Below are 45,891 nucleotides of genomic sequence, written 5' to 3'. Positions count from 1 at the left end.
CCAGGACGCGGCATGGACCCTGCAGACCGGCCGGACGCGGTACGCGCACCGCGGCTTCGTCGTGGCCCAGGACGCGGACGACGCCGCCGCCGCGCACGACGTACCGCAGCGGCTGACCGCGCACGGCTGCTGGTACCCCTCCGTGGACCCCGCCGGCCGCAACGTCGCCTTCATCTGCGACCGGACCGGGGTGCCGCAACTGTGGACCGGCCCGGTCGACGGCGAGGAGGCACGGCTGCTGGACGCCGACCCCGACCCGGTGACCGAGGTCTCCTGGTCGCCGGACGGCCGCTGGATCGCCTACACCACGGCCCCCGGCGGCGGTGAACTCACCCGGGTCCTGTGCGTACGCCCCGACGGCACCGGGCGCCGGCTGCTGGCCGGCGGCGAGCCCGGCGCCTCCGCCTACCTGGGCTGCTGGACGCACGACGGCTCGGCGATCGCGGTGACGCTCACCGAACCCGCGCCCGCCGGACAGAGCCGGCCCGCACCCGACGGGCCGGTCGCGGGCCTCCCCGAACCCGCCCACACCGGCGGCTGGGCGGGCCGCGACGGCCGCGCGGTCCTGCTGGGCGGAACGCCGCTCGGCGCCCCGCGGGGAGGCGACACGACCGTGCTTCAGGAGCCCGGCACGTCGCCGTCGCGGGAACCCGGGCCCAGGGCGCTGGCGGCCTACCTCGTGGACCCCGAGGGCGCGACCGCGCCGGTGCTGGTGGCGAGCGAGGCGGGCGCACCGACCCTGCGCGTCTGCGGGCTCAGCCGGGACGGCAGGTTCGCCCTGCTGCGCCGGGGCCCGCGCGGCCGCCGCGAGGCGCTCGTGGTCCGCCGCCGGGACCGGGCCGTCACCTGCGCCGTCCGGGTCGCCGACGGCGATCCGTGGATCGGGGGCTTCGCCCCGGACGGCCGCACCGTGTGGCTGCGCAGCGACAGCGACCGGGAGTTCGCGGCGCTCCTCGCGGTTCGGCTGGGCCGGCGGGGGCAGCGGCTGGCGCAGTGGCCGGTCGCCGCCCGCCCGGACTGCGACCTGGAACTGCTCAGCCTGCACCGGGACGGGCGGCACGCCGTCCTGTCCTGGAACGTGCGCGGGGTGAGCGAGCTGGAGATCACCAAGCTGCCCGCGAGCGTCCCCGAGGGGGACGGTCCGGCCGCCCTGCGACGCGTCGCCGCGCCCTCGGCCTGGACCTCCCGCGGCATCCCGCTGCCCCACGAGGTGGTCACCCGGCTGGCGCCCGCCCCCGATCCCGACGGCCCCGTCGTGGCCCTGTCGGGATCGCGGCGGCGGCCCGGCGTGTGGTGGCTGCCGCACGCCTCGGCCCAGCGCACCCCCTGGTCCTCGCGCGACGAGGACGCCGTCCCCGACGCCGGCCACGCGCCCGTGCAGCCCTTTCCCGTCCGCCCCGTCGCCCGGGACGGGCTCGCCCTCGGCGGCTGGTACTACAGGGCGCCCGGCCGCTCCCCGGGCGAGGCGGCCCCTTGCGTCCTGCATCTGCACGGCGGCCCCGAGGAACAGGAGCGCCCCGTCCTGCAGACCCTCTACCACGAGCTGCTCGGCCGTGGACTGGACGTCTTCGCCCCCGACGTACGCGGCTCGTCCGGCTACGGCCGTTCGTTCGTGGACGCGGATCTCGGCACCAGCCGGTTCGCCGCGATCGAGGACGTGGCCGCCTGCGCGGCCCACGTCGTCGTGGCGGGCCTGGCCGACCCCCGGCGTCTCGCGGTGATGGGCCGCTCCTACGGCGGCTATCTGACGATGGCCTCCCTGGTCTGGCATCCGGAGCTGTTCCGCACCGGCGTGGCGGTCTGCGGGATGTCCGACCTCACCACGTTCTTCGCCGGTACCGAACCGTGGATCGCCGAGTCGGCCGCCCACAAGTACGGGCACCCCGAACGCGACCACGAACTGCTGCGCTCCCTGTCACCGATGAGCCGTGTCGACGCCCTGCGCGTACCGGTGCTCGCCGTGCACGGCGAACATGACACCAACGTGCCGGTGGGAGAGTCGCGGCAGTTCGTGCGAGCGGCGAGGGAACGCGGCCTGGAGGCCGAGCTTCTGTTGCTGCGTCAGGAGGGGCACGACTTCCGCCGGGCCGACAACCGGCGCCTCTTCCGCAGGTCCGCCGCCGACTGGATCCAGCGGCACCTGACGAGCCGGCCCGCCTGACCCGCCCCGTCGCGCAAGGCCGGTCGCGTCGGGCCGCCGCCCGGCTCACGCGATCGACGGGTCGGACTCCTCCTCGACGGTCCAGGAGACACCCTCGGGAAGGGCCTGGGACGCCTGGCCGACTCCGCGCAGCGGGAACACGACGAGCGCGGCCGCCGCCGACGCGCACAGGAGCCAGTCGAGCGCCCAGGGCATCCCGTCGGGGCCGAAGTACAGGACGGGCGTGGTGATCAGGGCCGCGAGCAGGGCCCCGCCGAGGACGGGGCCGTGCACGGCCCCGGCGAACCCGGTGGTGCGGGGCAGGCGCCGGACCTGGCGCCCGGACACGGCGGGCCGGTGGGAGCCGTCGAGGTACGGGCGTGCCTCGTCCGGGTCCGCGAGGCCCATGACCACCTCGCCGGTGTCGGCGACGAACGCGGCCGGCAGCTCGTCCTCGATCAGCTTCCACCGCTCCGGCCAGCACAGCCAGCCCTCCTGCCCGCCGAGACACAGGGCCGCGCGGCCCACCTCCTCGGGAGGGGCGGCGAGCTTCAGCTCGCGGCCCTCGGCCTCGAGGACGAGCCAGTGGTACTGCGTGACGTTCAACTCGCCCGGCTTGGAACCGCGTTCGCTGTACCGCATCCTCACGGGCCGTCCGGCCCGGGCCCGGACGGCGTGCAGCTCTCCCCGGGCGGCGTCGTCCACCAGCACCCGCAACTTGCCCCGGACGGCGGCCTGGCTGACCTGGCGGCGCGCGAAGAGGAGCGTCTTCACCGTCAGGACGAGCACGAGGATGATCACCACTCCGGAGAGCACCCCGCCCGAACCGGCGGCCAGCCGGCTCAGCACCAGCGGAGTCACCAGGAGAAGGACGGCACCCGTCGTACGGCCCGGCCGGCGCGCGGGGAGGGGCAGCCGGCGGGGCGACGGCGGTACCTGCTCCGGCGCCGCCGGCCCACCCGGGCTGAGTCTCGGCGCCGCACGGCTGGCGAGCGCCCATCCGCCGGCCGTGACCAGGCCCGCCGCGAGGGCCGACAGGATGTCCCAGCGCGGCGCGGGAGCGTCGTAGCGTACGAAGACCAGGGACAGGGCCACGGTCGCACAGGCCAGGGCGGCGCCGCCGAGGGCGCGGGTGATCAGGGTGGAGCGTCGCATGGGCGTCCTTCACCGGGTACGTGGAGCCGGGGTGGGGGCACCGTCTCGCGAGGCCGAACAGGCGCGGGCGCACCAGTTTCTTACATGATCGGCAACGAAGTAAAGGCATGGCCGGCCGGGCGGTCCGGCCGGCCTCCGGTGCCGGGCCATGCTCAGGGGCGGGGCGCGGCGCCCTCGTCGACGGGCAGCGGGACCGGCTCCTCCGCGAGCGGTGCCGCCGGGGCCGCGGCGGCATGTGCCTTGTCCCGGCGGCCACTTCGCGAGCGGGTGCGGCGCAGTGACAGCAAAAGCACCGGCATCAGCACGCAGGTGACCGCCGCACTGTGCCAGAGCAGCGCGTCGAGCCGCCCGGCCGCCAGATAGGCGCCCGCGGCGACCGCGGCGAGCGCGCACACGCCCCGGTCCACGATGCTCTCCACCGACAGCAGCGTGGCCCGCGGCGCGTCCGCCGGGATGGCGTCGTTGACGAGCTTGCGCTGCACCGGATAGACGAACCCCGTGATCGCCGCGAACGCGCACAACAGCGCCACCACGGTCCAGGGGCCGCCGACGGCGGTGCCCGCGAGCGTCGCGGCGAGCGCCACGCTCAGCAGGGACACCCACACCACCGGCGGCAGCCGGCGGCCCAGCCACTGGGGCCGGGCCGAGGTCACCGCCTCCGCTACCGTCATCGCCGCGAGCACCCCGCCGTGCGCGCTCTCCCCGATGCCGTGCTCCAGAAGCACCGGCTGGAACAGGTTCACCTGGCAGATCCGGGACAGCGTGAAGACGGCCACGCCCTGCACCATGAGCAGGGCCAGCCACGGTGACGACCGCAGGGCCCGCAGGGCGGCCCGGGTGTCGCGCAGAAGGCTGCCGTCACGCCCTGCCCGCGCGCCCGGGCGGACCTGGCCGCCCCCGGGCGCGGCGAGCCGTGGCAGGGCGAGCGCGCAACCGAGGGAACCGGCCGCGCTCACGGCACTGAGCACGTACGGGGTCTGCGGGGCCAGCGTCATCAGGGGCCCGACCAGCGGCCAGCACACCACCTTGGCGGCGAGCCCGAGGGCCCGGGCCGTCCCCTCGGCCCGCAGATAGTGGGCCTGCGCCCCCTCGGCCCGCAGACCGTCGTACAGATAGGCGCTCGCCGCCCCCGACGTCAGCGAACGCCCGGCGGCGATGGCGAGGAAGTGCACCAGGAAGCCCGTGTACGACGGGGACAGGACCGGCGCCAGGTTGGCCGCCGTCATGACCACCGCGCCGGCGCTCAGGCAGTTGCGGGCGCCGATGCGGTCGGCGACGACTCCGGTCGGTATCTCGAAGAGGCAGAAGGCGATGTAGTAGATGCTCTGGATGCCGAAGATCTGGTCGTCGGACAGACCCGCGTCCCGCTGGTAGGCGTAGAAGACGGGCATCCACCACAACAGGTTGAACAGCAGCTGGAACCCGTTGTTCAGGCGGATGACGCGGCGCGCGGCCGGGCTCGGGACCGGTGCCGGTGAGGTGAGGCGCGGGGACGGCATACCGGGCCTCACCGGGAGTAGGGGCGGACCTGGACCAGACGGAACGCCCCCTCGGCCGTCATGAGCCACTCGATGTCCAGGGCGCCGTCGGGGTCGTCCGCCCCGAAGTGCGACTGCAGCAGCCGTCCGGCCAGGGCCAGTCGGGCCAGCGCGGCACGGGTCGCGGCCGGCAGGTCCTCGCCCGACGAGCCGACGTCGACCGTGCGCCCGCCGCCCTCCACGGTGTTGTAGAGGTACTGCTGCGGCAGGATCGTGCCGTCGACCACCCGCTCGGGGGAGCCCGGCGCGCAGTTGATGTACACGTTGCGGAAGTCCTCGCGGCGGGTCGGATTGCAGGTCACCAGCACACCCCCTAGACCGGCCGGCACGTACTCCTGGACGATCACCCCCATGTAGGTGTCGTCCAGCGGGATACCGGCCTGGTGCCGCAGGCGCACACTGCGCGGCGACACCAGCGACGCCCACACCTGCCGTACGGCGTCCATGAGCTGGTCCGTGCCGCGCACCGTGGTGACCGAGTCGTAGATCCCGGCGGCGGAGAAGCCGGGCAGGTCCTCGGCGTTGGAGGAGGAGCGCACCACCAGACGGCGCCCGTCGTCCGACAGCGGCGCCACCGACGCGGTGATCGCGCGTTCCACCTCGTCGGGCATCGGCGTGGTGCGCGTCAGCTGCTGGAGGCTGAGCGCGAGGGAGTCGATCACGTCGAACGCCTCCAACTCCAGCGCCATCTTCAGCTTGCCGATGCCCTGTTGCAGCGCGGGCGACGAGGTGAGGAAGAGATGGTGCAGCCGGAACGGCAGCGCCACGCCCTCGGGTGCGCGGACCGTCTCCGCCACCCGTGCCGCCGCCGCGGCCCGCAGCCGCTCCCGCGACGTGCCGGGCTCGCCCAGCCGGGCGGCGAGGTGGCCGAGCAGATCGGGCCGCGGCGGACGTGGACGCGCGTAGAACGCGGTCAGATCCGCGGTGCGGCTGTCCAGGACGTGGTGCAGCTCCCCGAGGCTCGCCGCCTTGGTGCCGTAACTGTCCCGGTCGGCGCCGCGCAGCCGGTGCAGCGCGAGGACCGGGGCGTCCTCCAGGAACGGCGCCTCCAGACGGATCCGCTGCTGGTGCCAGGCGGGCCTGGTCAAGGCCGGTTTGCGGGACAGCCGTTCCAGGGTGACGGCGTCCTCCTCGGCGCGGTAGCGCACCCACGCGCCGTCGAGCCCGTCGCGCCGTACGACGTCGTCGAGATCGCGGACGATCGCGTTCGGGATGCCCCAGCCCGAGGCGAGGACGTTGGTGTGGGAGAGCGGCGTGATGGGAGCCGTGTTGATGATCCCGGCGACGCGCGGGACGTCGTCGGGCGGGCAGGGCATCGCGACGATGTCCGACCAGCCCAGCTCCCCGGCCGCGCCCTCGTACTCCGCGAGGGTGCGGAAGTAGCGCAGCCGGCCGCGCGCCTCGCCCGGGTTGAGGCAGGTCCGGGTCCGGTTGCCGAACAGCTCGTGGCTGAGGATGCGCGGTACCCGTGTCTCACTGACGTGGGACAGCTCGTGCTCCTGCCCGTGGTTCGCGGGCTTGAGCAGCAGCGGCAGGCGTCCGTCGACCCGCCCGCGCACATAGCCGTAGAACTCCTCCAGCAGCGCGCCGTGCATGGTGTCGGCCTCGGTCGTCTCCAGCACCAGGAAGGGCCGCTCGGCGCCGTCGGCCTCCTCGTCGGTGTGCAGGGACAACACGCCCAGCAGGAAGCGGCGTTCGGGGTCCGTGTAGACGGAGGCGTTGAACGCGTCGAGGTCCGCGTCGAGTTCGTCCAGCGTCAGGCCGAGGACACGGGTCGCGATGTAGTTGACGTGGAAGGGGTGGACCCGGGTGTCCAGCAGGTGCCAGGTGTCCTTCGCGCGGTCCACCACGACCTTCAGGTAGGGATGCCCGGCCAGCACCCCGGACAGGGTACGGAACAGCGGCAGCGAGAGGTTGGCCCCGACGACCGTGCGGTCGCCGGCCGCGTCGGGCACGCCCGTTCCGTCCAGTGCGAGGGTCATGCCCGCACCCCCTCGCCGGCGTGCGCGGGCAGGAGGCGCGGCAGGGCGTCCACCAGCGCGGTGAGGTCGCGGACCACCGACTGCGGCCGGTCGGCCGACAACAGGCAGAGCCCCGCCATCGTGTTGGCCCCGGCGGCCGGGTCGTAGACCGGTACCGGGGTGCCCTGCGGCAGCGAGTTCTCGTGGACGACGGACAGCGAGCTGCCCGCCCCGATCGGCGCGCCGCGCAGCACCGCCGCCGGGTCCCACAGATGACGGCGGGCCCACGGAGCGCCGTCGCCGTCCACCGCGAGAACCACCAGGGAACCGGCCGCACCCTCGGCGTCCTCGCCGGTCAGCGCACGCGCCGGCCACGCGGGTGAGCGGCCGAGCAGCTGATCGGTGAACAGGCCCACCAGGTCGAGCCCGAAGACCTCCTCGATCTGCGGCACCGTCATCGCGCCGCCGAACCGCGCGGCCGTCTCGATGACCCACATCCGGCCGTCCGCGCCCAGCTTGATCTCCGTGTGGGTCCCGCAGTTCTCCAGACCCAGGGCCTCGACCGCCCGCCGGGCCAGTTCCACGATCCGGTCCTGGGCGTCGCCGCCGAGCGCGGCCGGGGTGATACCGGCGCGCTCGGTGAACGGCGCCACCGTCGGCATCCGCCCGCTCACGCACACCGGGCGGAACAGGCCGTCCACGACCACGCCCTCGACACTGACGTAGTCACCCCAGCCCGAGCCGTCGAACCACTCCCCGGCACAGCCGCTCACGATCTCCTCGATGATGAAGTCCTCACCGGCGCCCGCCACATGGAGCTCCGCGAACCCCAGCAGCGCCGACTCCGTCATCACCGCCCGCGACCGCTGCCAGGCCCCCCGCGCCTGCTCGGGCGCCTCGATGATCTGGTGCGCCGTCGAACCGGCGCTCCAGGCGGCCTTCAGCAGCAGGGGGTACGACAACTCGGCCGCCGCGGCGTCCAGTTCGGCGGCGTTCGTGACCGATCGGAACCTCGGCTGAGGGATCTCGCGGCGCTCCCAGGCGGCGCGCATCAGCCTCTTGTCACGGGCCAGCGCCGCCGCGGGCCCCGCACCACGCAGCCCGAGCCGCCGGGACGCCTCGGCGACCGCGACCACCGCGTACTCGGAGAACGTGACGACGGCGTCCGCGCCGACCTCACGCGCCCGCCCGGCGATCAGCTCGACGAGGTCCGAAGCCGGCAGGTCCCCGGCCGTGACGACCGACTCGCACAACCCGCCGACGTCCGCCGCCACGGCGGCGGGCAGCTCGCTGAGTGCCAGCAGGTGCACCGCGGACCTCGCGGCCACCCGCGTCAGAGCGTGCCCCACCGGGGGGCCGCCCTTGGCATGCACGTACAGCACCCTGCTCACGAATATCCAACTCCTCTGATCGCGCTGTCGGTTGAGGCGCGTGATGCGCCAAGTGCGTACGGCGGGACCGCGACTGCGCCGTACGCGCCCGCCGTCTCACCGCCTCCTTCAAGCGAACCAGCCCCGACCCCCGCCCGAGGGCCCGTGATACGCGAACGGCTCAGGCAAATGCCCGACTGCCGAAGGCCTTCGCCGTCCTGTGCGGGGACGGTGATGCGCTAGGCCGATGCAGTCCCGGAGGTGCCGCGTCCGGCCACCCCGGCATGTCCACCGCGCTACGGGATACGCATGATGTGTTACGCAAAGTGACGGTAGTAGACGGTTGAAGGAGTTGGGCCGTGGACGAGGCCGATTTCAAGGCGCTGCTCGAATCCCTTCCGGTGACCTGGTGGGAGGCCGACGGCGGACTGACCGTCGTGGACAGCGGGGGCGGTGCGTTCGGCGACGAACGCACCGCCCGGCGCTTCCTGGAAGCCCTCTGCGCCGACCGCGGCGGCACCCCGCTCCCTTCCGGCGCCGGTCCGTACCAGGCGTCCTTCGAGGGTCGGACCTTCGACGTGAACTGGCCGGACCGGGACTTGGGCCCGGACCGGCACGGCAGCAGGGGAGTGGCGGTCGAGGTGGGCGGCCGCGAAGAGGGGAACCCGTACGCCTCGTTCGCCGACCTCACCCCGGCCGCGGCCTTCGTGCGCGACGCGGGCGGCCGCTACCTGTGGGCCAACCACGCCTACGCCCACCTGTACGGCACCACGCGCGACGACGTGATCGGCCGTCACCTAGCCGACGTCGACGAACCCGACGACGTCGAACGGTTCCTCGCCCTGGACCGCGAGACCCTCTCCTGCGGCACCCCCGTCCGGCACACCCTCACCTACCGGCGCTCCGACGGATCACCGGGCCACGCCGCCGGGTACCGCTTCCCCGTCCGCTGGGGCGCGGCACGCTGCGTGGCCGGTATCTACGTCGACGTCACCGAGCACGCCCGGGCACTGGACCAACGGCACCGCGCCGAGGAGGACTTGAGCGCCCTGCGCGATCACAGCGGCCTGCCCTGCGTCCGCCTGTCCGCGGACGGACTGGTCGAGGAGGCAGGCACGGCGGTCGCCGAACTCCTGCGCGTCCGCCTCTCCGACCTCATCGGCCGGCCCGCCGACACACTGCTGGCGGACACCCCGGAACGTACCGGCCTGCACCGGATCTGGAACGACCTCGTCGGCGGCCGGCGCCGAAGCGCGCGCACCTGCGCCGTACTCGTCGACGCGGACCACCGGCAGCGCCGGGCCCTGATCCAGTTGAGCGCCGTGTGCCGCGTCCCGGAGCGGGTGGCCGGCGTGTGGGCCGTCCTGACGCACCTCGGTCTGCCCCACGAGCCGCGGCCGCCCCTGACCGCCGCCCAGGTCCGCATACTCGCCCTGCTGGCCGCCGGGCGCAGCAACGCGGAGATCGCCGGGACGCTGCACCTGTCCCGGCAGACCGTGGACTACCACCTCAGCCGCCTGCGCGAAATCCTGGACGCCGCCACCCGCCCGGCCCTGGTGGCCCGCGCCTACGTGCTCGGAATCCTCGCCCCCCAGGCCTGGCCCCCGAGGTCCGCCACGGCGGCTCACCCGCTGAGCGCGGTCTGAGTCCGTCCGTCCGGCCCGCAAGCCGTACGGTCATCGGCCGGCGGCCGGGGGAACGCCGGCCGGTGGCGGTGACCACGCGGGGGAGTGAGGGTGGAGGTCCGACGTCCATCGAGGAGCCAGTCATGATCGTCACCATCGTCGGAGCCGGGAACATGGCACGCGGCATCGGTACCCGTGCGCTGGCCGGTGGTCACTCCGTTCGGCTGCACGATCGCGACCGGGCCAAGGCGGAGGACCTGGCCGCCGCTCTCGGCCGGGCGGCCCCCGGCTCCGACGCCACGGCGGCCGATGCCGACACCGTCGCCGACTCCGACGTCGTGGTACTGGCCCTGCCCTACCCGGCCGGGCGCGACCTCGCCGCCGCGTGGGCCGGCGCCCTGGCCGGGAAGGCCGTCGTCGACATCTCCAACCCGGTGGACTTCACGACCTTCGACTCACTGGTGGTGCCCCCTGGCACCTCGGCCGCCGAGCAGATCGCCGCCGCCGCGCCGGAGAGCCGAGTGGTCAAGGCCTTCAACACCACCTTCGCGGGGCCGCTCGTCACCGGAGAGGTGGCCGGGCGGCCCCTGGACGTCTTCATCGCCGGAGACGACGACACGGCGAAACGGACGGTGACGGAGCTGGTCTCCGCCGCGGGCCTGCGCCCCCTGGACGTGGGACCGCTGCGCAGGGCGCGGGAGCTCGAGGCCTTCCAGTTCCTGCACATGGCGTCGCAGGAACGGCTCGGCCTGAACTGGTCGAGCGCCGTCGCGATCCTGCCGTGACAGCCGTCGGGCCGCGGCACCGGCGGCTCCGTGGGCGCTGATCCGCGCTGATCGACCGGGGGCGCACCGGCCCGGCCTCCCGGCACCGGCCCGGCCTCCCGGCACCGGCCGGGTGCGCCGGCCGGTCGCCGCTCAGCGGGCCCGCAGACCCGCCGTGGTGGTTCCGGTGCGGTCGCGCAGCAGAGCGCGCAGGGTGGCGGCGTGCTCGTAACCGACTCTGCGGGCGATGGTCTCCAGGGACAGGTCCGTCGTGCGCAGCAGATGCGTGGCCTGTTCGACGCGCAGATCCTGCACGAACCGCACCGGCGTCGTGTCGAGTACCCGGCGGACGGTGCGCTGGAGCGTGCGCTCGCTGACCCCGAGGGCGCGCGCCGCGGCGGCCAGGCTGTCCGGCGTGTCGAGGTGCAGACGGGCCCACCGCTCGAAGGCGGCGACCAGCGGGTCGCTCTGGGCCAGGGCGCTCGGGATGGTGTAGGCGGACTGCGAGGGCCGTTCGTCGACGACGAGGTAGCGGGCCACCAGGTCGGCCAGGGCCGGACTGGCCGAGCGGACGACGGCGAGGGCGAGGTCGACGTGCCCGAACGCGGCTCCCGCCGTGGTCACCCCCTGGGACGTGATCACCATGCTGCTCTCGTCGAGCGCGACGTCCGGGTAGCGGCGGCGGAACAGGGGCGCCAGCCACCAGGTGGTCGTCGCCCGGCGGCCGGCGAGGACGCCGGACTCGGCGAGCAGGAAGGTGCCCGTACAGGCGGAGGCGAGGGGCTCGCCCCGGCCCCGGCGGCCGGCGACCAGTTCCCGGACGCCGGCGAGGTCCGGTCCCGCCACCCGCTCCAGGAGGGCGTCGGGCCGGCGCTCGGCGAGCGCGGGAACCAGCAGCAGACCGGCGGTGTCCGCGGCGGACGCGGGCGCGGCCGTGACGATATGCCCGGCACCCGTGCGGACCTGACGGCTGAAGCCGATCGTCGTCACGTTCCAGGCGGGTGGCGGCTGGGCGAGTTCACCGCGCATCGCGTTGGCCGCCTCCAGGACGTCCAGCACGGCACAGAGCCCCGAGTCGAACACGCCGTCGTACACCAGCACCGAGACGTCCATGGCGGAAACGCTAACAGGCGCGCCGTTTCCGGCAGCGGGGTCAGCCGAGCCGGAGGGCCGGCGGCAGCACGGGCAGCGTCGAGGAGGAGGGCGCGGTCGCACCGCCCGACAGCGGCACGCCGCGCGCCCCGGCCCGCCGAAGTGGCTGCCGTGGTCAAGTATTTGGCCCCCGCGCGGCCCGCCGTCCCGGGACCGGCGGGCCGACGCCTCGGTGGACGCCGACGCGGGGTAGTCGGAACCTACGCGCCCGCCGATGGAAACGGAAGCCCCAATTCCGTCCGATCTCCGACGTCCGTGACGACTTCGGCCGGGCGCACCGCGGGCGGACGTCGGGGCGGTGTCGGAAACGATGCCGGGCGTGTCGTTCACGACACTGGGGCCGGACGGGACACCGGCCTAGCGTGGATGGTGTCCCCGCAGGGAGGCCCCGAGAACGGCCGGCGTCGGCGCCCGCACCCGCGTGCCGCGCGGTCACGCCGGAACACCCGCCCCGACGCCCCTCACCCGAGGGCGCCGGACAGAACCAAGGAGCCCGTCACCATGAACAACATCGGTCTGCTCGCCCGTATCGAGGCCAAACCGGAGCACGCCGACGACGTCGCCCGCCTGCTGGCCGAGGCCGTGCACCTCGCCGAGGAGGAGAAGCGGACCCTCACCTGGTTCGCCTTCCGCGAGGACGCCACCACGTTCGGCGTCTTCGACACCTTCGACAGCGAGGACGACCGCACCGCGCATCTGCGGGGCCGGATCGCCGCCGCCCTCATGGGGGCCACGGACACCCTGCTCGCCGCGGCGCCGGACATCCGGCCCGTGGACCTGCTCGCGGTCAAGCTGCCCTGAGCGCCCCCGTCACCCCCGCACCCCACCGTTCCCCAGGCTCAGGAGGCCCACCGCCCATGACATCGACGACGTCCGCCGCGGCGCTCCAGGCACCGCACGGCACGGCTCCGGCCGCCCGTTCCCGCACCCACACCTGGGAGCCGCCCACCGGCTACGCCGACGGTGCCGGACGCTCGGGGCTCGAGGTGCTCCGCATGTGCCTCGACGGCCGCCTCCCCCAGGCGCCGATCTGCGGGACGCTAGGCTTCCGCCTGGTGGCGGTGGAGCCGGGCCGTGCCGTCTTCGAGGGCGACCCCGCCGAACACCTGCTCAACCCCATGGGCACCGTGCACGGCGGCTTCCTCGCCACGCTCCTGGACTCGGCCCTCGGCAGCGCCGTGATGTCCACGCTGCCCGTGGGGCGCGCCTACACCACCGTCCAGCTCGGTGTGCACATGGTGCGCCCCGTCCTCGCGGGCACCCCGACGCTGCGCTGCGAGGGCACCGTGGTCCACGCCGGCCGCACCACCGCGACCGCCGAGGCGCGGATCACCGGCACGGCCGACGGAAAGCTCTACGCGCACGGCACCACCACCTGCGCGGTCCTGGCGCTGCCGGAGGGAGGCTGATCGCCCGCCTCGCGGGCCCGCGGCCCTCCTGAGGTGAGCAAGCGCTTGGTAAGGTGCTGGGAAGTCCGCGGGACAGGAAGGACGCACCATGCCGTCGTCGCAAGCAGAGGCCTTCTACGAGCGGGAGGCCGCCGACCGGTTCCTTCCCACCGCCTACACCCGGGGCCCCTGGGACGCCGGGTCGCAGCACGCGGGACCGCCGGCCGCGCTGCTCGGGCTCGCCGTGGAACAACGGCCCGGCGGCCGGCCGGACATGCGGATCACCCGGCTCACCTACGAGATCACCCGGCCCGTCCCCATGAAGCCGCTCACCGTCACCACGCGCGTACTCCGAGCCGGACGCGGCGTCGAACTCGTCGAGGCGGCCCTGACACCCGACGGCGGTACGGAGGTGATGCGGGCGACGGCCCTGCTGATGCGGACGGCGCCCGAGTCGGTACCGGAGGTTTCGCCGGGCCCGCAGGTGCCCGGGCCCGGAGCCGTGGCCCCGCAGGCGTTCTTCCCCGTCCCCTGGGACCAGGGGTACCACACCGCCATGGACGTGCGTTTCGCCGCGGGCTCGTTCCTCGAAGCCGGCCCGGCCACGGCCTGGATGCGGATGAGGGTGCCCCTGGTCGCGGGCGAGGAGATCGCACCGCTCAGCCGGGTGCTGACCGCCGCCGACTCGGGCAACGGCGTCAGCTCGGCACTCGACTTCCGTCGCTACGTCTTCGTCAACGCCGATCTCACCGTCAGCCTGCACCGCCACCCCGAGGGCGAGTGGGTCTGCCTGGACGCGCGGACCATGGTGGACGGCGCGGGCATCGGTCTCGCCGAGTCCGCCCTGCACGACGAGAAGGGCCCGCTGGGCCGCGGCACGCAGAGCCTGTACGTGACCGAGCGCGGCTGACCGGCGGTCACGGGCCGCCCACTGGGCTGCCGGGCCGGAGCGGGGGCCGCCTTTACGTGCTGGTCGTACCGGGTGGGAGGATGCATGGTATGGACATCCGCCGAAGGAACAACGTGACGGTCACCGGCCCGGCCGCCGCGCCCGCCCTGATCCTGGCGCACGGGTTCGGCTGCGACCAGAACATGTGGCGCCTGGTCGTGCCGGCACTGGCGGAGCGGTACCGGGTGGTGCTGTTCGACTACGTCGGCTCCGGCGGTTCCGACCTGTCGGCCTGGAGCGAGGCGCGGTACTCCGCACTCGACGGCTACGCCCAGGACGTGGTCGAGGTCTGCGAGGAGCTGAACATCGACCGGGCGGTGTTCGTGGGCCACTCGGTCAGCGCCATGGTCGGGGTGCTGGCGGCGCGGACCGCGCCGGAGCGGATCGGGGCCCTGGTGATGGTCGCGCCGTCGCCCCGCTACATCGACGACGAGGGCTACCGCGGCGGCTTCGACGCGGAGGACATCGACGAACTGCTGGCCTCCCTGGAGTCGAACTACCTGGGCTGGTCGACCACCATGGCCCCGGTGATCATGGGCAACCCGGAGCGGCCGGAGCTGGGGCGGGAGCTGACCAACAGCTTCTGCGCCACCGATCCCGACATCGCCCGCGTCTTCGCCCGCACCACGTTCCTCTCCGACAGCCGGGACGACCTCAAGACCGTGACCGTTCCCACGCTGATCCTGGAGTGCGCCGAGGACGTCATCGCGCCGCGCGAGGTCGGCGCCTACGTGCACGCGGCGATCCCCGCCTCCCGCCTCGTCACCCTCGACGCCACCGGCCACTGCCCGCAGTTGAGCGCCCCCGAAGCCACGGCGGCGGCGATCCTCGACTTCCTGGGGGACCGGCCGTGATGTGCCGTACGGGCAGCCTCTCCGAGCCGCCCGACGGCAACGGCCGGGGTGGCGAGAAGGACGTCGCCCCGGCCTTCACCGCGCTGCTCGAGGACAGTGCCGAGGACCTCTACGAGTCGGCGCCCTGCGGCTATCTGTCCACCCTGATGGACGGCACGGTCGCCAAGGTCAACAGCACCTTGCTCGACTGGCTGGGCCTGCGGCGCCAGGACGTGGTGGGACGCAGGCGCTTCGCGGATCTGCTGACGGTGGGCGGCAGGATGTACCACGAGACGCACTTCGCGCCGCTGCTGCGCATGCAGGGCGAACTGCGGGGCGTCGCACTGGAGATGAAGACCACCCGGGGCAGCAGGCTGCCGGTACTGGTCTCCTCCGCGGTCAAGCACGGCAGCGAGGGCGAGCCCCTGCTGATCCGTACCACCGTCGTCGACGCCTCCGACCGGCGTGCCTACGAAGAGGAACTGCTGCGCCGCCGCCAGGACGCCGAACGCGCCCGCGTCGAGGCCGAACAGGCGCGCATCGCGGCCGAGGAGGCGAGGAAGCAGGCCGAGGCCGACCGGGAACGCCTCGCGGACGCGCTCGCCGTGCTGCAGCAGTCCCTGCTGCCCGACACTTTGCCGGCCGTCCCCGGACTGGAGACCGCCGTCCACTACCACACGGCGTCCCCTGACCAACTCGGCGGCGACTTCTACGACTTGTTCCCCATCGACGGAAACCGCTGGGCCTTCTTCCTCGGGGACGTGTGCGGCAAGGGCCCCCAGGCCGCCGCCCTCACCTCACTGACCCGCTACACCCTGCGCGCCGCCGCCCACCACACCCCCGAGCCCGCCGCCGTGCTGACGACCCTGAACACCGTCCTGCACGACCGGTACACGGCGGGTGGCGACCCCCGGTACTGCACCTGCGTCTTCGGCATCCTCGAACCGGGCGCCGGCGACGGGCACACGACCGTCGAGCTGGCCTCCGGCGGTCACCCTCCGGCGCTCGTCATGCGAGCCGACGGCCGTGCCGAGTTCCTGTGCACCCCCGGCGGCCTGCTCGTCGGCGCCCTGCCCACCGCGCCCTTCACCACCGCCAGGACGACCCTGGCCCCGGGTGACACGCTCCTGCTCTACACCGACGGTCTCACCGAGGCCCGCACCGGTCCCACCCGCGACAGTCTCTACGGCGAGGAGGGCCTGCTCGCCTTCGCCGCCGACCACGCGTCGGCCGCCCCGCAGGCGCTGATCGCCGCGCTGACCGAACTGCTGAAAGGTTTCGGCGACGGCCTCGACGACGACACGGCCCTGTTCGCCATCGGAGCCCCGGGACCCGAAGCCCCCACCCCGGCAGCCCACCCCCAGCCGGTGACGAAGCACCCACGATGACCCCGCTGACCGTCACGCACCGCGACGCCACCGCCGGACCCGTCCTGCACGTGGCCGGTGAACTCGACCACGCGCAGGCCGCCGTTCTGCGGCGCGAGGTCGCGTCCCTCGCCCTGAAGCCGGGCCAGTGCCTGGACCTCGACCTGTCCGGCCTGGAGTTCTGCGACTCCACCGGCATCACCGTCCTGCTCGCGGCACGCCAGTACGCCGGGGCGGCGGACGCCGGCATCGTCCTGACCGCGGTCCCGCCCCACCTGCTGAGAGTCCTCACGATGGTCGGCCTCGACCAGGTCTTCACCCTCCGCCCGGCCCCGCCGGCCGGCTGACCGCGGCGCCACCCGCTCCTGGCGGTGGAGTCTCCCGGCGGCCGTCGTCGACCCGCCGCCGACTACGGGCGGCCTGCCGAGTCCGCCGCCGTCCCGCCGTCTCGAACGGCGGCGGAGAGCTGATCGCGCAGCCAGCCGGGATCGGGGTTGACGTACGGGCGGCCCGCGAGGACGACGGTCGGCACGGTCTCGTCGCCGCCGTTCACCGCCCTGACCGCCGCCGCTCCCGCCGGGTCACGCCAGATGTCCACCCAGTGCAACCGGCCCGCGTCGCGACCCAGCCGGAATCGCAGCCGCAGGCAGTACTTGCAGCCGGGCCGCCAGAAGACGACCGGTCGGCCGTCGGCCGTGCTGCGACTCCGGGCCTCCCGCGCACTGACCGACCGCGGGAAGACCACGGGCGAGTACACGACCGCAAGCAGCACGAACCACAGCAGGACCGGTCCGGCCGCGCCGGGGCCCCTGCCGAGGAACAGCCCGGTCGCGATCACCGCACCGCAGAGCCCGAGCAGCAGCGGCAGAGTCCAACTACGAGTCATGGACGTGCAGGCTATCGGGCGCCCGGACGATCCCGGAACCCGGCCGCCCACGGCTGCCCGGGCGCCAGGTGGCACGGACCGCGTCGCACACAGCGCCGCGGCCTGGCTCGTCACCGCTCACTCCCGCGGCGGACAATGGGATCTCCGCGCCGAGCGAGGTGGTGGTGACGATGCCCGTATGGCACCTGCGTGACTATCACGAGGACGATCTCGACCAGGCCATCCAGATCTGGGACCAGAGCCGCGGGGCCGACGAGGACCGGGTGTTCCCGGTCTCCGAGGTCATGGCCGCGGCCAAGTCCGGTCAGTCGGCGGTCGTCGCCGTGGTCGGTGACGAGCTGGTGGGCATGGCCGTGGCGCAGTCCTACGCCAGGCGGGGATGGATCCTCCTGGTGGCACTGGCCTCCCGCTGGCGCGAGCGCGGCATCGGCAGCGCGCTCGTCGCCGAGCTGGAGCGGCGGCTGCGGGCAGCCGGAGTCCGTCACATCAGCGCGCTGCTGCCCGCCCACGCCGCGGGAACGAAGGCCCTGGCCAACTCCGGATACCAGTCCCGCGACGACCTCACCTACTACGAGAAACTCGAACCGCCGGGGACCGCCGACGCCGACGTCCTCGCGGCCCTGGGCGGCCGCATGCTGCCCGAGGGGCTGTGGGACGCGATGGCCGGCATGGAGCGGGAGAAGCAGGTCATCGAGCGCCGTGTCGTGCTGCCGCTGACCGAGCCGGTGCTCGCCGACCGCTACGGCGTCGTCCCGCCGAAGGCGGTCATGCTGTTCGGCCCGCCCGGCACCGGAAAGACCAGCTTCGCCAAGGCGGTGGCGTCGCGGCTCGGCTGGCCGTTCGTGGAACTCTTCCCCTCCCGCCTCGCGGCCGACACCGGCGAAGGACTGGCCGCGGCCCTGCGGGAGGTGTTCGCGGAACTGGCGGAACTGGACTCGGTCGTACTCTTCATCGACGAAGTCGAGGAGATCGCCGCCGTGCGGTCCGGGAAGGCGGTCGATCCGGGGCACGGAGTCACCAACGAGCTGCTCAAGCTCATCCCCGTCTTCCGGGAGCACGACGCACGCCTGCTGGCCTGTGCGACCAACTCGGTTCGCTCCCTCGACCCGGCTTTCCTGCGACCGGGCCGGTTCGACTACGTCATCCCCATCGGCCCGCCGGACCCGACCGCCCGGTCGGCGATCTGGGCCCGCTATCTCAGAGCCGCCGCCACCGACGCCGTCGACCTCGCCCGGCTGGTGGAGGCCAGCAAACTGTTCACCCCGGCCGACATCGAATACGCGGCGCGCAAGGGCGCCCAGGCGGCGTTCGAACGAGAGGTCACCCGGCGCCAGGGCGGACCCGCCACCACCGACGACTACCTGACCGCCATCGCCGACACCCGGCCGACGCTCACCGCACGGGCGATCGAGGAGTTCACCGAGGACATCGACAAGCACAGCCGGCTCTGAGACCGGTAACGGCGGGGCGTGTCGCGCCGGAGGAACGCAGCGGGGCGGCGAGGGGTCGCACCCCGGCTCACCCGGTCGAGCGCCCCGCGCCGCGGTAGCGGGCGGCCAAAGCGGCCCCCGAGCCGTCGCGCAGGGCGAGTTCCGCGTCGGCCAGCCCGATCAGGGGCCCGGGGTCGGACAGCCCGGGCACGCACACCACCTCCCGGCTCTCCAGGGCGGCGAGGGAGGCCGCGACCACGTCGGCGGCGGGCATGCCGCCCTCGTCGTGGACCCGGGCTTCCCCGGGGACGGGAGCCTCGCCGGTGCCGAGGTGGAACTCGGTGGCGGTCAGCCCGGGGCAGACGACCTGCACCCGCACCGGCGAGTCGCCCAGCTCGGCGGCGAGGGTCCTGGTGAACGTCACCATGTACCCCTTGGTGCCTCCGTAGACGGCCCGGTGGGGGAGGGGCCCCGGGGGCAGGGCGCCGGCGAACGCCAGCAGTGAGGCGACGTTGACGACGGCGCCGTGGCCGCGCGCCATCATGCCGGGAAGGGCCGCGCGGGTCAGCGCCGTCGGCGCCACGACGTTCACGTCGATCACCTTGGCGAGCAGGGCGGGGTCGACCTCGGCGAACGGCCCGTACCCGTTGATCCCGGCGTTGTTGACGAGGAGTGCCACGTCGTCGCAGGCCACCCGCTCCGCGACCCTCGCGAGGTCCGGGGAGCGGGCGAGATCGGCCACCAGCGGATCCACCGCGGCCCCGGCCTCGCGCAGCCGCCCGGCCAGCGCGTCGAGCCGATCGGCGCGCCGGGCGACGAGTACCAGGTCCCAGCCCCGCCGGGCCAGCGCGGCGGCGTACTCGGTACCGATACCGGACGACGCCCCGGTCACCACGGCCCGACGGGCCGGCCTGTCGGATGCCATGCGCTGTCCGGTCAGCGGCCGGAGGTGTACGGCGCCGTCATGCCGCTGTGCCGCGACTTCCCGGCTTCGGCCTTTCCGGCCGCCGCGGTGGCCGCCAGCGCGAGCAGCGTGGCGATGGCGCCGGTGATGACGTTGTTGACGATGGTCTTCGTGGTGCTGACGTTGCCCGCGACGACCCACGGGGAGATGATCATCCAGACGCCCAGGATGCAGGCTCCCCAGGCCATGCTGTGGGTGCGTTCGTAGGCGCGGCCGAAGCCTCCGCTCATGAGGAGGGCGTAGGCGATGCCGACGATGAGGTTGGTGACGGCGAGGGTGGAAAGGCCGTTGAACCCGGTGATCCACGGTGATGCCGCCATGTAGATGCCGGTGAGGAAGGCCAGGGTGCCGACGGCTTGCCCTTGGGGGGTGCTCGTGGCGCGTTCTGCCATCTCGTGGCGCATGCGCATGTCGACGATGTCGGGGTGCGTCTCCATAGAGGACCCGTGAGCAGTGGTCATTGCCTTCACCTCGGAGCGATTGATGGGTTTTCGAGCGCCGGGTACCCACCAGACCCGGTGAAACCGGACTTTCCGACGGTCGCTGTGTTGCCACGTCGCGGGCGGTGGCCGCGCGACGCGGCGGACTCCACGCGTGTTCTATTCTAGGTAGACCTACCTACCCAGTCTGGATGGCGATGGGCGAGACCGACATGAGTACGACGGCCCGTGGAAGGCGCCGCCCCGCGCGGGAGCGGCTGCTGGAGGCGGCGGCCCGGCGCTTCTACGCCGACGGTGTGGCGGCGACCGGCATCGACACGATCACCGCCGAGGCCGGCGTCGCGAAGATGAGCCTGTACAACAACTTCTCCTCCAAGGCCGAACTGGTCCGCGCCTATCTCGACGCCCGGCACGAGGAGTGGCTGGGTCTGTACCGGGCGCGGCTGAATTCGGCGCGGGGGCCGCGGGACGGGGTCCTCGCGGTTTTCGACGCGTACACGGACCACGCCGCGTTCGCGTACGAGCGGGGCTTCCGCGGCTGCGGTCTGCTGAACGCCGCCGCCGAGTTCCCCGCCGGGGACGAGGGCCGGGCCGTGGTCCGCGCACACAAGGAGGAGGTCGAGCGACTGCTCGCCGGACACCTGGACGAACTGCTGCCCGGCCGCCCCGACGAGGCCCACGCGACGGCCGAGCACCTTTCGTTCCTCCTGGAGGGCGCCATGGCCCGCGCCGGTCTGGAGGGGGACGACGCACGCCTGCGGAACGCCCGCGCGCTCGCGGCCGGCCTGCTGGACCGGCTGTGAAGGGCGCAGGACGCGGCCGGTCCGCGGGGACCGGGGCGCTCTGCGTGCTGGCCGCCTCCGTGCTGTGGGGCACGACCGGAACGGCCGCCACCTTCGCTCCGGAAGTCGGCCCACTGGCCATCGGCGCCGTCGCCATGGGGCTCGGCGGGCTCCTCCAGGCCCTCGCCGCGGCGCGGCCGACCGTCCGCAACGCGCCGCGCCTGCGCGCCCGACGCGGGACGGTACTGCTCGGCGCCGTCTCGGTGGCCGTGTACCCCCTGGCCTTCTACAGCTCCATGCGACTGGCCGGTGTCGCCGTGGGCACCGTGGTGTCGATCGGCACCGCCCCGCTGGCCTCGGCGGTGATCGAGCGGGTCGTGGACCGCCGCCGGCTCACCCGCCGCTGGATGTTCGCCGCCTTCCTCGGCCTGCTCGGCACCGCCCTGCTGTGCGTCGCGGAAGCCGCTCACGCCTCCGACGGCGCGGGACGGCGGTCCATGGCGGGCACGCTGCTCGGGGTCGGCCTGGGACTCGTCGCCGCCGCGACCTACGCCCTCTACTCCTGGGCCGCGCACCGGCTGATCACCAGCGGGATCCCCTCGCGCGCGGCGATGGGCGCCGTGTTCGGCCTCGGCGGCCTGCTCCTGGTCCCCGTCCTGCTGGCGACCGGCGGCCCGCTCGTTCACTCGTGGCCCGACGCGGCCGTCGGCGTCTACATGGCGCTGGTGCCGATGTTCGCCGGCTACGTCCTGTTCGGCTGGGGGCTCGCGCACGTCCCGGCCAGCACGGCCACCACCCTGTCCCTGCTCGAACCGGCCGTCGCCGCCGTCCTCGCCGTCCTGGTCGTGGGCGAACGCCTCCCCGTGGCCGGATGGACCGGCATCGCGCTCGTCGTCATGTGCCTCGCCGTCCTCACCGTGCCGACAGGCGCCCGCGCCGTGGCACGGGACGAGGCGGCACAACCGACCGGCGCACCCGTGCCGGCGGCGCGGACGTACCCGGCCGGGGGCTGATCGGCCGGGCGCCCGGAGGTTCACGGAGGCCGGGCACTCGGACGCACCCCGGCGCGTGCGGGACGCGCTCGCGCCCCCGGTAGCGGCTATGGCGTCAGAGGCTGGGCGCGGGCGATGAGCAGGGCGACGTCGTCGTGGCCGGTCGAGTGCCGCAGCCGCCGCAGGAGCCGGTCGCAGGTCTCCTCCACGGTGCGGCCCGGCTCCGCCAGCAGGCGCAGCAGGGCGTCGAGACGGACGTCGATCGCGTCGTCGCGGGTCTCGATCAGGCCGTCGGTGTAGAGAACCAGTTGGTCGCCGGGCTCCAGGGTGAGGGTCGTGGTGTCGAAGGGCGCGCCGCCGACCCCCAGCGGAAGACCGGTGGGCAGGTCCAGCAGTTCGGGCGGCCGTCCGGCCCGGATCAGGGCCGGGGGCAGGTGCCCGGCGGAAGCCAGGTGGAGCCGGGTACGACGGGGGTCGTAGACGGCGTAGAGGCAGGTCGCGATGTAGGGGTCGAGACCCAGGGTGATCCTGTCGAGGTGGGTGAGGACGCGGGCGGGGTCGAGGTCCAGGTCGGCGAGGGTGGAGGTGGCGGTGCGCAGGCGGCCCATGGTGGTGGCGGCGTCGATCCCGCTGCCCATGACGTCGCCCACGGTGAGGACGGTCCGGTCGCCGTCGAGGGGGATCACGTCGTACCAGTCGCCGCCCACCTGGCTGAAGGCCTGGGCGGGCCGGTATCGCGCGGCCACCTCCAGGCCGGGATGGCGGGCCGGGAGCTGCGGGAGCAGGCTGCGCTGGAGGGTCTCGGCCGCGCTGCGTATGTGCTCGTGCAGGACGGCGTTGTCGATGCTCAGCGCGGCGGTGGAGGCGAGCTCGCAGGCCAGGGCGAGATCGTCCTCGTCGAACGGCTGCGGGTTGCGCGCGCGGGCCAGACCCATGACGCCGATGATGTTGTCGCGGGCGATGAGCGGGATGGCCATGTCGGTGTGCACACCGGCCCGGGCGAGCAGGCCGGCCTTCTCGGAGTCGGCGGCGATGCGGTCGTGGCCGCCGCTGCCCACATGGGTGATCAGCTGGGGCCTACGGGTGCGGACGCAGTGGGCCGCCGGATGGTCGGCGTGGTACGTGGTGAGGGAGCCGGGCGGGACGATCGCCTCGGCGGCGTCGGTGGGGTAGGCGGTCTTGACCGCGAGGGCGCGGAACTGGGCGGGACCCTCGCCCAGCTCCGTGCGGCCCGTCTGCAGGACGGAGTCCAGGAGGTCCACCGCGACCATGTCGGCCAGGCCCGGTACCACGACGTCGGCCAGTTCCCGGGCCGTCCGCTCCACCTCCAGGGTCGTGCCGATGTGGGCCGAGCCGTTCGCCATCAGCCGCAGCCGCTGCTGCGCCCGGTCGGCCCTCCGGCCGGCCTCGTAGCGGTCGGTGACGTCGATGACCACGTTGGCGATGCCCAGCACGTGCCCGTGCGTGTCCTCCAGCCGGTAGAGCGAGACCGCCCAGGCGTGGTCGTTGTCCGGGTCGGCCGCGGTGCGGCCCACCACCTGCCGGTCCACCATGGGCACGCCGGTCGCCAGGACCTCCCGCATCGCGGACTCGGCACTCCGGAACGGATCACCGGGCAGGACGTCCCGGAACCTCCGGCCGAGGTGTTCGGCCTCGGGCCACCCGTGCATCTGTGCCATGGCCGGATTGACGGCCAGGTACCTCAGTTCGTTGTCCAGGACGGACAGCCCGACCGGCGCCTGGGTGACCAGCCGGGTGGACAGGGCCACCTTGCGTTCCACCTGTCGCAGGGTGGCCCGGTCGGTGGCGAGCCCCAGGGCGTAGTGATCGCCCAGGTTGTCCGTCAGCCGCATGTTGCGGAACTCCACCATCCGGGTACGGCCGTCCTTGTGCCGGACGGGGAACGCCCCCGCCCAGCCCCGGCCGGACGCCATCACCTCGGCGAAGAGCGTGATCGCCGCGTCGCGGTGCTCGGGGTGCAGGAGCAGCGGCGCCGCGTACTGCCCGACCGCTTCCTCGCCGGTGTAGCCGAACAGCTCCTCGGCCTGCGGGCTCCACATGTCGATCCGGCCGTCGGCCTCCACCAGCACCGCCGCGACACCCAGCAGGTCCAGCAACCCGCTCGGCTCCGCGACGGTGCTCTCCGCGCGGTCCGTCGCCCACTGCGGGCGCTGCTCGGCTCGGCTCATCGGCCCCGCTCCCTTCCCTCGCCGCAGGGGCGTCCCTCTCAGCAGAGCACGTAAGGAGGCCGCCCGCCGCCTCCACCGCCGGGCCCGAGGCGCGGCGGTGCGCGCCGCCCGGCGGGGCCGGGCCGGGGGACGGCCCTCGCGCCACGGAGCGACCACGGCACATCCATCATGCTCACAGCCCGAACAGCTTCGCCGCGTTGCCGTGGCACACCGCCCGGAGCCACTCCTCGCCGAGACCGAGCCGCTCCAGGGCGTGCAACTGGTGCGCGTACGTGTAAGGGATGTTGGGGAAGTCGGAGCCGAGCAGGACGCGGTCGCCGAGCCGGGCGAGCCCGGGCAGGGCCCGGCGCGGGAACGGCATGAGCTCTTCGGTGAAGTCGGTGAACGCCATCGTCGTGTCCAGCCGCACCTGCTCGTACCGCTCGGCGAGACCGAGGAACTCCTCGTACTCGGGCATGCCCAGATGCGCGACGATCAGCCGCAGCCGAGGATGCCGTGCCAGTACCCGTGCGATCGGCCCGGGGCCGGTGTGCCTGCCCGGTGCCGGCCCGGAACCGCAGTGGATCACCACGGGAACCCCGGCCTCGGCCAGCACTCCCCAGGCCGGCTGGAGCAGCGGGTCGGCCGGGTCGTACGCCCCGACCTGCACATGCGCCTTGAACACGCGGGCGCCCGCCTCGACGGCCTGACGGACGTAGGTCTCTGCGCCCGGCTCGGGGAAGAGCGTGGCGGTGTGCAGGCAGTCGGGGGTGCGGCGGGCGAAGTCGGCCGCCCAGCCGTTCAGCCACCGGGCCATTCCGGGCTTGTGCGGATAGAGCATCGCCGTGAAGGCCCGGACACCGAACGCCCGCAGCAGGGAGGTCCGTTCCTCCTCCGCCCTCCGGTAGGCGATCGGCCACTCGAGCCCGGCGGTGAGCGGTCCCTGAGTGTCGAAGTAGTCCCAGACCTTGTGCAGGACACGCTCGGGCATGAAGTGCGTGTGGACGTCGATCAGCCCGGGAATCCCGAGCCGGCCCCAGAAACGGCGGACTTCCCCGGCCTCGTCCGCCCCGGGAGTCACGTCACTGGTGGAGCCTCGTGAACCGGTTGCCGCGGCCGGCCTGTGGTGATCATTCATGCCGCCCACCATCGGCCCTGCCCACGGCTCGGGTCCACCCCTGCCGCCACCCGAACCGTCGGGCCGTGCCGTCCCGCCCGCGAACCGGAGGAGCACCCGCATCTCACATCGTGGTACTTGCTTTTCAGAAAGCAAGACGAGTGAGATCGTTTACATCGCCCGTACAGTTCGCACGGTCTTTCGGCGAGGGGATGCGTGCGGGATCCGGGCCTTCGGCAACCGATCTCCACCTCGCGCGCGAAAGACCGAGCAATGCCCGCACCAGCCACCGGCTCCGCCCAGACACCCGTCAATCCGCGGTCCCGCGTCCTCATCGCCAGTCTCATCGGCACGACGATCGAGTTCTACGACTTCTACGTCTACGCGACCGCCGCCGTCCTGGTCTTCCCCTCCCTCTTCTTCCCCGGCGGCGACCCGGCCACGGCGCTGCTGTCGTCCTTCGCGGTCTTCGGCGCCGCGATGGTCGCCCGCCCGATCGGCGCCATCTTCTTCGGACACCTCGGCGACCGCCTCGGCCGCAAGCGGACACTCGTCGTCTCGCTGCTGACGATGGGCCTCGCCACGCTGCTGATCGGCGTGCTCCCCACCTACGCCCAGGCCGGCTGGATCGCCACCGCGCTGCTCGTCCTCATGCGGCTCGCGCAGGGCTTCGCGCTCGGCGGCGAGTGGAGCGGTGCCGCGCTGGTCGCGACCGAGAACGCGCCCCGCGGCAAGCGCGCCCTGTACGGCACCTTCCCGCAACTGGGAGCCCCGCTCGGCTTCATCATCGGCAACGGCCTGTTCCTGATCATCGGAGCCCTGCTCCCGTCCGCGACCGGGGGCGATCCCACACAGCCCTCGGACGCCTTCCTGAGCTGGGGCTGGCGCATCCCGTTCCTGTTCTCCGCCGTGATGGTCGCCATCGGCCTGTGGGTGCGCTCGCGGCTCGTCGAGTCCGCGGTGTTCGCGAAGACCCGCGAGGCGGGAAAGGTGCGCAAGCTTCCGCTGGCCGCCGTGGTCCGCGGCCACTGGAAGCAGCTGATCCTCGGCACCTTCTTCATGCTGGCCACGTACGTGCTCTTCTATCTGATGACAACGTTCTCCCTGAGCTACGGCCGCACCCCCGAGAGCGCAGCCGTGCCCGGCCTGGGCTACAGCTACACCACGTTCGTCCTGATGATGATCTTCGGCGTGCTGTTCTTCGCCGTGTTCACCCTGGTCTCCGGCCCGCTCGCCGACAAGTACGGCCGGCGGACCACCCTGATGTGGATCACCGCCGCCATCGTGGTCTTCGGGCTGGTCTGGGTCCCTCTGATCGGCCTCGGCACCCTCGGCGTCGTGCTGTGGCTCGTGCTCGGCTTCACGCTGATGGGCATGACGTTCGGCCCGATGGGCGCGCTCCTGCCCGAGCTCTTCCCGACGAGCGTGCGCTACACCGGGTCCGGCATCTCGTACAACGTCAGCTCGATCCTCGGGGCGGCCGTCGCCCCGTTCATCGCGGTGGCGCTGTGGCAGGCCGGCGACGGCTCACCCTGGCTGGTCGGCGTCTACCTCTCCGCCATGGCGGTGCTGACGCTGATCGCGCTGTTCCTCGGCGAGGAGACCAAGGACGTCTCCCTGGACGACGGCGAGACCGGATCGGCGGACGACGGCGTCCCCGCCACGGCCGGCTCCTCCGTGGCCGCCCCGTAGCCGCTTCCCCTCGCTCACCCTTCGGTCCCCGGCCCCGCGTCCCCGCGGGGCCGGGGACCGTCGTATGCCCGCCCGTCGCGTCGGATTGAGGGTCCGCCGCGCGGGCAAGCGGACGTCACGACGGCGGAGCACGGGCGGGTCGCCGCGTCCGTCGAGGAGACCAGGGAGAGTGGGCAGGGATGACGCGGGAAGCGATCGCGGCGTCGGGGGAATCGTCCGGGCCGGCCGACCGGGGCGACGCCCCGACACCGCCGCTGCGGCCGGGCGGTTACGACCCGGGCGACTACGCCGGCCTCGTCGTGCGCTGCGCCGAGGAGGCGGGAGTGCCGGCGCTGCTGCTGATGGGCGTGCTCCACAACGAGGCGTACAAGCCGCACCACCCGCTGCTGGAGCGGCTGTGGCACTGGTGGAAGCCCGAAGCCTCCTTCGGTGTCGCCAACATGCACCGGGCGACGTTCGAACAGGTCCGGCGGGCGCACGGCCTGACGGGCCGGTGGAAGGACCTGCGCGACGACCCCGCGTTCGCCGTGCGGGCGGCGGCGCTGCACCTGAAGGACCTCGACCGGCGGCTGCCGCGGCGGCATGTGCGCCGCTACCGCCGGGACGAACTCCTCGCCCTGGGTTACAACGCCGGTGAGCGCAACATGCTGGCCTTCGCCCGCGGCGTGCCCCCGGGCCCCATGGCCCGGTCCTACCTCCGCCGTCTGCGGGCCAACCGCCACCGGTCTGCCGAGGCCCTCGCCCAGTTCGCCGGCCGGGGTGCCGGGGCTTCCGGGGCCATGGCGGGGGCACCGATCAGGCAGAATCGGGCAAACGGGGTATAGGGAGTATTCCAGCCGGGAGCGCGGGTAACGGGATGTGAAAGTCACTCCGACAGGGAGGCGCATCCCATGACGCCGACTCAGGACGTCGTCGAGCTGATCCTCGAGGATCACCGGACGATGGAAGATCTGCTCCGCCTGATGCGCAGCACGGCGGCCGACCGCCAGGGCGCGCTCCACGATTTCGCGCACCTGATGATCGCGCACGGTGAGGCCGAGAGGGCCTCGGTCCACCCCGTCCTGCTGTCCTTCGAGGACGCCGACACCGTCGAACACGTCGAGGCCGCGCACCAGGAGGCCGTCAAGGTTCTCTTCGCGCTCCTCCAGGTACGCCGGATCGGCTCCGTCGAATGGGACTGGAGGCTCCAGCAGTTGGCCTCCGTCACCGCCCGCCACACGGACGCGGAGGAGCGCACCCTGGTCAACCGGGTGCGCCAGAGCCTCAGTCGGCAGTGCCGGGAGGAACTCGGCACCGGTTTCGCCAGGACGGAGGCCGAGTTGCTGACGGCGCGATGCGGCAGTGTCGCCAACGTCCACCGCTTGATCCACGACGCCGCACCCGCGTGATGTCCCGTCTGCTTCGTGAAGACACGGCGACCGGACCGCCCCGGCCGCCGCGGCGAAGAGAACCACGACAGCGGGAACCACGACAGGAGGCCGTCATGAACTGGACTCTGGACACCTTCCTCACCCAGGTCAACGAACGCGCCGGCTACGACAGACCCCAACAGGGGGCCAGGGCCGTGCGGAACGTCCTGGAGGTCCTCGGCGCCCACCTCGTGGGCGACGACCGCACGGACCTGGCCGCGCTCCTGCCCGGAGGCTGCGGAGCACTGCTGACCGCGAGCGAGCCGGCCAGCGAACCCCTGACACCCGCGTCGTTCGTCGAGGCCGTGGCCGACCGCAGCCACGAGGACCTCGCCGAGGCCAGACGCGAGATCGACGCCGTACTGCCCACGCTGGCCGAGGTGGCGGACCACGCACTGCTGCGCCGCCTCCTCACACAGCTGCCGCCGGGCCACGCGGGCCTGTTCGGCCGCACGGACCCCGGCTGACCGGCCTGGGCGGCCCGCTCGCCCGCACAGGCACCGCGTGCTCCGCGCCGGGCCGCCCGGTCAGTCGCCGACGGCCTGGACGATGTCCCGCGGATCCAGCCCGGTGAGCTGCGCGATGCGCGGCGCGGGGATACCGGCGGTGAGGGCGCGGTGGACCAGCGACTGCCAGTCCTGGGTGGTGTCCCGGAAAGTCAGCAGCTCGGACTCCAGGTCCGTCACGGACCGGGGCGCACAGGCGTGCTCGACCCGCAGTGTCTCCTCCTCGCTGAGGGGGACCGGCAGCCGCTCCGCCTCCTCCGGAACGAGCACCTCGGCTCCGGCGGGCAGGATCCTGACGTGCTCGGAGGAGGCGGGGATCCCGTGGGCGTGCAGCCAGCCCAGCACCGCGGGGCTGTCGGCACACTCCAACTCGCCGACCGCGGACAAGGCCGCACCCAGACGCGGATGACGCTCCGGGAGAACGAACAGCAGGGCCTCGTCGGCCATGGACGGCACCTCTCTCACACCAGCTGGGCAGGGACCCCATCCCTATCCCCTCCCCACTCGGTCTGCCCGCATCGCCATCACTCACTCACTCCGGAGACTGGCGGACCGCTCGCGTGTGCGCATCGCAGACCGCCACCTGGCCGCCGAGGCTCACCCAGGGTGGTCCGGTGCGGTGACGGCCGATACAGGTCAAAACGCGAGGACGACCTCTTTCAGACGGCGGACCGCCCCACCGCCGACGGCGGGCCGCTGCCTGCCGAGACGAGGACGACTCCCTCGCCCTGCACCGAAGTGGTTGAAGCGCGTTCTCCGCCGACGGTGACCGGAGCGTGCTCTTCCTCCAGGTCACAGCGCTTCGTCGAGGAAAGACGGTGCTGCCCGGAAGACATCCGGCGCGTTGCGTCGGGTGCCGTGTCATTGCGAGGCTCCCCGGCATGGAACCCAGGAGCGAAGGCACGCGAAAGTTGTCCCCGGGCGGGATTCTGACGGCTGTCTGTGCAGCTTCTCTGACCCTTCCCATCCTCCTCGCGGTGCCGGGCGCGGCCGCGCCCGGGAGGGCTGAGGCCGCCCCGTCCTGCGTAGCGATGTACCAGAGCTGGCGGTACACGCAAGCCGCCAACGACTGTGCCGGCTCGACGAGTGTGATGGTCGTCTACCAGGACGGCTCGGCAAGCCTGTGCTCCACGCTCGCGCCACTCACGGTCAGGACGGTCGGTGAGGGATACCTCGGCCCGCACGGTCGCGCCGACCACCTCGAGACGTGTGAGCCTTCGTGACGGTGTCCCGGTTTCCGGGACGGCCGGCCGACTACAGATCGAGGACCACCTCACTGATCGGAGCGCTGCAGCAGACGAGGACGGTGCCGGCCTCGGGGAGCTCCAGGGGCTGGGTGGTGTACGTGATGTCGCCGGCCATGAGGGGGGTGACGCACGTGTGGCAGACGCCGGTGCGGCAGGACCAGCGGGTGGGGATGTCGCAGGCCTCTGCGAGCCCGAGGAGCGAGGCGTGAACCGGTGACCACCGGGTGCTCATCGCGCTCCGCGCGAAGGTGACGAGCGGGCCCGTGCCGGCAGGGCCGGGCGGCTGGTGCGGCCGGACCGCGGCAGCGGCTGTCACGCCCGGATTGATGGCGGGCAGGGCGCCGAACCGCTCGGTGTGGATCCGCTCGGCTCGCAGGCCGTGATCGCGCAGGAAGCCGCTGAGGTCGTCCATGAAGGCGAGCGGTCCGCAGAGATAGGCGTCGGCGTCGGCGGGGATGCCCATGGCCCCCAGTGACCGTGCGGTGGGACGGCCCCGGGTGAATCCGGGTTCGTCGGGACGCGAGGCCGTGGCCGCGGTGTAGTGGATGTGCTCGCGCGCGTAGGGGAGCTGTGCCAGGAGCGTGCGGGTCTCCTCCGCGAAAGCGTGGTGGGCGCGGTCGCGGGCGGTGTGGATCCACCAGACGGGACGGGGATCCCGTGCGTCGGCGAGTTGGTGCAGCATGGCCAGCAGAGGGGTCGCGCCGATGCCCGCGGAGGCGAGGACGATCGGCCGCGTGCTCCGGGCGAGCACGAACGACCCGCGCGGGCTCGCGACGTCCACAAGGTCCCCCGGCCGGAGCACGGCATGGATGTAGCCGCTGAGCCTCCCGTGCGGCTCGTGCTTGACGCTGATGCGGTAGAAGCGGGCCGTGGGCGCGGAGGAGAGCGAGTAACTGCGCACCACCGGTCCGGCATCGCCGATCGGGACCCGGACGGAGAGATACTGGCCCGCGCGGGCCCCGGGCAGGGGAGTGCCGTCAGCACTGTCCAGGTAGACCGAGGAGATGGCGGGGGTCTCGGGCACGATACGGGCCACGCGCATGCGCTTGAAGCCGGGCCACCCCGAGGCCTCCGCGGGGCGCCGCGCACCGGCGTGCTCGCCCGGCGGTCCCGTTTGCCGCCCGGGTGGCGGAGCGTCGGCGAGTTCGCGGAAGGACCGCTGCCATCCGGGACTCAGCGCGGGGATGTTCAGTGCCCTGCGCAGCTTCGCGGGATCGCGGTCGGGGAGGTAGAGCAGCGCGTCGGTGTCGGCGACACTGAGTTCCTCCGGGCCCTTGCGGACGAGCAGGATGTCGTCGCCGGCCTGGACGTGCCCCTCGGTGATGACCCGCAGGTAGAAGCCGGGACGGTGGTGCGCGACCAGGAGGGCGGCCATGGCGGGTTCACCCAGGCGCATGCCGACTCGATAGCAGGTGACACGAGGCTGGGTGACTTCGAACTCGGCTTCGCCGATGCGATACCGGTCGCCGATGCACACCTCGTGGTCGGGCAGACCGTCGACGGTGAAGTTCTCCCCGAACATGCCGAAGACCAGGTCGTCACGGCCGAGCTCGTCCCGCCAGTACTGGTAGGACTGCAGCTGGTAGACGAGTACGGCGCGCATCTCGCCACCGTGACCCGCCAGGTCCCCCTGGCCGTCCCCCTCGATGTTCAGCCGACGAACCATTCGAGGTCCCCGCACGGCGGATTTCCATGCCCCGGTGTGAACGGTTCTGCCCTGCCAGGAGACGTCTTCGGGCTTGCCTGTGTTGACGGACAGCAGCGTCGCCATGGCGGACCTCCTGCGGAGCGGCAGGCCAGGGGCAGTCGCTGACGGCGCTGGGGGCGCGCCGCGACCGATACTAGTTCCGGCTCGCGCGTCCCGCCATCGACGCATGCGCGGCACGAGGCCTGCGCCCGGCATGACTCCGCCGACGTGCTGAACCACCGCTGACACCTCGGCCGTGCGACCGGCTCTCGGGGCGGGTCAGGCGCAGCCGTGCCGCCAGTTCCAGCCGACGAAGGTGTGCCGCAGCACCACGTCGAATCGGCAGGTGACGGTGCCGTCGGCATGGAGGCCCACGTAGGAGTGGTGGCTGTTGGCGTACCAGTTCCCGGTCGCGTCGAAGATGCCCCGGTAGGTGAAGTCCGCGTGCGCCTCGGAGCGGGAGTCCGCGCAGTCGGCGGTGCAGTCGGTGCCGTGCGCGGCCGATGCCGCGGACCAACCGGCGTTCCAGGGCTCCCGGTTGTGCTGCTCGGTGGCATCGGTGGCGGCGCTGACGACCCGGCTGCCGCCGGTGGTCCAGTCGGACGTCGTGTACAGACCGGTCATCCGGATGTTGCAGCAGTCGTACATCTCGTTCCAGCTCGACACGTGATGGGAGCCGTCCGTCGTGCTGGTCGCGGTGGGCCGTCGTCCCTCCGGGATGCCGCTCCTGGCCCGGTCGACCGGCACCAGCCGCACCGCGCCGAGCCGCGGGGCGCAGTCCGCTCCGACCGAGACGTCCTGCTGGACCGCCATGCCCGCGGGGGGCTCCGGCAGTGAACTCGTCAGCCGCAGCGGTCCGCACGGACGGGCCGCGGGCCTCGCGTCCTTCTCGACGGCCAGGGCGGTGGGGCCGTTCGCGACGAGCCCAGCGGCGGCGAGCATCACGAAGAGGGCGTACCGAGTGCGCAAATCCCGTTCCTTCCGGTGGAGTCGCCCTTCCGGGCGCTCTCGGACGGGAAACCTAACGTTCAGGGCCCGCGGCTTTGGGGCCGTCACAGGAAACTTGGCAGAAAGATGTGGACGCGCCGGACGGCCGTCCCGGGTGATTCCGGCCTCCGCCCTGTGAGCGACGCGCTGCCGCAATGGCCGAATCGGATCCCGTCGTGATCGGCCACGCCCGGTCGACGCCGGTCCGCCGGCGGTGCCCCGCCCGCGGCCCGTCAGCGGATTCGAGGCCTTTCGGGAGCCTCGATGCCCAGGACGCGATCGCGCAGGACGGGGAGTTCGGAGCGGATCCCGGCGACCCGGGTCATGTCGAAGTCCACCGTCAGTGTCTCCTCCTCGGTGCCTGCCGCACCGAGGACGGTTCCCCACGGGTCGACGGCCACGCTGTGTCCGGCCTGCCGCATACCGGCGTGCGTGCCCGCCGCGCAGCAGGCCAGGAGGAACACCTGCTCCTCCAGGGCCCGGGTGCGCGTGAGGAGTTGCCAGTGGCCGAGGCGGGCCGCGGGCCATGCCGCGGGGACCACGATCAGCTCCGCGCCCGCATCGAGCAGGCCCCGGAAGAGCTCGGGAAAGCGGAGGTCGTAGCAGATGGCGAGGCCGACCACACCGAAGTCGGTCGGCACGGTGACGATGTCCGCACCGCCGCCCATCAGGGTCGCCTCGCCGGTGTCGAAGCCGTAGCGATGGATCTTGCGGTAGCGGCCGCGCAGTTCGCCGTCCCGGTCGAAGAGGAGAGCGGTGTTGTACAGCGTCCCGTCCCCGTTCCGCTCCACGATCGAGCCGGCGTGGAGCCACACCCGGGCCCGGCGGGCGGCGGCGGACATGGCCCGCGCCGTCGGGCCGTCGACCCCTTCGGCGTCGTGCTCCCAGCCGTCGTACGACCAGGCGCCGGCCGCCCACAGCTCCGGCAGCACCACCAGATCGTCACCCTTGCGGCCGCCGGCCAGGGAAGCCGCTCTGTGGCGGCGCTCGTCGGCGGAGTCCGACGAGTCCACGGACAGCTGTATCAGCGAAGCGCGCATGGCTGTCACCTCCGGGACCGTTCCCGCGTGGTCCGAGTGAACCCGTCTAGTCAGTGTTCACCGTTCGGTCCGCTTCGTCCTGGGCGAGCAGCGACAGCAGCGAGGCCACGGTCAGCCCGATCCCGGCCTCCGCCGGGTGCCGCAGGACCCTGGTCGGGTCGATCCGGTAGGCGTTGCTGCGTCCCTGCCGGGTGTGGGAGAGGTATCCGTCCTGCTCCAGGTCGGTGATGATCTTCTGCACCGCGCGCTCGGTGAGCCGGCAGTGGGCGGCGATATCGCGGATGCGGGCGTTGTGGTTGTCCGCGATGGCAGCCAGTACGCGGGCATGGTTCGTCAGGAACGTCCATCCGCTGTGTGGCTCGGGCACTCCATCCATGTTTCAAGTTTACGGTGCGATGCTTCAGGCATCCAAAAACACGTACTTTTTTTCAGGCATCGATTGGCGTACTTTGGATCTCGAGCAAGGCGTCGAGCGGATGACGGAGGGAGCCATGTACGAGCCGGCCCATCACGGAAAGCCCCTCATGACGCGGGGCCGCCCCGCAGCGGGCGCGGACGACGCCCGTGGTTCGGTGCCGCCCGGCCTGGTGGTCGCCACCTACGCGTCGAGCGGATGCCGCACTCGTGTGACGGTCCGCGGGGAGCTCGACCTCAACGCCGGCCGGTATCTGCACCGCCAGTTGCACACCGCGCTCGCCGACTCGGCCTGCGGCCTCGACCTGGACCTGAGCAGGCTCGGCTTCTGCGACTGTGCCGGCCTCAGCGTCCTGCTGGAGCTGCGGCAGCATGCCCTCCGCCAGGGCAAGACGATCACGATCCGTGCCGTCGGCCCGGCCGTCGAGCGGCTGCTCGACCTCGTCGGGGCCCGGGAGCTGTTCACCGCCCCGCACTCGTGCCACCCGGGGCAGTCTCGGCCGGCCGCGGAAGAGCGCCACCCGGCCGCCGGTCACTGCTCGCCGGGCTCACATACCACCGTGAGCAGCCGCTCCCGGCCGGCCAGGGCGTCCAGGGAGAGCGTCCGGTAGCCGACCTCGTCGAAGAGCACGGTGATGCGGTCCCCGTCCTCACTCAGCACGGTGCCGCGGCCCCACCGGGCGTGCCGCACCGGGGCCCCGGCCGGATACGCGCCGACGTGCGACGGCCGCTCGGCACGCGCCCCGTCATCGCCACGGGACTCCCGCTCGTCGCACACGTCGCAGTTGCCGCACGCCGACTCGTACTGCTCGCCGAAGTAGCCGAGGAGGAAGCGCCGCCGGCAGCCGGTCGCCTCGGCGTACGCCCGGGCCATGTCCACCCTCGACCGGTCCATCCGCTTGTGGGCCTCCGCGCTGTCCGCGGCCCGGCGCACCGCACTCGAAGGCTTCATGCCGGAGGCCGGCCGGACGGCGCCCGAGACGTCCGTGACCACGGCACCGGCTTCCTCCAGCAGGTTCACGGCCGTGGTGACCCGGGCGCGGGACATGCCGACGTCGCGGCGCAGTTCATCGAGGCCCGGGGGGTCACCGGAGCTGTCGTGGACCGCCCGCGCGACCGCGCCCACGGATTCCGGCCTGACCGTGCGGCTGCTGAAGTACGCCTGCATCCCCGTGTCCTCGGCCCGGTAGTGCAGTACGGCGAGGGCGGGCCGCCCGTCGCGGCCGCAGCGCCCGATCTCCTGGTAGTAGGCGTCCAGGGAGCCGGGGAGGGAGGCGTGCAGCACGAACCGGACGTTCTCCTTGTCGATCCCCATGCCGAAGGCCGAGGTGGCCACCACGACGTCCGAGTCGCCCGCCAGGAACGCCTCGTGCACGCGTCGGCGTTCGGCGGCGCGCAGGCCCGCGTGGTACGCCTCGGCGGCGAACCCGAGCGAGGCCAGCTCCGCGGCGTACGACTCGCTGTCCTTCCGTGTCGCCGCGTAGACGATGCCCGGCTTCGGAGCGGCGGCCGCCTCCTCGACGACCACGCGCCGGCGCTCGGCGTCGTCCAGATGGCGGCGGGCCTCGAGTCTGATGTTGGGGCGGTCGAATCCGGTGACGAGCTGCCGCGGCCGGTCCATGTCCAGCCGTTCGACGATGTCCTGCCGTACCGGAGGGGCGGCGGTCGCGGTGAGCGCGAGCACGGGCGGCCGGCCCAGACGCCGTGCCGCCTGGCCGAGGCGCAGGTAGTCGGGCCGGAAGTCATGCCCCCAGGACGACACGCACTGGGCCTCGTCCACCACGAAGAGGCTGGGGCGCACCTCGGCCAGCCGCCGCACGACCTGGTCGTTGGCAAGTTGCTCGGGGGACAGGTAGACGTACCGCGCGGCGCCGTCCCGGACCGCTTCCCAGGCGGCGTCGGCCTCGCCCGCGCTGAGGTCGGAGTTCACGGCCACGGCGCCCGGACCGCTCTCGCCACCGGGCAGCCCGGCGATCTGGTCCCGCTGCAGCGCGAGCAGGGGCGACACGACCACCACCGGCCGGGGCAGCAGCAGAGCGGGAACCTGGTACACGGCGGACTTGCCGGATCCGGTCGGCATGACGACGAGGGCGTCCCGCCCCTCCAGCACCCACCGCATGGCGGTGAGCTGCTCCGGACGCAGCTCGTCCCAGCCGAACACCTCGGCCGCCGTCTCCCGCAGCCGCCGGGTCGGCCGTCCGCCCCTGCGTCGTCCTTCATCGCTCATGGCGCGGAGCCCATCCCATCCGGCGATCCTCGGTGCGCCGCTCGACGCGGCGCTGCTCCGGGTCACCTGGTGCGGTCCCCGCAAACGCGGGGCCGGCGACTGGGCGAGGCCATGACATCGGCGTCCGGGCGCACCAGCTGCCCGCTGCCCGGTCGTCCTGCGCGCCGGAATGACCGGTGACCCGGCCGCGCGCGGCCCTACGGCTGGCCGGGTGGGCGGTCGGCGGACCGGTAGGCGTCCCAGTCGGCGCGGCCACCGGCGCCCAGGACGCCGAGATCGGCCGCCAGCTCGGAGGGGGAGTGGCGCCGCAGCTCGCGTCGGGTGATCCGGGCGACGACCGCCGGGAAGAGCGGCCGCAGCGGCTGGCACCAGCGCAGCCAGGGCGGGGCGTAGACGGAGTGGGCACGACGGGCGATGCCGGAGGCGAGCCGGTCGGCGACCTGGTCGGGAGTGTGGACGCGGCGCGCGAAGCGGGGCTGGTTGCGGCGCAGGGCACTCAGGACGGGGTGCTCGTCGATACCGGCGACCATGTCGGTGCCGGTCCAGTGCAGGTAGGCGACACCCACGCCGATGTGGTCGGGTCCGACCTCGCCGCGCAGCGCCAGGGCGAACGATTCCGCACCGGCCTTGGAGGCGCAGTAGGCGCTCATCATGGGAGCGGAGCCGAAGGCGGCCGTGGAGGCGATCTGGAGGAAGTAGCCCTGGGTGCGCGCCAATTGAGCGAGGAAGGCTCTGGCGGTGTTGGCGGCGCCGACGAGATTGACGTCGACGACCCGCTGCCACAGCTCCGCCGGAGTGTCGGCGAACGGGCCACCGGCCGCGATACCGGCGTTTGCCACGACCACGCTCGCCGGGCCCAGCTCCCGCTCCACCCGGCCGGCGGCGCTCTCGAGCGCGGCACGGTCGGTGACATCGGCCTCGACGCAGATGGTCCGGTTCGGCAAGGGGCCGGCCGCCCGGTGAAGGGTCTCCGCCTCGCGCCCGAGCAGGGCCACGCTCATCCCGGCGTCGGAAAGGCGCCGTGCCAGGGCCTCACCCACTCCCCGCGCGGCCCCGGTCACGACCGCGACCCGCCCGCGCAGCGGTGCGTCGGCGCCAGGGCGGCGCCCGGCCGCGACGAAGATCTCACGCACTGCCGGCCCTCGTTCCCATAGGCGGAGACGGACGGCGCCGTCCCGGCTCCCTTACCCGGTCGAGACGGCCGGGTCCGCGCCGCTTCGTCCGTCCGGGGGAAGCGGCGGCGTGCGTTCCGGCGTCCGTGGTCAAGGCCGCACCAGGCGGCGCAGGGCCAGTCGAGCAAGTGGGGCATAGCCCAGCACGACCAGCCACGGGCCGTGCATCGTCAGGCTCGTCGTGCTGCCGTCCGCGTGCCCCCGCACGTCGTGACGCAGGCGGAGGCCGGCCGCCCCGAGCCGGACCCGCCAAGTCCAGATGTGGTGGTCGTCGTCGACGGAATCGACGACGAACGCGACACGGAGGCCCACCACCGACTCCACCGTCCCGCTCATCCCGGCGGTCAGCCTCCGACCGGCGGTGTGCACAGCCCTGATCTGCGGGGACCACGACGCCCACTGGTCGACGCACGCGTAGCGCCGCCAGACCGCCTCGGGGCGGGCCGGACCCGTGGCCCGCAGGGTCAGCCGCCCCATGACGGATCCGCGGGGCACCGTGCCGGGGTGACCACGCGTGCGGTGCTCGTCCTCATCCGGTCCGATCCTGCAAGTACTCGGTGAGCGCCTTGCCGGGCCGGAACGAGGCCGCGCCGTCGGCGACGTGAAAGCTGCCGAAGCTGCCCAGGGTGACCGTCTCATGGGCCTTGAGCGCCTCGGCGATCGTCCCCGCGTGCTCCACCGTGCCGAAGAGAGTGTCGAAAATCCGTCCGATGTCGTCCGCGGCGAGATCACCGCCGCCCGCGCGTTCGGCCTGGCGGCGGGCGGTCAGTTCGGTGAGCTTCGACTTGTCCATGCGCACATTCCTCATCGTGTCCCGGTGATGGTGCTCAGCGCTTCCACCATCGCGGGGCGCCGGCCCGACCGCATCTCCCGGCGGGCGCACGGGTGCGCCGGGACGGGGCACGTCCCGGCGCGAAGTGCCGTGCACGCCTGGCGCGCCGCCCGAACGAGTGCCGATTCCGTGTAGACGAGGGTCCGTGAGCACGGCGACGCCTACCATCCCTCAGAAGTGTCGGTTGCAAAGGGGGACTCATGCTTTTGACAAAGCTGGCGGCCGCGGGAGCGGGCGCGGTGCTCGCGGTCAGCCTGAGCGGCGCACCGGCGAACGCCACGCCGGTGCTGTCCAACTTCGTGAACCAGGCCACGGACCATCCGTGCCTGGACTTCCGGGCCGACTACGGCCCGTACGTCTTCAACTGCAACGGCACCTCTTACCAGAGGTGGTACTGGAACGACGACTACGAGTACACGGCGCTGCGCCAGCAGGCGACCAGGCTGTGCCTCACGTTGCGCAACGACCAGCTGACCATGAAGCCCTGCGCCGCCGCCGACGACGCGGCACTCTGGCAGATCGACGAGACCAAGCCCGCGCTGATCAGGAACATGGTCAGCCGCAAGTGCCTCGCGCGCATGGCGAACGACCGCGTCTCGACCGCGACCTGCACCGGAGGCCCCTCGCAACGCTGGTCGCTCAGGTTCTCCTGATCCGTCCGGCACCTTCCGACGCCTCTCCGGAGCGGGCCCACGCACGGGCCCGTCGCGACCGGACGAGGCCTTCTCAGAACTCGGGAAGGCGGGGCCGGCACAACTCACCGGCCCCGCCTCCTCGATGCGGTTCATCCCGGCCAGGCACCGGTCAGCCGGCGAGTGGCGACGGCTCCCGCACGGTCCACGGCAGCCTTTACGCCCGCGAAGATCGCACCCTGCAGCGTCGCGGCGAGCAGGACCTCGCTCCAGCCGCGGTCCTCGTCCGTGGCGTCAGGGGCGTCCTCGTCATGACCGAGCACTTTCCACGCCTGTTTGAACAGGCCACCGGCCAGCATGCCGCTGACGGCGCCCAGCGTGAGACCGACTGGCTTGTAGGCGATCTTGGATGCCTTCACCGCGTCACCCCTTCCGACGGCACATCAGCCACACCACGGCAACCGCTCCCGCGGCGGCGAGCACCAGACCGCGGTTGTCCCGCGCCATCCGCGCGCCCTGGGCCGTCCTGGCCCGCACCGGCTCGGGCACCTTCTCGTCCCAGACCTGGCCGGCCTGGGCGGCCTTCACCCGTGCCTGCCCGGCCACCTGCGCGGCCTGTTCCCTGACCGGGTCGGGCAGCTTGTCCTGCACCCGTGACACCGCCTGGGCGGCCGCGGTCCTGGCCTGCTCGGCCCTGAGCACCGCCTGCTCCTTCAACTCGCCCGCCTTGACGGCTGCTTGCTCCTTGACCTCCGCGGCCTTCTCCTTGGTACGGGCCTTCACGTCCGTCTTGGCCGCGAGCGCCTCCACCGTGTCTCCGAGTTCCTGGCGCGTGTGCTCCACCTGCTCGCGCAGCTCCTCGGGGGTCTCGGCGGTCGGCTCGTCGTGAGGCGGCTGGGTCATCGGTGCGCACTCTCCTTGATCTCGGCCACGTCGGCCTTCACGTTCTCGATCGTCGCCTCGGGCGCGGGCGGCGCGGCCTCGGCGAACTCCTTCTTCCCGGTCAGCGCCATCACCGCCACGACCACCGCGAGGACCGCGGTCACGATGAGGCCCGCTGCCCACACCGGCAGCGCCACCGCCAGCCCGGCGATCGCGGTGGCCACCATGGCCTGAAGCATCAGGAACCCGACCAGGCCGGCGCCGCCGAACAGCCCGCCGCCCTTGCCGTACTTCCTGCCCTTCTCCTTCATCTCCGCCTGGGCCAACCGCAGTTCGCCGCGCACCAGTTCAGTCAACTGCTGCGAGGCGCGCTGCACGAGCTCACCCACGGGCTCGGACCCCGCCGTCTCATGGCCCGGGCCCTGACGCGGCTGCGTACTGGACGACAAGGCGATCACCTCCTCCGTACTGGTTCCGTCCTCCGGAAAGCGCACCGCGGCGCCCCCGGTGAGCGCGCGGGTACCCCGAACGGGCCAGTTCAGGGCACCTGTTTCGCTCCATTGCCGCGCACGCGGGGCGGCAGGCACGACACGGTCCGCCGGCGGCTCCCGGCAGGAGGCGGCTACGGCAGCAGCCACCGCGCCGCCGACCGGGGGCCGCGACGGACGAACCAGGCGGCGGCCAGGCCGATCGCGGCGCCGGCCGCGACGTCGCTGGGATAGTGGGCCCCGCTCTGCACGCGCTCGAACGCCACCAGCGCGGCGGGAACCGCACACAGGAAGCCCGCCGGCGGGCATGTCGGAAGGACGGCGGCCGTGAACGCCGCGGCGGCCGCGGTGTGTCCGGAGGGGAACGAGGAGGACTCGGGCCGGTCCTCCACCTCGTCGTGCGGAATCCATTCCTTCGGTGGCCGGGGCCGGTCCGACAGCTGTTTGCACAACCCGTTGGAGACCAACTGAGCCACGATCAGCGCCGCCAGACCGGCCCCGGCGGCGCGGCGCCCGCGCCGGCCCCCGGTGGCGGCCATGACCACCGCCGCGCCGCACCACAGCTTGGTGCTCTCCGCGCACTCCTCCACCGCCGACAGCGTCCGGTGCACACCCGGTGTGGCGCACGCGGCGATTCTCTGGGTCAGCCGCCGATCAGTCCTACGCAACCTCGCCAACAGCATCATGAACAGCAGGTATCCCCGGTAGCGGCGCTCCATGCCGGGGCGTTCGCGGGGGTGGTGGCCGGCCTGTGACGGCTGATGTGACGGTGAGACGGATCCGACACAGGGGTATCCGGCGTCACTCTTGTCGACGCGGGTATACGCGCGAGGGACAAACGGGGTGCAGAAGGTGGCCGCGATGGAATCATTGCCTGTGGGCGAGGACGGCATCACGCCGGGCGAGTGGGCCGTACAGACCACGGTCGCCCTGGACGGTGACGGCACGGACATCGCTCAGGCCCGCCATCTGGCCGTCGACTTCCTCACCCGTGTCCAGACCGAGCACGGGATCCCGGTCTCCCAGCGCGCCATGGACCTGGCCCAGTTGGTGGTCAGCGAGCTGGTCACCAACGCCCGGAAGTACGCCCCCGGTCCGGTACTGCTCGACCTGCGCATCACCGGCGACACGGTCGAGGTCATGGTGTGGGACTCCGACCCGGAGCTGCCCATGGCCAGGGCCGCGGACGCCGGCCGGGTGGGCCAGCACGGACTGGAGATCGTGATGGCCGTCGCCCAGGGCTTCGAGGCGCAGCGGGAGCCGGTCGGCAAACGCGTCACGGCCCGCATCGCTCTGCTCGACGACCCCGGCGGTGCCGTCTCCGGACGCCCGCCCCAGTAGAACGACTGGGGCGGGACGTGAGCACGGCCCTGACCCGGCTCCGGCGAACCGTGTGCGCCGCGTGTGCCGGCCGGGAGTACGGCGCGCGGCGCCCGGCGCCCGGCGACCAGTGCCGGTCGCCGTCACAGCCAGCCGTTGCGGCGGAAGACCCGGTACAGCAGTCCCGCCCCGACCACCATCACGCCGAGCGCGCACGGGTAGCCGTAGCGCCAGTCGAGTTCGGGCATGTGGGCGAAGTTCATGCCGTAGATGCCGGCGACCATGGTGGGGACGGCGAAGATGGCCGCCCACGCGCTGATGCGGCGCATGTCGTCGTTCTGCCAGGTGCCGACCTTCGCCAGATGGGCGTCCAGGACGGAGCCGAGCAGGTCGTCCAGGGCACGGACCTCGGCGTCGGTGCGGGCGAGGTGATCGGTGACGTCGCGGAAGTACGGCACGACCTGCCTCGGCCAGCCGTCCCGCGGCGTGGTGAAGGGCTCCATGACCGGCACCAGCGGCTGGACGGCGTCGCGGAACTCCACCACCTCACGCTTGAGCGAGTAGATCTGTTCGGTCAGGTCGTCGCGGGCAGGCGAGAACACGCACCGCTCCAGTTCCGTCAGGTCCGTGCGTACTTGGACGGCGGCCTGGGCGTAGGCGTCGACGATCACATCGGTGACCGAGTGCAGGACACCGACGGGTCCGAGCCGGGCCATTTCAGGCTGCTCCGTGAGCCGCCGCGCGGCCTCCACCGTGGGATCGTCCGTACCGTGCCGCACGGTCAGCGCGAAGGACGGACCAAGGAAGATCATCACCTCGCCGGTCTCCACGTCCGCGGTGCGCTCGACGAACCACAACGTCTTCACCGCGACCGCCAGCACGTCGCCGTACCGCTCCTGCTTGGGCCGCTGCCGGGCCTGCACCGCGTCCTCGATGGCAAGAGGGTGCAGCGGCAGATACTCGCTCAGCCTCCGCAACTCCTCCTCACTGGGCTCGTCCATACGAACCCAGGCGAACTCATCCGGCTTCAGCACGGCCAGCCGGTCCAGGGCGGCCTCGCATCCGCCGTCCGCCTGTCCGCAGTCGATGGGCTCGCCCTCACCGGTCTTCTCCTGGTAGATCACGCACTCCATGCTCTTGCGAGTGCTTCCGCCACCCCATTTCATGCGCCCGGACCCCGAATCGGCGGCACTACCGTCGGCGAGTGCGGCATCAACGACCCCCAGGACGTGGGTCTGTCCCACGCCGTCCGCTGGAACCGACAATGGATGTGGCGCACGGACTCGCTGGTGTTGAATATGGCTCCATGAGCGGGAGTGGGCGTACGGCGAGCCGGACGGCGGTGCTGGTCTGCCAGGGGCGCGCGGCCGCGCACGGGAGGGCCGCCACGGACCGCTTCGCGGATCCGGTGGCGGTGGGGCTGCTGCGCGTCGCGGAACGCGAGGCGGTGGACGAGGTGCGCGCGAAGACTCCACCGGAGGGCCGGCAGGAGCGCCTCGCCTACGAGACTGTGCGGGCGTGCGCCGAGGTGGTCGTGCCGCGGACGGTCGCGATCGACGAGGCACTGCGCGCCCGCATGACCGGCCAGCTCGTGATCCTCGGCGCCGGCCTGGACACGCGTGCGTGGCGTCTGCCCGGACTCCCGGGGACGGATGTGTGGGAGGTCGATCATCCGGCCTCCCAGCAGGACAAGTGCGCCCGCCTCGCCGAGGCCGCGCCGGCGCGGCGAGGGCCGGACGAGGACGGTCCCGTCGCTGCCGGGCCGGCGGCCGTCGCCCGTTCCGTGCGGTTCACGCCGGTCGATCTCGCCGTCGACGATCTCGGCGCGGCGCTGGACGCCGCGGGGCACGACCCGTCCGCGCCGACGACATGGCTGTGGGAGGGCGTCGTCCCGTACCTCACCCGCGACGAGGTGCGCGCCACGGTCGCCGCGCTCGCCGCGCGGACGGTTCCGGGCAGCGCACTCGTCGTGAACTATCAGGCGCCGTCGGCGAGGGCGGCCGCGGGGCGGCTGCTGGCACGCGTGCTCGGCGGTTCCGTCACCTCGGGCGAACCGTGGCGCTCGCTGTGGAGGCCCCGGCGGATGGCCGCGCTGCTCGCGGAGTACGGCCTGCGAGTGGTGTCGGACGACGACCTCCTCGCCCTCGCACATACCCTCGGCAGCCCGGCGCGGAGGTGGACATCCCTGCGCTCAGGGCGCGTCGCCGTGGCGGAGAGCCCCTGACGGCACAGCCGTGACCGGCTCGCACGCGTGAGCGCGGCTGGGTCACCCGTCGAGCCCGTCGAGCAGAAGCCGGAGGCCGCCGAGGAACTCCCGGTCGGCATCCATGTGCTGGGCCGTGCGGGCGGTTTCGGCCATGTGGGGGAAGTCGGTGGGCGGGAGCCGGGTGATGGCTGTGGTTCCCGGCCCGGCCAGCGGCCCCAGATGCTCGAGCTGGATGGCTCCGATGAGGTAACCGAGCAGGGCGCGCAGGGCGATGACGCGCCGCTCGCCGCTGATTCCGGCCGTGGTGAGGATGGCGAGCACGGATTCCGACCAGCGCAGGCCGGCGGGGGAGCGGTGCCGGTGGACCACGGTGAGGGGGATGACCTCCGGATGGGCGCCCATGGTGTCGCGCAGGCGCCGTGCCATGACCTCGACGTCGTCACGCCATGACGCGCCGGAGTCCGGCAGGCCGGTGTCCACATCGCTCAGCACCCGTTCGACGACCAGCCGTTCGAGATCCTCGCGGTCCTGTACGTACCGGTAGAGCCCCATGGTGCTCATGCCCAGTTCCTGGGCGACGGCGCGCATCGACAGCGCGGTGAGACCGTCGCGGTCGATGACGGCGAGGGCGGCCGAGGCGAGCTGACGGGTGGTGAGTGAGCGCGGACGTGGCATGGCGGTTGACAGCGTACGGCATACGCCTACGCTTATGAGCGTACGCCGTACGCCTACGGAGAGAGGCACGCGCATGCCCCGCAGCCCGGGAAAGCCCGAAGTCGCCGTCGAGCGACGCGATCTCATCGCCGTCTCGGGGGACCGGGTAGCCGTCCCCGACCCCGACCGGCTGATCCACCTGCAGTTCCGGCGCTTCGCCGGGTGCCCCGTCTGCAACCTGCACCTGCGGACGGTGGTGCTGCGGCACCGGGAGATCGTGGCCGCCGGCGTGCGGGAAGTCGTGGTGTTCCACTCGCCGGCCGACGAACTGGCGCCGCACGTAGTGGATCTGCCGTTCGCGGTGGTCGCCGACCCGGACAGGCGGCTCTACGCGGAGTTCGGTGTGGAACGGGCGCCGCGTGCGCTGCTCGACCCCCGTGTCTGGGGGCCGATCCTGTGGGCGGTCGTCAGCGGGGCCTGGAACGTCGTGCGCGGGCGGGAGCGTCTGCCCTCCGCCGCCCCGCACGGCGGCCGGCTCGGACTCCCCGGCGACTTCCTCATCGCGCCTGGCGGTCGCGTGCTCGCCGCCAAGTACGGTGAGCACGCCTACGACCAGTGGTCGGTGGACGAGCTGCTGGAGCTGGTGGCCCGTGCGGATGCGCCGAAGGTCACCGAGCGGCGGACGCCGGAGGCGGGCGTCTGATCAACGCGGGGCTTGTCGCGCCCCGTCGTCACCAGGGCGTCACCCGCGCCCGCTCGGACCCGGCCGGTCCGTCCGGCCGGTGCAACGCGAACCAGACGCTCTTGCCGGTGGCCGTCCGTACGCTGCCCCAGGCATGCGCGAGCAGGTCCAGCAGCTCGGTGCCACGGCCGCCCTCCGCGTCCGGACCGGCGACGTTGCGCACGGGGCCGGCGGACTCGGTGTCCTCGACCTCGCACAGCAGATGGGAGTCGCTCAGGCGCAGGTTGAGCCTCAGCGGGCCGCGGGTGTGCCGCAGCGCGTTGGTGACGAGTTCGCTGACCAGGAGTTCGGCGGTGTCGCCGAGCTCGGCCACGGCCCAGTCGAACAGCTGCGCGGTGACCAGCTGCCGGGCCCGGCGCACGGAGAGCGGTTCCTGCTTCAGGGGCCAGGACGCGTCCCAGGCGGAGGCGCGTGCGCGGGGTGCGTCCAGCGGGCGCAACGGTGCCAGCGTGCGGGACCACAGGGCCCACTGCCTCCTGACCGACGCCTCCTTCGGGCTGCTGCTCGCCCCGCTCGCGGACGGCCACTGGGACCGTGCCGACAAGGCCTTCCACGCGCTCCTCGACACCCTGGAACCCGGGTGGCACGTCGGAGGCGGCGACGGGCAGCCCGTCGGTGATGCCGTGGCGGACTAGGCGCAATGCCGGTGACTTAGATGTCCTGCGTTCGTTGGTTGTGGTGTGGCGAGGGTGGGGCAGGTCAAGTCGCCTGCGGGTGAGCGTTTGTCGGACCG

48 protein-coding genes are annotated in these 45,891 nt (G+C 73.0%); 22 read left to right on the top strand and 26 right to left on the bottom strand.

The window, feature by feature from the left end:
- Positions 1–61 precede the first annotated feature (61 nt).
- Positions 62–2,161 carry a prolyl oligopeptidase family serine peptidase gene (locus ABZ478_RS36520; protein ID WP_359556669.1) on the top strand — a complete coding sequence of 700 codons (2,100 nt, stop codon included), beginning with the start codon at positions 62–64 and terminating at the stop codon, positions 2,159–2,161.
- A 45-nt stretch (positions 2,162–2,206) separates the two neighbouring features.
- Here the strand turns inward: ABZ478_RS36520 and ABZ478_RS36515 are convergent, their stop codons facing one another.
- From ABZ478_RS36515 to ABZ478_RS36500, 4 genes are all read right to left on the bottom strand, one after another.
- Positions 2,207–3,295, bottom strand: coding sequence for a hypothetical protein (locus ABZ478_RS36515; protein WP_359556654.1), 1,089 nt, complete (start codon positions 3,293–3,295; stop codon positions 2,207–2,209).
- A 152-nt stretch (positions 3,296–3,447) separates the two neighbouring features.
- Complete coding sequence (locus ABZ478_RS36510) at positions 3,448–4,794, bottom strand: MFS transporter (RefSeq protein ID WP_359556651.1); 1,347 nt, start codon at positions 4,792–4,794, stop codon at positions 3,448–3,450.
- Positions 4,795–4,802: 8 nt separating this feature from the next.
- On the bottom strand, positions 4,803–6,815 hold the full coding sequence (locus ABZ478_RS36505) for a PEP/pyruvate-binding domain-containing protein (protein WP_359556649.1): 2,013 nt from the start codon (positions 6,813–6,815) through the stop codon (positions 4,803–4,805).
- On the bottom strand, positions 6,812–8,185 hold the full coding sequence (locus tag ABZ478_RS36500) for an ATP-grasp domain-containing protein (protein WP_359556647.1): 1,374 nt from the start codon (positions 8,183–8,185) through the stop codon (positions 6,812–6,814). Before ABZ478_RS36500 ends, ABZ478_RS36505 begins: the two co-directional genes overlap by 4 nt.
- A gap of 338 nt (positions 8,186–8,523) precedes the next feature.
- Here ABZ478_RS36500 and ABZ478_RS36495 point away from each other — a divergent pair, with 338 nt between their 5' ends.
- Positions 8,524–9,810, top strand: a complete 1,287-nt coding sequence (locus ABZ478_RS36495; RefSeq protein ID WP_359556644.1) for a PAS domain-containing protein — start codon at positions 8,524–8,526, stop codon at positions 9,808–9,810.
- 122 nt (positions 9,811–9,932) lie between these two features.
- Positions 9,933–10,574, top strand: coding sequence for an NAD(P)-binding domain-containing protein (locus tag ABZ478_RS36490; protein WP_359556641.1), 642 nt, complete (start codon positions 9,933–9,935; stop codon positions 10,572–10,574).
- Positions 10,575–10,706: 132 nt separating this feature from the next.
- Here the strand turns inward: ABZ478_RS36490 and ABZ478_RS36485 are convergent, their stop codons facing one another.
- Positions 10,707–11,666: a helix-turn-helix domain-containing protein gene (locus tag ABZ478_RS36485; protein WP_359556639.1), complete on the bottom strand. Its 960-nt coding sequence runs from the start codon at positions 11,664–11,666 to the stop codon at positions 10,707–10,709.
- Between the two features lie 540 nt (positions 11,667–12,206).
- Here ABZ478_RS36485 and ABZ478_RS36480 point away from each other — a divergent pair.
- From ABZ478_RS36480 to ABZ478_RS36455, 6 genes are all read left to right on the top strand, one after another.
- The gene (locus tag ABZ478_RS36480) at positions 12,207–12,506 is read left to right on the top strand and encodes an antibiotic biosynthesis monooxygenase (RefSeq protein ID WP_359556636.1); all 300 of its coding nucleotides are present in this window, start codon (positions 12,207–12,209) and stop codon (positions 12,504–12,506) included.
- Positions 12,507–12,562: 56 nt separating this feature from the next.
- Complete coding sequence (locus ABZ478_RS36475; RefSeq protein WP_359556634.1) at positions 12,563–13,114, top strand: PaaI family thioesterase; 552 nt, start codon at positions 12,563–12,565, stop codon at positions 13,112–13,114.
- Between the two features lie 88 nt (positions 13,115–13,202).
- Positions 13,203–14,003, top strand: coding sequence for a thioesterase family protein (locus tag ABZ478_RS36470; RefSeq protein ID WP_359556632.1), 801 nt, complete (start codon positions 13,203–13,205; stop codon positions 14,001–14,003).
- An 89-nt stretch (positions 14,004–14,092) separates the two neighbouring features.
- Positions 14,093–14,896, top strand: a complete 804-nt coding sequence (locus tag ABZ478_RS36465; RefSeq protein ID WP_359556629.1) for an alpha/beta hydrolase — start codon at positions 14,093–14,095, stop codon at positions 14,894–14,896.
- Entirely contained in the window at positions 14,896–16,263 is a 1,368-nt protein-coding gene (locus tag ABZ478_RS36460; RefSeq protein ID WP_359556667.1) for a SpoIIE family protein phosphatase, read from the top strand. Before ABZ478_RS36465 ends, ABZ478_RS36460 begins: the two co-directional genes overlap by 1 nt.
- The gene (locus ABZ478_RS36455) at positions 16,260–16,589 is read left to right on the top strand and encodes an STAS domain-containing protein (RefSeq protein WP_359556626.1); all 330 of its coding nucleotides are present in this window, start codon (positions 16,260–16,262) and stop codon (positions 16,587–16,589) included. Before ABZ478_RS36460 ends, ABZ478_RS36455 begins: the two co-directional genes overlap by 4 nt.
- A gap of 62 nt (positions 16,590–16,651) precedes the next feature.
- On the opposite strand, the gene ABZ478_RS36450 is transcribed toward ABZ478_RS36455, so the two are convergent.
- On the bottom strand, positions 16,652–17,128 hold the full coding sequence (locus ABZ478_RS36450; RefSeq protein WP_359556623.1) for a glutaredoxin domain-containing protein: 477 nt from the start codon (positions 17,126–17,128) through the stop codon (positions 16,652–16,654).
- A gap of 170 nt (positions 17,129–17,298) precedes the next feature.
- Here ABZ478_RS36450 and ABZ478_RS36445 point away from each other — a divergent pair, with 170 nt between their 5' ends.
- Positions 17,299–18,579 (top strand): bifunctional GNAT family N-acetyltransferase/ATP-binding protein, encoded by a 1,281-nt coding sequence (locus ABZ478_RS36445; RefSeq protein ID WP_359556621.1) that lies wholly within the window; start codon positions 17,299–17,301, stop codon positions 18,577–18,579.
- Between the two features lie 67 nt (positions 18,580–18,646).
- Here ABZ478_RS36445 and ABZ478_RS36440 read toward each other — a convergent pair whose 3' ends face one another.
- The gene (locus ABZ478_RS36440; protein WP_359556620.1) at positions 18,647–19,483 is read right to left on the bottom strand and encodes an SDR family NAD(P)-dependent oxidoreductase; all 837 of its coding nucleotides are present in this window, start codon (positions 19,481–19,483) and stop codon (positions 18,647–18,649) included.
- 11 nt (positions 19,484–19,494) lie between these two features.
- Positions 19,495–19,983, bottom strand: coding sequence for an SPW repeat protein (locus ABZ478_RS36435; protein WP_359556619.1), 489 nt, complete (start codon positions 19,981–19,983; stop codon positions 19,495–19,497).
- Between the two features lie 176 nt (positions 19,984–20,159).
- Between ABZ478_RS36435 and ABZ478_RS36430 the strand changes: the two genes are divergently transcribed.
- Complete coding sequence (locus tag ABZ478_RS36430; protein WP_359556664.1) at positions 20,160–20,765, top strand: TetR/AcrR family transcriptional regulator; 606 nt, start codon at positions 20,160–20,162, stop codon at positions 20,763–20,765.
- Positions 20,762–21,757 (top strand): DMT family transporter, encoded by a 996-nt coding sequence (locus tag ABZ478_RS36425; RefSeq protein WP_359556617.1) that lies wholly within the window; start codon positions 20,762–20,764, stop codon positions 21,755–21,757. The genes ABZ478_RS36430 and ABZ478_RS36425 overlap by 4 nt, the downstream gene beginning before the upstream one ends.
- An 86-nt stretch (positions 21,758–21,843) precedes the next feature.
- Here ABZ478_RS36425 and ABZ478_RS36420 read toward each other — a convergent pair whose 3' ends face one another.
- Both ABZ478_RS36420 and ABZ478_RS36415 read right to left on the bottom strand, forming a co-directional pair.
- A complete protein-coding gene (locus tag ABZ478_RS36420) occupies positions 21,844–23,925 on the bottom strand; it encodes a SpoIIE family protein phosphatase (protein ID WP_359556614.1) in 2,082 nt (693 codons plus the stop codon).
- 172 nt (positions 23,926–24,097) lie between these two features.
- Positions 24,098–25,042, bottom strand: coding sequence for an amidohydrolase family protein (locus ABZ478_RS36415; RefSeq protein WP_359556613.1), 945 nt, complete (start codon positions 25,040–25,042; stop codon positions 24,098–24,100).
- Positions 25,043–25,294: 252 nt separating this feature from the next.
- Here ABZ478_RS36415 and ABZ478_RS36410 point away from each other — a divergent pair, with 252 nt between their 5' ends.
- The 4 genes from ABZ478_RS36410 (at position 25,295) to ABZ478_RS36395 (ending at position 28,589) form a co-directional block, all read left to right on the top strand.
- Complete coding sequence (locus ABZ478_RS36410; RefSeq protein ID WP_359556610.1) at positions 25,295–26,713, top strand: MFS transporter; 1,419 nt, start codon at positions 25,295–25,297, stop codon at positions 26,711–26,713.
- Between the two features lie 179 nt (positions 26,714–26,892).
- Positions 26,893–27,537 carry a lytic transglycosylase domain-containing protein gene (locus ABZ478_RS36405; protein ID WP_359556609.1) on the top strand — a complete coding sequence of 215 codons (645 nt, stop codon included), beginning with the start codon at positions 26,893–26,895 and terminating at the stop codon, positions 27,535–27,537.
- A 66-nt stretch (positions 27,538–27,603) separates the two neighbouring features.
- A complete protein-coding gene (locus tag ABZ478_RS36400) occupies positions 27,604–28,101 on the top strand; it encodes a hemerythrin domain-containing protein (RefSeq protein WP_359556607.1) in 498 nt (165 codons plus the stop codon).
- Positions 28,102–28,196: 95 nt separating this feature from the next.
- Positions 28,197–28,589 (top strand): DUF2267 domain-containing protein, encoded by a 393-nt coding sequence (locus ABZ478_RS36395; protein WP_359556605.1) that lies wholly within the window; start codon positions 28,197–28,199, stop codon positions 28,587–28,589.
- A gap of 60 nt (positions 28,590–28,649) precedes the next feature.
- Here the strand turns inward: ABZ478_RS36395 and ABZ478_RS36390 are convergent, their stop codons facing one another.
- Positions 28,650–29,075 (bottom strand): DUF6003 family protein, encoded by a 426-nt coding sequence (locus ABZ478_RS36390; protein WP_359556604.1) that lies wholly within the window; start codon positions 29,073–29,075, stop codon positions 28,650–28,652.
- A 434-nt stretch (positions 29,076–29,509) separates the two neighbouring features.
- Between ABZ478_RS36390 and ABZ478_RS36385 the strand changes: the two genes are divergently transcribed.
- Entirely contained in the window at positions 29,510–29,851 is a 342-nt protein-coding gene (locus tag ABZ478_RS36385) for an alpha-amylase (protein ID WP_359556601.1), read from the top strand.
- A gap of 31 nt (positions 29,852–29,882) precedes the next feature.
- Here ABZ478_RS36385 and ABZ478_RS36380 read toward each other — a convergent pair whose 3' ends face one another.
- The 4 genes from ABZ478_RS36380 to ABZ478_RS36365 form a co-directional block, all read right to left on the bottom strand.
- The gene (locus ABZ478_RS36380; RefSeq protein ID WP_359556600.1) at positions 29,883–31,541 is read right to left on the bottom strand and encodes an MOSC and FAD-binding oxidoreductase domain-containing protein; all 1,659 of its coding nucleotides are present in this window, start codon (positions 31,539–31,541) and stop codon (positions 29,883–29,885) included.
- A gap of 300 nt (positions 31,542–31,841) precedes the next feature.
- A complete protein-coding gene (locus ABZ478_RS36375) occupies positions 31,842–32,531 on the bottom strand; it encodes a hypothetical protein (RefSeq protein WP_359556597.1) in 690 nt (229 codons plus the stop codon).
- 251 nt (positions 32,532–32,782) lie between these two features.
- Positions 32,783–33,589 (bottom strand): nitrilase-related carbon-nitrogen hydrolase, encoded by an 807-nt coding sequence (locus ABZ478_RS36370; RefSeq protein ID WP_359556595.1) that lies wholly within the window; start codon positions 33,587–33,589, stop codon positions 32,783–32,785.
- A gap of 46 nt (positions 33,590–33,635) precedes the next feature.
- On the bottom strand, positions 33,636–33,965 hold the full coding sequence (locus ABZ478_RS36365) for a helix-turn-helix domain-containing protein (RefSeq protein WP_359556594.1): 330 nt from the start codon (positions 33,963–33,965) through the stop codon (positions 33,636–33,638).
- A 148-nt stretch (positions 33,966–34,113) separates the two neighbouring features.
- On the opposite strand from ABZ478_RS36365, the gene ABZ478_RS36360 reads away from it, so the two are divergent.
- Positions 34,114–34,614 carry an STAS domain-containing protein gene (locus tag ABZ478_RS36360; protein ID WP_359556592.1) on the top strand — a complete coding sequence of 167 codons (501 nt, stop codon included), beginning with the start codon at positions 34,114–34,116 and terminating at the stop codon, positions 34,612–34,614.
- On the opposite strand, the gene ABZ478_RS36355 is transcribed toward ABZ478_RS36360, so the two are convergent.
- The 4 genes from ABZ478_RS36355 to ABZ478_RS36340 all read right to left on the bottom strand — a co-directional run bounded on the left by ABZ478_RS36355 (position 34,536) and on the right by ABZ478_RS36340 (position 38,195).
- Entirely contained in the window at positions 34,536–36,230 is a 1,695-nt protein-coding gene (locus ABZ478_RS36355) for an ATP-dependent DNA helicase RecQ (protein WP_359556589.1), read from the bottom strand. The genes ABZ478_RS36360 and ABZ478_RS36355 overlap by 79 nt on opposite strands.
- Positions 36,231–36,427: 197 nt before the next feature.
- Positions 36,428–37,354 (bottom strand): SDR family oxidoreductase, encoded by a 927-nt coding sequence (locus ABZ478_RS36350; RefSeq protein ID WP_359556661.1) that lies wholly within the window; start codon positions 37,352–37,354, stop codon positions 36,428–36,430.
- Between the two features lie 138 nt (positions 37,355–37,492).
- Positions 37,493–37,897 carry an SRPBCC family protein gene (locus tag ABZ478_RS36345; RefSeq protein WP_359556587.1) on the bottom strand — a complete coding sequence of 135 codons (405 nt, stop codon included), beginning with the start codon at positions 37,895–37,897 and terminating at the stop codon, positions 37,493–37,495.
- A gap of 34 nt (positions 37,898–37,931) precedes the next feature.
- The gene (locus ABZ478_RS36340) at positions 37,932–38,195 is read right to left on the bottom strand and encodes a hypothetical protein (protein WP_359556659.1); all 264 of its coding nucleotides are present in this window, start codon (positions 38,193–38,195) and stop codon (positions 37,932–37,934) included.
- Between the two features lie 239 nt (positions 38,196–38,434).
- On the opposite strand from ABZ478_RS36340, the gene ABZ478_RS36335 reads away from it, so the two are divergent.
- The gene (locus ABZ478_RS36335) at positions 38,435–38,887 is read left to right on the top strand and encodes an RICIN domain-containing protein (protein WP_359556584.1); all 453 of its coding nucleotides are present in this window, start codon (positions 38,435–38,437) and stop codon (positions 38,885–38,887) included.
- Positions 38,888–39,018: 131 nt separating this feature from the next.
- On the opposite strand, the gene ABZ478_RS36330 is transcribed toward ABZ478_RS36335, so the two are convergent.
- The 4 genes from ABZ478_RS36330 to ABZ478_RS36315 form a co-directional block, all read right to left on the bottom strand.
- Entirely contained in the window at positions 39,019–39,285 is a 267-nt protein-coding gene (locus ABZ478_RS36330) for a DUF4235 domain-containing protein (protein ID WP_359556582.1), read from the bottom strand.
- A 4-nt stretch (positions 39,286–39,289) separates the two neighbouring features.
- Complete coding sequence (locus ABZ478_RS36325; RefSeq protein WP_359556579.1) at positions 39,290–39,769, bottom strand: DUF3618 domain-containing protein; 480 nt, start codon at positions 39,767–39,769, stop codon at positions 39,290–39,292.
- On the bottom strand, positions 39,766–40,137 hold the full coding sequence (locus ABZ478_RS36320; protein ID WP_359556577.1) for a phage holin family protein: 372 nt from the start codon (positions 40,135–40,137) through the stop codon (positions 39,766–39,768). Before ABZ478_RS36320 ends, ABZ478_RS36325 begins: the two co-directional genes overlap by 4 nt.
- A gap of 233 nt (positions 40,138–40,370) precedes the next feature.
- Positions 40,371–40,922, bottom strand: a complete 552-nt coding sequence (locus ABZ478_RS36315) for a phosphatase PAP2 family protein (RefSeq protein ID WP_359556657.1) — start codon at positions 40,920–40,922, stop codon at positions 40,371–40,373.
- A gap of 175 nt (positions 40,923–41,097) precedes the next feature.
- Between ABZ478_RS36315 and ABZ478_RS36310 the strand changes: the two genes are divergently transcribed.
- A complete protein-coding gene (locus tag ABZ478_RS36310; RefSeq protein ID WP_359556575.1) occupies positions 41,098–41,577 on the top strand; it encodes an ATP-binding protein in 480 nt (159 codons plus the stop codon).
- Positions 41,578–41,699: 122 nt separating this feature from the next.
- Here the strand turns inward: ABZ478_RS36310 and ABZ478_RS36305 are convergent, their stop codons facing one another.
- On the bottom strand, positions 41,700–42,689 hold the full coding sequence (locus tag ABZ478_RS36305; protein WP_359556573.1) for a magnesium and cobalt transport protein CorA: 990 nt from the start codon (positions 42,687–42,689) through the stop codon (positions 41,700–41,702).
- A gap of 173 nt (positions 42,690–42,862) precedes the next feature.
- On the opposite strand from ABZ478_RS36305, the gene ABZ478_RS36300 reads away from it, so the two are divergent.
- A complete protein-coding gene (locus ABZ478_RS36300; protein ID WP_359556570.1) occupies positions 42,863–43,780 on the top strand; it encodes a class I SAM-dependent methyltransferase in 918 nt (305 codons plus the stop codon).
- A gap of 42 nt (positions 43,781–43,822) precedes the next feature.
- On the opposite strand, the gene ABZ478_RS36295 is transcribed toward ABZ478_RS36300, so the two are convergent.
- The gene (locus ABZ478_RS36295; protein ID WP_359556567.1) at positions 43,823–44,437 is read right to left on the bottom strand and encodes a TetR/AcrR family transcriptional regulator; all 615 of its coding nucleotides are present in this window, start codon (positions 44,435–44,437) and stop codon (positions 43,823–43,825) included.
- A gap of 73 nt (positions 44,438–44,510) precedes the next feature.
- Here ABZ478_RS36295 and ABZ478_RS36290 point away from each other — a divergent pair, with 73 nt between their 5' ends.
- Positions 44,511–45,119, top strand: a complete 609-nt coding sequence (locus ABZ478_RS36290; RefSeq protein WP_359556564.1) for a peroxiredoxin-like family protein — start codon at positions 44,511–44,513, stop codon at positions 45,117–45,119.
- Between the two features lie 28 nt (positions 45,120–45,147).
- On the opposite strand, the gene ABZ478_RS36285 is transcribed toward ABZ478_RS36290, so the two are convergent.
- Complete coding sequence (locus ABZ478_RS36285; RefSeq protein WP_359556561.1) at positions 45,148–45,702, bottom strand: ATP-binding protein; 555 nt, start codon at positions 45,700–45,702, stop codon at positions 45,148–45,150.
- Positions 45,703–45,891: the final 189 nt, after the last annotated feature.

Origin of the sequence: Streptomyces sp. NPDC005706, from assembly GCF_040631045.1 — a bacterium.
Taxonomy (GTDB): Bacteria; Actinomycetota; Actinomycetes; order Streptomycetales; family Streptomycetaceae; genus Streptomyces.
This window is presented reverse-complemented; position numbering and strand designations above follow the sequence as displayed.

Bases quoted from the DNA above. Each gene is read 5' to 3' on its own strand.
- ABZ478_RS36455 (WP_359556626.1), top strand. From the start codon at position 16,260: ATGACCCCGCTGACCGTCACGCACCGCGACGCCACCGCCGGACCCGTC.
- ABZ478_RS36440 (WP_359556620.1), bottom strand. From the start codon at position 19,483: ATGGCATCCGACAGGCCGGCCCGTCGGGCCGTGGTGACCGGGGCGTCG.
- ABZ478_RS36470 (WP_359556632.1), top strand. From the start codon at position 13,203: ATGCCGTCGTCGCAAGCAGAGGCCTTCTACGAGCGGGAGGCCGCCGAC.
- ABZ478_RS36490 (WP_359556641.1), top strand. From the start codon at position 9,933: ATGATCGTCACCATCGTCGGAGCCGGGAACATGGCACGCGGCATCGGT.
- ABZ478_RS36360 (WP_359556592.1), top strand. From the start codon at position 34,114: ATGACGCGGGGCCGCCCCGCAGCGGGCGCGGACGACGCCCGTGGTTCG.
- ABZ478_RS36370 (WP_359556595.1), bottom strand. From the start codon at position 33,589: ATGCGCGCTTCGCTGATACAGCTGTCCGTGGACTCGTCGGACTCCGCC.
- ABZ478_RS36305 (WP_359556573.1), bottom strand. From the start codon at position 42,689: ATGGAGTGCGTGATCTACCAGGAGAAGACCGGTGAGGGCGAGCCCATC.
- ABZ478_RS36450 (WP_359556623.1), bottom strand. From the start codon at position 17,128: ATGACTCGTAGTTGGACTCTGCCGCTGCTGCTCGGGCTCTGCGGTGCG.
- ABZ478_RS36435 (WP_359556619.1), bottom strand. From the start codon at position 19,983: ATGACCACTGCTCACGGGTCCTCTATGGAGACGCACCCCGACATCGTC.
- ABZ478_RS36390 (WP_359556604.1), bottom strand. From the start codon at position 29,075: ATGGCCGACGAGGCCCTGCTGTTCGTTCTCCCGGAGCGTCATCCGCGT.
- ABZ478_RS36325 (WP_359556579.1), bottom strand. From the start codon at position 39,769: ATGACCCAGCCGCCTCACGACGAGCCGACCGCCGAGACCCCCGAGGAG.
- ABZ478_RS36460 (WP_359556667.1), top strand. From the start codon at position 14,896: ATGTGCCGTACGGGCAGCCTCTCCGAGCCGCCCGACGGCAACGGCCGG.
- ABZ478_RS36475 (WP_359556634.1), top strand. From the start codon at position 12,563: ATGACATCGACGACGTCCGCCGCGGCGCTCCAGGCACCGCACGGCACG.
- ABZ478_RS36505 (WP_359556649.1), bottom strand. From the start codon at position 6,815: ATGACCCTCGCACTGGACGGAACGGGCGTGCCCGACGCGGCCGGCGAC.
- ABZ478_RS36295 (WP_359556567.1), bottom strand. From the start codon at position 44,437: ATGCCACGTCCGCGCTCACTCACCACCCGTCAGCTCGCCTCGGCCGCC.
- ABZ478_RS36430 (WP_359556664.1), top strand. From the start codon at position 20,160: ATGGGCGAGACCGACATGAGTACGACGGCCCGTGGAAGGCGCCGCCCC.
- ABZ478_RS36335 (WP_359556584.1), top strand. From the start codon at position 38,435: ATGCTTTTGACAAAGCTGGCGGCCGCGGGAGCGGGCGCGGTGCTCGCG.
- ABZ478_RS36515 (WP_359556654.1), bottom strand. From the start codon at position 3,295: ATGCGACGCTCCACCCTGATCACCCGCGCCCTCGGCGGCGCCGCCCTG.
- ABZ478_RS36355 (WP_359556589.1), bottom strand. From the start codon at position 36,230: ATGAGCGATGAAGGACGACGCAGGGGCGGACGGCCGACCCGGCGGCTG.
- ABZ478_RS36365 (WP_359556594.1), bottom strand. From the start codon at position 33,965: ATGGATGGAGTGCCCGAGCCACACAGCGGATGGACGTTCCTGACGAAC.
- ABZ478_RS36400 (WP_359556607.1), top strand. From the start codon at position 27,604: ATGACGCCGACTCAGGACGTCGTCGAGCTGATCCTCGAGGATCACCGG.
- ABZ478_RS36410 (WP_359556610.1), top strand. From the start codon at position 25,295: ATGCCCGCACCAGCCACCGGCTCCGCCCAGACACCCGTCAATCCGCGG.
- ABZ478_RS36300 (WP_359556570.1), top strand. From the start codon at position 42,863: ATGAGCGGGAGTGGGCGTACGGCGAGCCGGACGGCGGTGCTGGTCTGC.
- ABZ478_RS36405 (WP_359556609.1), top strand. From the start codon at position 26,893: ATGACGCGGGAAGCGATCGCGGCGTCGGGGGAATCGTCCGGGCCGGCC.
- ABZ478_RS36480 (WP_359556636.1), top strand. From the start codon at position 12,207: ATGAACAACATCGGTCTGCTCGCCCGTATCGAGGCCAAACCGGAGCAC.
- ABZ478_RS36380 (WP_359556600.1), bottom strand. From the start codon at position 31,541: ATGGTTCGTCGGCTGAACATCGAGGGGGACGGCCAGGGGGACCTGGCG.
- ABZ478_RS36420 (WP_359556614.1), bottom strand. From the start codon at position 23,925: ATGAGCCGAGCCGAGCAGCGCCCGCAGTGGGCGACGGACCGCGCGGAG.
- ABZ478_RS36395 (WP_359556605.1), top strand. From the start codon at position 28,197: ATGAACTGGACTCTGGACACCTTCCTCACCCAGGTCAACGAACGCGCC.
- ABZ478_RS36485 (WP_359556639.1), bottom strand. From the start codon at position 11,666: ATGGACGTCTCGGTGCTGGTGTACGACGGCGTGTTCGACTCGGGGCTC.
- ABZ478_RS36315 (WP_359556657.1), bottom strand. From the start codon at position 40,922: ATGATGCTGTTGGCGAGGTTGCGTAGGACTGATCGGCGGCTGACCCAG.
- ABZ478_RS36385 (WP_359556601.1), top strand. From the start codon at position 29,510: ATGGAACCCAGGAGCGAAGGCACGCGAAAGTTGTCCCCGGGCGGGATT.
- ABZ478_RS36340 (WP_359556659.1), bottom strand. From the start codon at position 38,195: ATGGACAAGTCGAAGCTCACCGAACTGACCGCCCGCCGCCAGGCCGAA.
- ABZ478_RS36415 (WP_359556613.1), bottom strand. From the start codon at position 25,042: ATGAATGATCACCACAGGCCGGCCGCGGCAACCGGTTCACGAGGCTCC.
- ABZ478_RS36290 (WP_359556564.1), top strand. From the start codon at position 44,511: ATGCCCCGCAGCCCGGGAAAGCCCGAAGTCGCCGTCGAGCGACGCGAT.
- ABZ478_RS36510 (WP_359556651.1), bottom strand. From the start codon at position 4,794: ATGCCGTCCCCGCGCCTCACCTCACCGGCACCGGTCCCGAGCCCGGCC.
- ABZ478_RS36465 (WP_359556629.1), top strand. From the start codon at position 14,093: ATGGACATCCGCCGAAGGAACAACGTGACGGTCACCGGCCCGGCCGCC.
- ABZ478_RS36445 (WP_359556621.1), top strand. From the start codon at position 17,299: ATGCCCGTATGGCACCTGCGTGACTATCACGAGGACGATCTCGACCAG.
- ABZ478_RS36310 (WP_359556575.1), top strand. From the start codon at position 41,098: ATGGAATCATTGCCTGTGGGCGAGGACGGCATCACGCCGGGCGAGTGG.